This is a genomic window from Pontibacter sp. 13R65 (assembly GCF_047525655.1).
Lineage (GTDB): Bacteria > Bacteroidota > Bacteroidia > Cytophagales > Hymenobacteraceae > Pontibacter.
This window is the reverse complement of record NZ_JBLIQL010000032.1, coordinates 1-40,814: the sequence shown is the minus strand read 5'-3', so window position 1 is coordinate 40,814 and position 40,814 is coordinate 1. Positions and strand designations below refer to the sequence as shown.

The window sequence follows — 40,814 nt, the reverse complement described above, 5'->3', positions numbered from 1 at the left end:
GGACCCGATCGTCTCGATCGACATCGTGGGCAACACCCACTCCTGCATCTTCGACTCAGCCATGACCTCTGTGAACGGCACCCTGGTGAAGGTGGTGGGCTGGTACGACAACGAGGCCGGCTACTCCCAGAGAGCCGCCGACCTGATCGTACGCATCGGTTAAGCAGCAAAGATTCTCACTCATAAAGCAAAAGCTCACCGTAAGGTGGGCTTTTGCTTTTTAAAGTGGTGCCGCCTGTTTTTTCTCCGTATAGAGAAAATGTAGTAAAGGTCACCCTCCGGATTGAGATTTGTCATTGAGGAGGAAGCGCTGACCAATTACTTTTGCATTAGTAACTGAAACACTCAAAAAATAGAACCATGAAAAAAATTCTAGCCCCCACAGATTTTTCAGAGCAGGCAAAAAATGCTTTTGAGGTAGCCATTTCCATTGCACAAAAGACAGGAGCCACCATTAAATTACTACACGTGCTGGAGCTGCCGTACAGCACCTCATCGTTTAGTGCAACAGGCGATACCATGAACACTCGAACGGACATGGACTATGTGTTTACGCTGAAACTGCTAGAGAGAACCAAAGCGCAAATGCGTGCCTTTATGCAGCCTGCTCTAGATAGGGGGGTAGAGGTAGCAGAAGAAGTGGACACAGCTAATGTAATTAACAAAATAAAGCGCACCATTTCAGAAGAAAATATTGATTTGGTGGTGATGGGTTCTAAAGGAGCTAGCGGTATGAATGAGTTTCTGGTAGGCTCCAATACCGAAAAGGTGGTGCGTATTTCACCTTGCCCGGTGCTGACCGTGAAGCGCCCCCATGCCACCTTCGAGGTGCGGGACCTGGTGTTGGCTTCTGATTTTAAGAAAGACCTACATGATTCATTCTCTAAATTCAAATTTTTTCAGGAGCTCTTTGGCGCTAAACTACACTTGGTTTACATCAATACTCCCGGCAATTATGAGTCGAATGAAAATCTGAAGACGCAAATGCAGGCAGTGGCTAACCGCTACGGACTGCAGAATTATACGATGAGCATTTTTAGTGACTCTAACGAAGAAGACGGTATTTTGCGCTTCGCCAACGAAATAAAAGCCGATATGATTATGATGGCAACGCACGGAAGAACAGGTTTTGCACACCTGCTGCGCGGAAGTATTGCCGAAGACCTGATTAACCATGCCGAACTTCCGGTGCTGACATTTCATTTGGACTAAACAATTTGATAGACCAGTACTATATTAAAACGGGCTTCAACTAGGTATACCTTAAGGAACCTTATAGCTGGACTTTTAATTAGATGGCATAACAGAACGGCCCGTCCTGAGTTAAACAGGACGGGCCGTTTTGTTATGCCACAGAAAGGCTTAATTTTGTGCCGAATCCTAACAAAAAAGGCTTTGCCGTTTACAACGGATACTAAAAAAATTAAAGTTTGCTTTAGGAGCACCGGTGCTCTCGAAGTAAACATTTTAACTAAACACTCCAGTATGGCCCAGACACTGCCGCATATCAGGTTCATCGTTAATCCTAAATCGGGACCTCGAAGCAACGAGAATGTTGTGAACCGGATAGAAGAATACCTGGACCACCAAAAGTATTCGCATGATGTTGTTTTTACAGAGTATGCGGGGCATGCGCCGGATCTTGCCAGGCAGGCTGCTGAAGAGGGCTGTGCCATAGTAGTAGCCGTTGGCGGCGATGGCACTATGAATGAGGTAGCAAGAGGTTTGCTTTACACAAATACTGCCCTGGCGCTGCTTCCAAAAGGCTCTGGCAATGGGCTAGCCCGGCACCTGCTCATTCCAATGGGGCTAAAAGGTGCACTTAAAGTTATTAACGAAGGACATATAACCCGCATCGACAGCGGTAGCATTAACGGACATCCTTTTTTCACGGCCGGGGGTATTGGTTTCGATGCTTATATCAGTTCTGTATTTGCAGGGAATAAAAAACGAGGCCTCAAAACCTACGTGGAACTCGTACTAAAAGAAGTGCTGCATTACAACCATCTGCCAGTGAGCATCAGCATTAACGGAAAAACCATCGATACCGATTGCTACGTGTTAGCAATCGCAAATGCGGCGCAGTATGGCAACAATGCTTACATTGCGCCTTTTGCCGACATAAAAGACGGCTTATTTGACATATGCCTGGTAAGAAAGTTAGATGTAATAAAGGCGCTGAACCTGAGTTACAGCATGCTTACCAAGCAAAAGGCAAGTGCGGATACGGCAGAGTACTTTACAACTGATCAGATGGAGGTACAAACAGCGCACAAAATCATGTACCACGCAGATGGAGAGTATCTGGGAGAGGCTTCTGCCTTTAGCGTAAAAATGTTGCCACAATCGTTAAACGTTGTAACGCCACTTTAAAAATGAGCGATAAAAACAAAAAAGGAAGACAGGGGGTAGTTTACTCCACTAATTCGGATTTTAATTACGAGTATGAACCGGGGCAGGAAACCGAAACATTGCCTCCGCAACAACAGAACCTGAAAGTACAACTCGATAAAAAGGCAAGAGCCGGTAAGCAAGTTACGCTTGTGTCTGGATTTGTAGGCAAAGACAATGACCTGAAAGAGCTTGGCAAACTGCTGAAAAACAAATGTGGTGTGGGCGGTAGTGCTAAAGACGGTGAAATACTGATTCAGGGTGATTTCCGTGATAAAGTGCTGCAGGTGCTGGTGGCAGCTGGATACAAAGCGAAAAAGGCCGGAGGATGAACCGTCTGATACACAGCAAATAAAAGGTTCTATAGTTTTTTAAGGAGCCGGGCAGGACCCTCCACAATATAAAAGCTTGGCGATTTACTTACGAACAGCTTTCCGGCCATAGCTGCCGCCTTGGGTGGGGTAGGCTTATATACCTCCATCTTAGATTTCTGAGCTTGTGGCACTTTTTCAAAGCCAATAGCCGACAATCGCTGCTGTAGTTCCGCATATGATATTTTGGTCGTAGCCAGTAATAGCCTTGTTCTTCGGTACCAGCTAAGCATTAGCAGAGAAAAAAGCAGACCAAATATAGCCGCATTTAGCATGATCTCTTTTACCACCGTTGCAGCTTCCGTTTCAAAACGGTTTGTAACGCCATACCATAGCCCTGTTAACAGGCAGTAGGCACTGAAAAAGTAGAGGTTCAGCTTTACAAATCGTAGAAGAGTATAATGCTTCATATCGGTGGGGCGTATGCTGTGGCTACTCTTCCGCCAGGGCAGCCTGTATTTTCAGCAGGTCTTCCGGGGTGTCTATTCCAAAGGTTTCTAGGGTGGTAAGGGCCGTCATAATTCGAAAACCGTGCTCCAGCCAGCGCAACTGCTCCAACGACTCCGCCAGCTCCAGGGAAGAAGGAGGTAACTGAGTTATTTGCTCTAATATGTCGGTGCGGTAGCCATAAATGCCGATGTGCTTGTAATACACATGATGCTCGTGCCAGCTCTCGATGGCTACATTGCGGCAATAAGGTATAGGTTGCCTGCTGAAGTAAAGGGCCTCTTTGGCCAGGTTCACCACCACTTTTGGGGAGTTAACATTAAAAAGTTCCTCATGGCTCTTCACCTCTTTTACCAGTGTGGCAAGTTGGGTAGAGGGATTCCTGAAGCAAGCTGCCACCAGGTCAATTTGTTCGGGTTTAATAAAGGGCTCGTCTCCCTGAATGTTTATAACGTAGCTGAAGGGGGTTTCCTGCAACTGGTAAGCCTCGAAACAACGGTCGGTGCCGCTTTGGTGGTTTGAACTCGTCATTACAGCATTTCCGCCAAAAGCCATTACATGCTCCAGAATCCGCTCATCGTCGGTGGCAACCAGCACTTTTGTAAGGCTCGATTTGCTCGCTTGCTCATAAACCCGCTGAATCATGCTTTTACCTTTGATGTCAGTCAGTGGTTTGCCAGGGAAGCGGGTGGAGGCATAGCGTGCCGGTATAATGCCAAGTATATCCATAGTTTTTGCTCTCGTTCCAGGACCGGATGCGTTACCGTCCGGTGTAAAAATACAGAAGCAGGGGGAGTATTTCAGCAGTTCAGGAGATTTTTTGAAAAGAAACTGCCGACCAGTGCCAGCCAATATTCCCAATTCCCAGTTGCTTTACCGTTGAGTATGAGCACAATCAGTTCCTGCTCTAGTAAGATCAAATCGCTTCCAATTCGGCGTATAACAGAGGGCACCGCACCAAACCTGGCCAAAGTCCGCTAATTCTTCTAATGAAATTACCCTTCCTGAAGATAATATCCCTTTTTACCCATAGGGCATGCCCCTCAATTATCACCATTTCTTCAGATTCTTCGGTAAAAGGATGTTAACCTCAAGCTGAAATACCCAAAATTAGCTCTGGAAGGGTTATTTCATTAGGAGAATTTGAATTGGCTCGGACTCAGAAAGAGATGATAAATTTTTTTAATATTTGATGAGTGAATAATCCAAGTTGTTATTTATTTTTCTATTTTTACGGCATATAATGCAATACCTGCTAATCCTATACCTTTTTTATATCTCAATTATTATCATCCTTCTCATAAGATGAAGAAAACTTTACTTACTACTATTCTGGGTATTTTTTCAGTCGCCTTTTGCTTTGCCCAAGACGTTATTACCACCAGAACAGGCGAGGACATTCAGGCAAAAATTTTTGAAGTCAGCCAATTAGAGGTTAAATACAAACGATTTGACAACCAAACCGGGCCAACTTTTATACTTCCAAAATCGGAGATACTGCTGGTGCTCTACGAAAATGGCACGAGCGATATGTTTAACAGCGAACCGGTGAAAGAGTATGTAATGGCAAGTAACTCTGGCGTAGACAATTATACAAAAGGTCGCTCAGATGCTTTAATTTACTACGATGGATACAAGCCTGCTGCAACAGGTACTTTGGTGGCTGGTTTAATTTCACCTCTGATAGGACTTATTCCGGCTATTGCCTGCTCCTCTACCACACCTCAGGCCGTAAACCTTTATTCGCCGGATGCAGGTTTGATGCAGGATCCGAATTATTACAAAGGGTTTACCCAGCAAGCCAAAAAAACAAAGCAGGGCAAGGTCTGGAAAAACTGGGGAATTGCCTTTGGTGTAAACTTAGTGGCTGTACTGCTATTATCTTCTGGCAGCTAATTTAGAGACTTGCCCATCCCTGATGTTAAGGCACAAGCGAAAGGCCTCAGCTGAGGTAAGTAGTAATGCTACTTCAGCTGAAGCCTTTCGTTTGTGCCAAAGCTGTCGTAGCTCGAAACAATAACTTTTTCGCCTGGTTGTAAGCCCTCCAGTACCTCATAGTATTGCGGATTCTGGCGTCCGAGCCTGACTGGTCGCTTCTGCGCAAAGGAGCCAGTCTTATCCAATACAAAAACGTAGTTGCCCCCTGTGCTCTGGTAAAAGCTGCCGCGTGGGATTAGGATGGCTTTGTTGCCTTCATTCAGCGTCAGCTTTAGTTGCAGGCTCTGTCCTCTGCGTATGCCTCTGGGACTGCTGTCTACAAACTCCATGTCCACTTTAAAAGTACCGTTTTGTACCTCCGGAAACACCTTTATTACCTCCACCTCGTGCTGTTGCCCATTTAAGGTAAAGTTTCCGGTAAGGCCAGGATATACCTTCGAAATATAATGTTCGTCTATAGAGGCGCGTATTTTGTAACCGCTTAAGTCGTCTATCTGGCCAATGTTTTCTCCTGCTGCTTTCGACTCTCCTACCTGCGCCTTCAGGGTGGAGAGCTGCCCTGATATCGGAGCCGTTACATACAAGCTGTTGAGGGTGTGGCGTGCCATGTTTATGTTGGCCTGCATTCTTCTTATAGATTCATCGAGTTGGCGCAGGCGCTCCTGCAGCAGGCGGGCATCCTGGTTAATGGCGGGTTCGACCAGCTGCTTGCGCTTGTTCAGGTAATTAAATTGATCCTGGGACGCTTCGAATTCTTCCTGCGGAATTGCCTTTTCAGTTATCAGGAGTTGATTGCGCTTGTACGTGCGGCTGGCCGTCTGCAAATTGTATTCAATTTCTGCGAGCGCATTCAGCTGCCGTATCTGGTCCTGCTTCATGCTAATTTCGAAGTTCTGCCGCTCATTCATTAAGTCGTAGAGCTGCGTTTCGCGGGTCATAAAGTCAATCTGCAGGGTCGTGTTCGAGAACTTTAGTAAGGTGTCGCCTTTTTGTACCATGCGCCCATCGTCGGAGTAGATCCTTTCTACCCGACCACCTTCCATAATGTCGAGGTAAAAGGTTTTAAGAGGATCAACGGAACCATCTACAGCAATAAACTCCTGAAAATCACCCTCCTGCACCTGGCCAATGGTAAGGCGGTCGCGGTTTATGTTTAAGCTGGAAACACTCTTGGTCAGTAGCAGGTTGTAGAACCCAAAAAAGAGTATAGCTACAACGGCAGTCGCAAGGGCCAATTTTTTAGGCGTGTATCGTTTTCGTTCAATTACTTGGTCCATGGCAGGCGCTGATATAACAGATGCTGTTAAACAGTTGCCAAGAAATATGCCATGGATGGTATGTTGTTCTTATACAGTGGATTAGTGATGGTTTTGCGGCGGCGCTGCCGGATGACTGTCCGTTTTTGTACAGTAGGGTGTCTGCAGGCGTACACCAGGCCGCTCTCGGTTGCCTTTACCTACTGCTTCTTGCTGATGGCGATTACCCGGATTCCGTCCATAGCTCTACTTTGAGGAGAAAGACCACAAGGCCTGTCTATTTGCTGCTCCAGTCGCTCAAACTTCACAGTAACCTGCATCGGCTCTTCCGATTTAAAGGCATCGCCAATGGCATCTTCGTTTTCAGGTTTGTACTTTGTATCGTTTATGACCAGGTGAAACCCGCAGCCATCCACCATGTACTCACCTGACCAGTAAAGGGTAGCATCGGCTTCTTCGGCTAAGGCATTAGCGCTGTCGTTGCAGGAGACGAACAGAAAGGCCATGGGCAGTAAAAGGATAAAATACCTCCGGAAGGCTGTTTTCATTAGAATAATTAGGTTTGAGTGGCTGAGTATTTCGGTTATTGGAAGTTAAAAAGGGAAGTACAATAGTTTTATGAGGGAAAATTTAAATGGATGTCAAAATGGCAATGTTTATTGACATCTAATTTGTTTCACTTTCTGTATTTTTATTTCCGAATATTATTCCTCGCTGCCATCCTGAAAGTAACTTATAGGCAAAAGACCGTAGCAATGGCTGCTTTGGGACTAAGTTCGCATAGTTTCTCTAAGAAGTGACAGGTGCGTGAGGCTGTTTCATAGCTGAAGTTCTTGTTCTTTTTGTCTTGATACAAAAAGAACCAAAAAGATCAAGACGATTTTGAACTCGCTGAACGCTCAAACAAAAAATCGTCAGATCGTGCACCTTGCAAGGGTAGTCGCTCTGTAGCATTTGCTGTGTAGCAATTGTAGGTAGTCTGCTCTGTAGCACCATTATTTGATAACTCCTTTTTATTAAATAGGTTAAATGATTTTCATTTGATGCAAGAGCTATAGCACTAACAAAACTGGACACGCCCATTTAGCCGTACTGCTGTGGGGCTATTACTCCAACCACAAAAACCCTTTCATAACTCAAAAATTAAGTAACCGATTTAATTTCCATGCGCTTTACACGTAGCGAAAAGGTGCTCTGGTCTATTACCTGTATGGTTTCTCCTTTTTCAATGTAGCCGTCCAGCGCCTGCGCGTCATACAGCACATCCTCTATCAGCACTCTTCCGGAAGGCACCATGCGGGTATGAGCGATGCCGGTTTTACCTATCAAATGGTCGGTGTTGCTGGCAGAACGGTAACCTTCTTTGCTCTCGAAGGTGTTTTTTAGTACCAGCCGCTGCATCGCTTTGCTGCTCACTACGTGGTTCCAGGTTAGAGCAATGAGCACAACGGCACCCACCATACCAATAACCACGGCAATCATGCTTTTCATTAGATCATCAGAGGCTACAAACGTGAAGTCGAAGTTCTGATTGTTGACCATTACCAGCACCAGCGACAGAAAAACCAGCACAATGCCACTGATACCGGTTATGCCGAAACCCGGAACCACGAATATTTCCAGGGCAATGAGCACCAGACCCAGTATGAAAAGCAGTATTTCCCAGTTTTCGGCCAGGCCGTTCAGGTAGTAAGGCGTGAGGTATAAAAAGCCCGCCACCAGTGCCGCCAGCAACGGAAATCCAATGCCAGGCGTCTGTAATTCAAAATAAAGGCCACCTAATATTATGAGCAGCAAAATACCGCTCAGAAACGGGTTCAGGAAAAAGGATACAATTTTATCTGTGGTGCTTAACTCAAATTCTATTATTTCGGCATCTTCCAGGCGGAGCAGCTTGAGTACTTCTGGTATAGTAGCTGCCTTTCCTTCGCAGAAGCCCAGTTTTATGGCCTCCGTGGTGGTGAGGCTAAGCACCTGACCGGCTGATAACGTGCTGTCTACACTGGCTTCTACCATGGCCTCAGCTAAGTGTGGGTCGCGGCCGTTTGATTCGGCGGTGGAACGCATAATAGACCGCATATAAGACTGGTACTTGCCCGGAGCAGCCTGCCCATCGGCACCCACCACGGTAGCGGCACCAATATTGCCTCCGGGAGCCATGTATATGCTGTCGCAGGCCAATGAAATAAGGGCACCGGCAGAGGCTGCATTCGAGTTTATGAACACATAAATCGGTTTAGGGTACTCCATCAGGCGTTTTCTTATTTCATCGGCATCGTTGAGGGCACCGCCAAAGGTATCTAGTTCCAGCAGGATATGGTCCGCCTCCTGGCGGGTAGCCTCTTCCAGTGCCAGTTTGCTGTAGCGGTTGGTGCGCGGATCTATCTCCGTTTCAATTTTCATGACAAACACTTTTGGCTTCTGGCCCTGTGCAAAAGCAGCCGAAGCGTGCAGCACGAAACATAACAGCATATAGAAGAAGAGCTGCGCATGCCGTTGCTTTGCTATAGATTTCATAACTTGGGATCTGTTTAAAAGAAAGCAATAAGTTAGCAAAAAATAAGTTAGCATATCATCTCCCTTAGATTTAAATATGACTTTGGAGCCGCTATCTGGCGCATGAAGCTGGATACCGTTACTCAACAGCTGGCCCTGGAAATCAGGGACGGCGACCTGCTGCTGGCATCTTTTTTCGTGCTCAGCTGCGAAAACCTGGAACTGCAGGAACTCCGGTTGCCACAGGCAAACGCCTGGTGGCAAGGCCTGGAAGATGCGCATGCCGGGTTGGTGTTGCTGCACGGTTATGGCGACCGTAAACTGGGGCAGCACAAAGGTATTACTGCCCTGGCTGCCAACGGACAGGTACAGTGGCAAAAGCCGGATCTTGCTTTTTACGGAATAGGCGAGCAGGGCATTTTTGCGCACGAAGTGGCCAAACCAGGTACTGATTTCAGGTTGCTGCAACTGCCCGCAGGAGAGGAGGCGCACCCACAGGTGGCCCAAGCTAAAGCCGCAAGCGAGGTAGCGGCATTTAACCTGACCCGTTTTAAAGATTGCCTTTACCCGGTGTTGTACCTGGAGGGCGAGGCTTACTTTGAACAAGTGGCGGCGTTTTTGTCAGATGCCGCTGCCGTACATCCTGTTAAAGCCATTGAGTATGCTGAAACAGAGTTAAATATCTTCCTGAGCTTTTACCAGTCAACTCAAACAGCGGCATTAGATAATTTTCTATTTATTTTTGACTTAGAAGGTAATTTAACTCACTCAGAATGCCTTGCTACCGAATTAACTGGAATTGGTTCAGATACTTTTTTTATCTTTAGGGGCGATTTATATTTTATACAGCAAAAGGAAATTCTGCAGATTTTCAGCCTGCACCGTTAGTTTATTTTAAAGCCATGATCCGAGTATTATTTGCTGCCCTTTTAGCAGCGCCTTTCCTTTCATTTTCATCCGCAGCACTGGGTACCGACGCTGTGCGCGACTCTGTGGGGGTGGAGTATAAAAACGGAAAGTTATTTGTGCAGCATAAGGTAGAGCCGAAAGAAACCCTCTATGCCTTATCCAGAAAATACAGTGTATCGGTTGCTCAGATTGTAGAAGCAAACCCATCTGTAGAAAGCACGATCAAAATCGGACAGATTGTGCTTATTCCCCGCAACAGAAGCGGCGCAGCAACTGCGGCCGCAGCCCCGGTTAAGACGGCAACACCAGCCGCCACTACGCCTGCTGCCGCTAAGACACCTGCTGCTTCGGCCAGTAACCGTACCTTTGTTGTGACTGAGCGCGGCGATAAAGTGCATGTGGTAGAACCTGGCCAGACCATGTATTCCATCTCGCGCATGCACAATGTACGAGTGGAAGACATAAAAGCCTGGAACGGGCTTTCTGGCAACCAGGTAAACATCGGCTCTAAACTAATAGTAGGCAAAAATGTAGCGGCTACTTCCTCAAAACCGCAATATGTGCCGGAGTCAGACGATGTTATGACCAAAGACAACCCTGCTACAGAGCAGGTTATAGCCTCTACTGTTCCTGCTGAGACATACGGCACGCCGGCTGCCACTGCCACACCCGAGTCTACTACTGCAGCCGAAACAACCACCGCACGCAACGATGCAGAGGAGAATATGGCAGGCGTAAAGAAAGTGCTTGAAACGGGCATGGCTGAAATGATAGATCCGAAAGCCGACACAAACAAGTACCTGGCGCTGCACAAGTCGGCTCCTGTGGGTACCATTATGCAGGTTAAAAACGCTATGAACGATCAGGTGGTGTATGTGCGCGTGATCGGTAAATTACCTGATACCGGTTCCAACGACAAAGTGATTGTTAAGCTTTCGAAAAAGGCTTATCAGAAACTTGGAGCCGTAGATCAGAGGTTCCGTGTGGAGCTCTCTTATGTGCCATAGCAGGGTAGGGCGATGAGTAGCACCTCGCAAGCCTTGGTACTTTCAAAGCAAAATAGCCTCCGGAAGAGCTAATTCATTAGAAGAATTTGCCAGACAACAAGATTTATAGAGCCTGAGCTATGGTAGTTCAGGCTTTTTGCTTACACCAGTAAATGGCTTATAACTGAGAATCAAACCTCCATAATAGCCACCGCCTATAACATGAAATCAGAGTACCACCGCATAAAAGCACTGCTGGACGACCGGGCTCAAAAATATAACCAGCCTGCCTTTATACCCCATGACCCTATTTCTATTCCGCACCGCTTCAGCAAAAAGCAGGATATCGAAATAAGTGGTTTTTTTGCTTCTATTATGGCTTGGGGACAGCGCAAAACCATCATCAACAATTGCCTGAAGCTGATGGACCTGATGGACAACGCGCCACACGACTTTATACTGCATCACCAGGAGCAGGACCTGCCACGATTTCTGGGCTTTAAGCACCGTACCTTTAACGATACAGACCTGCTGTACCTGCTCTTCTTTTTCCAGCAGTATTACCGGCAGCACCACAGCCTCGAAACCGCTTTTACCGGACCGCAGAACGAATTGCAGACTCAGAAGCAGCGCCTGGAGCATTTTCATAACACCGTGTTCAGCCTGGAAGAGGCGCCGCATCGCACCCGCAAGCATATTTCTACACCAGCCCGAAAATCTGCCTGTAAGCGACTGAATATGTACCTGCGCTGGATGGTGCGCCAGGATGAGGCCGGAGTAGACTTTGGCATCTGGCGCAATTTGCCTATGTCCGATTTAGTGTGCCCCTGCGATGTGCACGTAGAGCGGGTAGCCCGCCGCCTAGGCCTGATTACACGCCGCCAAATGGACTGGGAAACAGCCGAAGAGTTGACCGCCCACCTACGCGCGTTCGATCCAAACGACCCGGTGCGCTACGATTATGCTTTATTTGGGCTGGGAGTAGAGGAGAAGTTTTAGGAGAAATTTTTGAGAAGGGAGCTAGTGCTGCGCCAAATTAGAAATTAAAATTCTTTTGGCGCGAGCGTCCTCGCTCGTGTCTACCATTGGCCGCTAATGATTACTTAAAGAGCAAATCCATATTCTAAAGAATCAATTGGAGGAGCACTAACTTAGAAGCGATAATCAACGGACTAATCAAAAGATAAACAGCTGTGTAAAAGCAGAAGTAAAAAAACCAGCCATTCTTTAATGGCTTCGACTGTTCTGAGTTGTATCTAATCTGGTTTACTCCACCTGAAGTGCATGCTTTCGAAGGAGACCAGCAAGTCCGTGCTGCGAAAACTTTGCTCTTTTAATTGTATTTAGCTCCGGATCAATGTCGTAGTTGTAGGCGCTACGAAAATCTGCTTCTTTGAGCTGCGATTGGTTAAAGATGGCTCCTTCCAGATCTGTTTCGTCGAATTCTGCTTTCTCTAAATTGGCCTGGCTAAACACCACCTCTTTAAGAGAGCATTTACGGAAACTGGTTTTCGGCATTTTTTTACGCATAAAAGAGGCATAATCCAAAATACAGTTTTCAAAACCAACAGTAAAGAGTACATCTTCGCAGTCGCTGAAGTTTACACCCGTCAGCTTACATTCCTTAAAAACAACATTGCCGAGAGTAGACCGGTAAAGCTTCATCATAGCAAGGTTGCAGCCAATAAAGGTGCAGTCGGTAAAACGGCAGCCGGCAAACTTGCTGTCAAAAAAATCACATACTTTAAACGTGCAGTTTTCAAAGTCCCTGTCCCAGACCTCCTGCCCCGAATAGCTGATTTTCTCAAATGTTTTGTTCTGGTGAAAGGCGGCTTTCATACTTACTGCGTAACTTAAATTGTAAAAAGTAATAGGAGGAGCTCTGATGTTAGGTGAGCAGGAAAAGCCCTATTGCGGCTTATCCTGCTGCCAAGCGAACTTATACTGCAATTTTGATTACCACTTTGCGGTGCGGCGTAGGGCTGCCCAGTGGCGCGTGCACATCTTCCGGAAAGAAAATGGTGTAAAAGCCAGCCGGCACATCTACCCAGGAGTTCGGCTTATCAGGGAAAAATGCCACATCCCGCTCTGCTGTATAAGGTTCAGATGGAGCAGCACACAGGCTCAGGTCCTGCCAGCCCATTCGGTCTACGCCGCTTACGATGTACTGTATATCAATGTACTTTTTATGCGCCTCCATCCGCGTCTGGTCCTGCGGCACGCCTGTTCCCTCCGAAACAATTGCAAAAAGTTCATCGCCTTGCAACGTGTGCTTACCGGTGTTAATGGTTTCCATGTCGAAGGACTGAAGGAAATTAAAAGCTTTTTCGAACAGGGGGTGCAGGCCATAGTAGCGCGTTGCGTTCTGAAGTTTATCTACGATCATAATCTTATAGTAGGGATTTTATGTTTAATGTTGATTTTGCATGTGCCAGCTCTAAGCAGCTTTTAAAGTTTATTTGGTCATCTACTGCATCAGTATCTGTTCATTTAACGGCAAGCCAGGAACCTAAAGTAATCAATTAAATTCTGCTAATGAAAAAGGCCTTCCAGAGCAAAAAAAGTCTTTCAGCACGCTAGGGTAATATGTTGTGTTTTTAACTGTCTGATAATCAGGTTGTAAGATTTGTCCTGCCCGCCTGCTCTTGGTGGACTTACAGAAATTGTTTTAAAGTCCATAATATGAAATTAGGTCTAAAACAGCCAGCAATTAACTTTAGATGCTGAAAGTGTAATGGTAACGAACGAAACAGATATCCAAAATTGTTATGAAAAAGGCTAATTTTGCCACAAATTAAAAGATAACCTTGATCTATCCAGATAACTTTGAAATAAAAATCGGTTTTACGCAGGTGCGCGACATGCTTTCAGAGCTTTGCCTGAGTCCGTTGGGGCGCCATTTTGTAAACCGCATGCAGTTCCTGACCCGGCACGACCTGGTGCAGAAACTGTTGCTACAAACTGACGAATTTAAACAATTGCTGGAGTCGGATGCTGAAATTCCGCTGCAGCACTATTACGATGTAACCGCTTACCTCGATAGAGCTTCATTGGAAGGCTCTTACCTTGATGTGTCAGCTTTTTTCGAGATAAAGATGTCGCTTAGAACCATCCGTGGTTCCCTTACCTTTATTTCGGGCACGGAAGAAGGGAATTTTGAGGCCTTGAAAGCCTTGGGTGCCAACGTGGCGGTAGAACGATCCTTAATAGCTGCTTTAGACAAAGTAGTAGACGATGCAGGGGCTGTGCGAGACGATGCCACACCTGAACTACAGCGGCTCAAGCGGGAGCTTATTTACCAGCAGGGTATTCTGCGGAAGCAGATACAGTCTATTATCAAACATGCCAAAAGCCAGGGCTGGACTCCAGGCGATGCAGAGCCAACCATTAGAGGTGGCCGCCTTGTAATACCCGTTATGGCCGAACACAAGCGCCGGCTGAAGGGGCTGATCCACGATGAGTCAAATACTGGACAAACTNCTCCAGGCGATGCAGAGCCAACCATTAGAGGTGGCCGCCTTGTAATACCCGTTATGGCCGAACACAAGCGCCGGCTGAAGGGGCTGATCCACGATGAGTCAAATACTGGACAAACTGTGTTTATTGAGCCAGAATCTATTTTCGAACTCAATAACGACATCAAGGATTTAGAGAACGCTTATAACCGCGAGCTGATCCGGATTCTAATTGGCCTTACCAACACCTTGCGCGGCCACGTGCCGGAGTTGCGAAAGGCTTACCAGTACCTGGGCCTGCTGGACTTTATCAGGGCGAAAGCTGCTTTTGCCCGGCGGGTAGAAGGTTCGTTGCCAACACTGGTAAAATATCCGCACATTAGCTGGAAAGAAGCATTCCACCCCTTGCTGTACCTGTCGCATAAGCAACTGGGGCGGCCAACTGTACCCATGACCCTGCAGCTGAACCGCGACCAGCGCATTTTGCTTATATCAGGGCCTAATGCCGGTGGTAAGTCTGTTAGTTTAAAAACAGTAGGCCTGATGCAGTACATGCTGCAGTGTGGCATGCTGATCTCTGCTGCCGATGGTTCTGAAGCAGGTATTTTCCAGGATATCTTCATCGATATTGGTGATGAGCAGTCGATCGAAAATGACTTGAGTACCTATAGCTCCCACCTCACCAACATGAAAAAGTTTGTGACCGTTGCCGACAAAAACAGCCTTGTGCTGATTGATGAGTTCGGTACCGGTACCGAACCTGTGCTGGGTGGCGCTATTGCCGAAGCCGTACTCCAAAACCTGAACGACAGCAAAGTGTTTGGCGTAATCACCACGCACTATACGAACCTGAAGAACTTTGCGGAGCGTACGCCCGGCATCGTGAATGGCGCCATGCGCTACGACCATAAGAACCTGCAACCACTCTACCAACTGGAGATTGGAAAGCCTGGTTCTTCGTTTGCCATCGAAATAGCGCGCAAAATCGGCCTCCCGAAGCACATCGTGGACAAAGCCAGCAGCCTGGTCGGGAAAGATAAAATCCGCTACGACCGCCTGCTGGAGGAGTTAGAGAGCGAGAAGATGGAGCTGGAAAATAAGCTCCGCGAAGTGGCGACACAGGAGCGGAAGCTAAAATCCTCGGTTAAGGATTATACCGATCTTAAAAACTTCCTTGATGAGAGCAAGCAGGACATTATGCGAGAGGCCAAAGGCAAAGCTAAACTCTTGCTGAAGGATGCGAACCAGAAAATTGAGGCTACTATTCAGCAAATTAAACAAAGCCAGGCTGAGAAAGAACAAACCAAGCTGGCGCGCCAGGAGCTTGAGACTTTCGCCACTGAAGTGCGGAAGGAGGAGCCACGACCAGCTTACAAGCGCGTAGCAGCCGGTGCCCTGAAAGAAGGCGACAACGTAGCTTTGATCGGGCAAGACTCAATTGGGCAGATTGTAGGCATCAAAGGTAAAACCGCCGAAGTTATGTTTGGCGGCATGAAAACCATTGTGAAAGTAGACAATCTGGAAAGGGTAGAGGGGCAGGTGGCCACTAAGAAAAAAGCCAAAGCAGAAGCTGGCGGAGGTTTTGCCCGTGGCATGAACATAACGCAGCGCATGGCCGACTTCACCTCCATCCTCGACATTAGAGGCGAATATGCCGAAGATGCTCTTACCAAAGTCATGAACTTTACAGACGAAGCTATCATGCTTGGCATGCCCGAAATCAAGATCATCCACGGCCGTGGCAACGGCATTCTACGACAGATCGTGCGCGATTATCTGTACTCGGTGCGGGAGGTGGCCAGCCTTAGCTCAGAAGCTGAAGAACGCGGCGGCGACGGTGCAACCCTGGCAGTGTTGAAGTAAGGCAAATCAATTTGTAAATTATGAAAAAGGCTCCTTTAAGGAGCCTTTTTAGTTTTAATAATGTTCTTATTCCTTTGCTTGTGTCAGTGTGCACAATATTCTTCTATTGTTGCGAAGCATCTGGCAAATTTAGTTATAACCTACGCAGGTACATGCCCTCGATAGGTGGAATAATTGATAACTATTTAAACAAGCTCAACCAGGCCTTACCATCACGGGCACTTACAAGGTCTACAGAAAATTCATTGGTTCTGATTATGTAATATCCTTGGTTGTCGGTCCATTGCTGCAAAGTAGCCGTTACAGCAGCCTGGTGAGCCTCAGGAATAGTGCCTAGAGTACCAAGTAAGGTGAACACGATGCGGCCATCTGCTGTAAAAGAGGGAGTAGCCGCTATGCCGTATGGCAATTCAAGACTAGGGCCGGTAGGATCTAAAAAGAGAAAACCCATTAAATCATAGTTTCTATTGTTGTACACATCATAGTTCGCCCAAAAACTCAGCTGGTAAAAGTTTGAGAGTGCGCGCAGGTTATGTGCATCTTCCACCCCATTTATCGTAAAGCCTCCTGCTGCTACCCAATATTCTGTGGGGTCATTATGGAAATTACGGGCAGCCTGGATGTCCACTTTAATAGGGCGGCCTGCTTCCTGAATAGTTGCCGCCTGGCCACCTACACTTAAAGTGAAGGAGTTGCTTGTACCGTTATACTGAATGGCATCAAGAGAGGTGATGCTAACGCCTGCCGCAGCAAATGGATCCTGCAATAAAATTCCTCCATTTGAGAAAATAAAACTGGTTGTGAAGGTTTTGGCTACATCGCCTTCGGAGTATGTAAAAGTTATGGTTCGGTAGGTTAAGTCTACGTTAATGTCGAAGGCGGAGGAGCCAATGGTGAGCCGTTTAAAGTAAGAAGTGAACCTGCTCATGTTTGCCAGGGACTGGGCTGTGGCTGTGGCATTAGCGATATAGCTTTCTGCTTCTGCCTGAGTGGCTCTGGTTAATACCAGCTTACTGCCCTTGGTATTACCGACTAAGGTAATAACATCGGGGGTAACTTCTGTAAACGAGAATTCGAAGTCGGAGAATCTTCCTTGTCCTCTAACGCCGCCACTAATCCTTTCGTCAGGGTCGGCTAAAATGTGCAGATGCGAATAAGTATCGAACAGGAGGGAAGGACGCTGCATCACCTTCAGTCGGTAAGTGCTTTCCATGGCGGAGGCCGTGGCCGGACTTATATCGCTCGACATTGTTACCCGGTCGTCTTCGGTAAATCTAAAGAGAAAGTTATAACCTCCTCCACCTGCCGGGTATAAAGTAGCCTTCCAGCCAAAAGGAGCAGCCGTGAGCTGTGTTTTATACTCACTTAATGTTTTATTCAGGCGCTCTTCCGGCCGTTCTCCCGGTGCAGGTTCATTGTCTTTTTCGCAGGCCGTTAGGGAGGTAACCACCAGCAGACAAATAAAAAGTATTTTTCTCATCAGTATAGTCGAGGTCTAGAGTGTGGCAATGGCCGTTTGGGTTCTGGCTTGCAAGCTGTAGAAATCAATGTTCCAAGCATCTTTAAAATATTGCACAACAATCTGCTCTTTCTGTCTGAACAGCGGGCGCACTTCGGCCGGGGCATTGTTCACTACAGCCTCAAATCCTTCTTTACCTTCTACCAGCATAAAGGCAATCATTTCCACAAAATCATCGTCGGGGATGTTGCGGGCATATTGGGTAATAAAACCTCTGGATCTGGCATCAGCAAGAGAGTAGTCGTTCCAGCTGGCTGTGTAGGAGGGAGTAATAGATTTATAAGTTTCAGGGTACATTATGGTTTGGTGCAAGATATGGCCAAACTCATGGTGAATGGTATTTAATATTTCCCTTACTTCTCCTTTTTCAGTTTTAGCAAATCTGTTTATCACAAAGAGGGTGATGGTACGGCCACCTTCTGCCGTGCCGAGCACAATGGTTCCGTTTTCGTTATAAGAGGGGCTGCCTACCAGCACAAATTGCTTCGGCGATAATCGTTTGATAAACGTTGGTCCTGCCTCTGCTTCGTACGGAGTAATCCAAGTGTGTTTAATGGTTTCCATTACAGGAATAACCTTGTTCTCCTGCACAGGAGATAGTACCCGGTCGAGTGCTACTTCGTAGCGATCGAAGCGGTATTTCACCTCAATGTTATAGGGCTTCACATAGTTCTCCAGGAGCCAGGTATCTACAGCGCTGGAGGCTAACTTGTCCGGCGTAAAGTTAATATTAGCTATTTCTACGTCCTCTTCTTTGGAGCAGGAAACTGCCAAAGATGTAGTCAGTAGCAACAAGAGGAGCTTATTTAGGTTCTTCTTCATGTTAAAATCTTGATTTCTTAACGGGGGTTACGCTCTATGCCTGCTAGCGTGGCTTCCTGTGGTATTTGCAATACCCGCCTTGGGTCGTTAGGAGGAAGGGTGTAGGTCTGACCATCTACGGTAGGGTGTACTACTGTAATGCCGTGCCTTAGTATGTCGAACCAGCGCATGCCCTCTTGAATAAACTCGGCAGCCTTAAAATCCAGCAGGGTCAGCAGCAGCCCCTGCTTCTGATCTGAGGTGCCATAAAAGCTTCTTAGCTTCTCGTTGGTAATAGCATGCGTGGTGGCGTTGTAATTTGCAATACGGTTGCGTGCATACATGTTCAGGTCGGACCGGGCCTGATCTAGCTGGTTTAGCTCCAGCGCAGCCTCCGCCCGGTTAAACAATACTTCTTCTGTTGTAAAAAGTGGGAAGATAGTATAGGCCGTTCCTATTTCGGCGTTAGGATCTGTCCGCACAAAATGCTCCCGAAACTTAAGTATAAGCGAGTGACTGGAGCCTTGCGAGTACAAGGGCTGCACCCAGCGGGCACCGGTTACGTTGCTGCTCCGGAAGAAGTAGTTTACAATGGGGGCAGCAAAACCATAGCGGTAAGTGGCATTAAACCGTGCCCACAGCGAAGGTGCCTCCACCAGCAACAGGTTAGCATTTTGGCTGGCCTGCGTGTAAAGCGCCAGGCCTTCGTTGGCAGTTTGGACGCTATAGACGCTAACCCAGGGCCTGAGGTTCGGTTCTAAGTTGCCTCCGGCAAAAACCTGATTGGCATGGTCCAGTACTTTCTGGTATTCCCTTTTAAAGAGATAAAACCGAGTTGCAAAAGCATGAGCAGCGGCCGTGTTGAAATGATATTTTGAAACCCGGTAGGCATTGTTGTTGAGCAGCGGAAGCCCTGTAGTAAGATCTGACTCTATTTGTTGATACACGCTCGCTACCGTTCCGCGGTTGTATTGTGCCAGTACCACCTTTTCAGGGGCTGTTACATAGGGTACACCTGCATCTGTGGCAGCCGTGGCCGGGTTGTAGACTTTAGCGTAGAGTGTTACCAGCATAAAGTGGGCATACGCTCTGGCAACCAGTGCTTCCCCTCGCTGGGCAGTGTAATCTTCCGGGTTAGAAGCGTTGTCTATGGCTTCGAGGGCGTGGTTAGCAGCGGCAATGGCTGCATAACAGGCATTCCAGTAAAAATCAGGAGAACCCTGCGCCTTGTTCTGCACATCCTGAAAAAAGTAAGGGTTCCGGTTGCGTTCATCTATAGTAGCACCGGAAACAGGTCCTTTGTCGAGGGCAAGGTCCGACATCGCTTCTGTAAAAGTGGCATAATCGGCTTGTGGGTAAGCAGTGGCCAGTAACTCGCTCACCTTTACAACTGAGTTGAGTTGGGTGCGCTGGTCCACTGCCTGCTCCAGGTAGTCTTTGCATCCAGCCACAGCGACCACAGTGGTTAAAAGCGTATAAAAAAGGATTCTCTTCATGACAAGGAAATAAATTAGAAGCCGGCTTTTAAGGATAAGGTAAACTGACGCGGAATCGGCATGGCTACTCCGCCTGAGTTAAAGAACTCCGGGTCCTGGCCGTTCAATCGCTTGTCGGCGTACACCAGCCAGAGGTTATTAGTGACCAGACTCAGCGACATATTGCTCATGCCTAGCGCGCCACTGTATTTAGTTGGCAGGTTGAAACCCAGGGAGAGTTGCTTTAGCCGCACAAAATCGCCGTTAACCACCCTGGCAGAGGAGTAGTTGTAGTTGTTGTAAGGGTAGCCGTTAATTAATAGTGCCTGTTCGTAACGGTCCAGAATAGAGGGAACATCAGTTGTGGCTTCATCACCAGACATAACCCACCTGTTCAGGAAGGAGTTCGGCATGGCATCCAGGTCGGTATAGTTCGATTTAAATACCGGGTTTAATCTTATTTTATTTCCGCCGCTGTAGGTGAAGAGAACAGATAAGGTAAAGTTTTTGTAATTCAGGGAGTTAAACCAACCTCCTGTATAGATCGGATCTACGGGGCCTTCGTATTTCAGGTATTGTATCTGATCGCTCTGAAGATAGACATTGGTGCTTGTCTCGCCATTTTCATTTCTGAAAAAGGGGGTGCCATTTTCCGGGTCCAGTCCCTGATACCGTATCGAAAACAGGCCACGGTAGGGGTAACCTTCGCGTGGGCCACCTTCCGGGATTACCAACGACCAGATGTCGGGGTTGCTTTTCAGGTTAGTAATTTTACCCTGGTTAAAGCCTAAGGTAAACTGGGTACGCAGCTTCAGGTTCTGGTTATCGATAATGCCTCCACCCAGCGTAACATCCAAACCATACGAACGCATATCGGCGTAGTTGGCCACTTTGAACTCTTCACCACCAATGCCAGAGGTACGAATGCTGCCGATCAAGTCGAAGCCATTTCGCAGGTAACCATCAACTGTAAGTTGTATACGTTCGTTAAAAAGCCCAACATCTAAGCCAACGTTGGTTTCATATTGCTTTTCCCAGGTCAGCTCTGAGTTCTCCAGGTTTTGAATAAAGATCATAGACTCTACCTCGGTCAGGTAAGGCCTGCGGGTACTGCCGCTTTGCAGTACCAGGCTGGAGTTGGTGGCATTGCCCATACTGGCGGTAAGGCCGTAGGTGGCGCGTAAGGTCATTCTATTCACCATTTCCAGGCGTTCCATAAATGGCTCAGTATCGATGTTCCAGGAGCCACTCACGTTCCAGGTAGGCAACCAGCGGGCAGTACGCGACTCGCCCAGCAGGTTAGAGCCGTCGTAACGTACGGTGGCGTTAAGGTTGTATTTTTGGTTGTAGGAGTAGGCGGCGTTAGCCATGTAAGCCAGAAAGCGGTCGTAGCGGTAACTCATGTTATAGTAGTTAAAGTTGCCTTCCACGCCTTGTTTAATGGCATTGGGATCTATAAAAGGAACTCCCCCTTTATCGTATTGGTAGCCATAGCCGGTAAATCCTTTGTTTTGCCGGTCGGCATAGCGCAGCTCCTGCGACGCAAAAAGGCGTACTATGTGTACTTCGTTAAAGGTGTTATCCCAATCGAGTGTGTTGCGCAGGTAATAGCTCGACAGGTTGTCGTCGTTGGCAATGTAGAGGCCGCCGTAGGGTAGCACCGATACAGGCTGTGCCTCCGGATTGTCGGGGTTGCGGTACAGGAACTTGTTACGGTCTTGAATAATGGCATCTACACCACCACCGTATATAGTGCCTGCCCGGTAGGCCTGCGACATGTTGGCTTCTTCCCGAACCTTGTGCTCCCGGTTTGTTTTAGCATATCGTACAGCCCCTGAGAAGTTATAGGTAAAGTTCGGCAGTATTTTGTAGGTAACATCGCCCTGCAGTTTCAGGTCCAGCACCGAAATATCCAGGGAGTTGTTCTCCAGTTCGTTTACTATGTTAAAGGGAGAGTAGTTTCTTCTGAAATATTCCAGATTGCCGTTTTCGTCGTAAGCAGTTAGGGTGCGGCTGGTGTTGATCACGTAATTAAACGGGTTGATGTCAAAGTCGCGGTTGTACTCGCCTGTAACCGGGTTACTGATACGCGAAACGGTGCCTGGCGCCTGCTGGTCCCTCACAGAACCTTGTGAAATAAGGCCAATAGACAGTTTATCGGATACATTAAAATTTGCCCTGGCATTTCCGGTAAAGCGCTTCACCTTGTCAGCAATTGTCCAGCCATCATCCTGGAGGTAGCTGGTTGAGAAGTAAAGTTGCGACTTCTCGGTTCCTGACGAGATGCTAAGCGAGTGTTCCTGCATAAAGGAGTTCTTAAACAGCACATCGAACCAATTTGTATTGGCCGCGGCATATCGCTTTAAAAACTCGCCCCGAGCCTCAGGAGTGTTCATCAGCCCGTAAGAATCAGTTGCAGGATCGTAGGAACCTGAAATAAGGTCAGCCCTTTTAGTAAACACCCCACCGTTTGCATTACGGGACACATTTCCATAGTTAAGCCAGCCTTTCTGGTACATCTCCAGGTACAGCGCCATTTGGTCGGCTGAGTTCATGATGTCGAAGTTGCTGTAGCTGGGCTTGAGGTAGGTGGAGTAGTTGCCGGTATACGAAACCACGGGCTTCCCGATTTTTCCGCGTTTGGTCGTAATTACTACCACACCGTTCATGGCGCGGGCTCCGTACAGAGCCGTGGCAGAAGCATCTTTCAAAATCTGAAAACTCTCTATATCGTCTGGGTTCAGACCAGCCACTGAAGAACCAATAAGGGTAGTGGGGTCGCCGGTGGAGAGCTGCTCATTCGACACGTTTACCACATCTTCCAGAATAATACCATCTACCACCCACAGCGGTTTATTGTCGCCGGTAATGGAGGTGGCACCTCGCACTCTTATTTTGGGTGCTGCGCCAAAAGTACCCGACACGTTTTGTACCGACACACCGGCCACACGCCCTTCCAGCATGCGGCTTACATCGGTTATACCTTCGCGTTTGGCATCTTCGCCTTTCAGGAGCGCGGCCGATCCGGTAAACATTTTGCGGTCTATGGTCTGGTAGCCAGTTACCACTACCTCCTGCAGCACGTTGGTGTTTTCTTCCAAGGTTAGGTTTACGGTCGATTGGCCTGCCACAGGAACTTCTACCGTTTTGTAGCCGATCAGGGTAAACACCAGCACAGCGTTGTTGTCTTTCACCCGGAGCTGGTAATTCCCGTCCAGGTCGGTTCCGGTTCCATTAGAGGTGCCTTTTTCCATCACCACTACCCCCATCATTGGCTCAGCGGATCCTCCTTTGGCACCAGGTATTCTTACAGTGCCTCTTACCACTATACCGTCTTGTTGTGCGAGCAGGGTAGCGGCATGTGCCGCGCCAACAGGTGCCAGGTTGGTTAGCGGAAGCAGGGGCAGAAGGAGGAAAAAATAATGAGGTACTCTCATTTTGTAAAAATCTAATGTCATAAAATTCGGCTCGAAACAGAGGTGAGATTTGGAAGAATTTTTAGTCAATCAATTCCTGTACTTCAAAATAAAAGTTAATGGTGCTTGCTTTTCGTTGTTGATGAAAAGCAGGGTAACGGCTTGTTATAAGTTACTAAATATAAGCTTATTTAGCAATTCCGCCAACAGCTGTTCTTCATTTTTAGAGCAGTAATGGCAAATTATTCTGTTGTTGAAGCGGGTATAGAAGATATCTGGTTGATTATACTAATTATCAGCAGATTAGTTCTGGTAAGGAGCCGTCATTTTAATTAAAGAATAGGACCTGTTTCCTACTACAGGCAGTGTTAATTCTCCTGATCTGCATCGAAAGCTAAAATGGCGAACCGTATTGTATACAGTTCGCCATTTTTTGGTGTAATTACTCTGGTCCTTTAATAAGGATTTACCTCTTCAGTTTGATAACGTCTTTCTCTGAAAGGTTAAAATATTTCATCACTGCTTCGTAGTTATTGAAATCTACAGTAGCCTGTCTACCGCCCTCAAATTCACCCGGTATGACTACTGCTCTGAACCACATTTTGGTTATGTTTTCTGGTTCAATATTGGCTAGATGTTCTTCTGAGGCTTCTAAAATGAGGAACAGAACTTCTGGAGAGAAGGCATAATTAAAAACTAAGGGGCCATCTTCTAGGAACATTGTTTGAGGTAAGGGGCTCCAGAGCGGTATAGTACCATTGTCCAAGGAATAGGTTGGCATATAAACGAAAACCATATCAGATTCAGAAAGATTTAGATCTTCTAAAGTAAAGGCTGGCCTAAATTGATTTTCTTCATTAAAAGTGGCTTCTAGTTCAATAACTGTGGCCGTAGTACCCGTTCCGGTACCCGTACCTGGAGGGCCAGCTGGGCCCTGTGGTCCTGGAGCGCCTGCCGGACCTGCTGGTCCTTGTGGTCCTGGAGCGCCTTCCGGACCTTCTGGTCCTTCGCATGCTTGGCCAAATGCAAGGCCTATGAACATAATAAAGTAAATCAGTTTTTTCATAATATCAGAAAATTGTGAGTTGTAAATAAAATGTATAGCTACTGAAAGTAAGCCTTTTTGATGAATATTAATATTATTTGGGAAGTAATATTTTTCTGGAAAAACCTTGACAGGATATGATGGAATTGGAAACAACTACTACTGGCAAACGGCTGTTTAGGGCTTTCCGAAGCCTATATCCAATTCTGTTTAAACTGCCTCCTGAGGGTTATTTTTATTGGAATAATTTAGCTGATAGCTGTCGAAAGCTACTTGCCGGACAGGTACAACTATAATGCATTTATTTCTACTCTTGCATTAACCAAAAGTCTTATAACCTAAGTCCTGTCTCTTGAAAAAAGCCTCTGGAAGGCGAATTTCATTAGAAAAATTTAACGGCATCAGGCAATAAGCCAGCAGCTATTGTTTGTAAGGAGATTACCAGGAGCAGGAGAAATTACTACTGGGCAATAAAATGAACTTCTAAAGGCGTTGGCCCCAAAACTGGCACCTGCGCAGTGGTAGTCAAGACTAGGTTGCTGGAGGTTAGGGTTTTAATTTCTACTTGTTCTGGCAGTCCAAAAGAGGCTAACAGGTCAAAGTGTATGAATTTGTCTTGGTTGCGGAGTTCCCAAGTGCCGGAGAGGGGTATTGTTTGTCCGTTATCGCTGTAGGTGGCTGTGTAGGTGTTGTTTTCGTTAAAAACCAAAACCATAGTTTTGATATCTGGAATTTGGCTAGCCAGTATAGGGTGGGTGGAGGCATCCATGCCCATCGCCATTACTTTATCGCCTCGCCAGTTGTGTGCTACTAATTTCTCTTTTGTTGAGGGTTCTGGAGTTTCATCGTCTTTTTTACAGCCGGTAAAAAGCGAAAATACCATGAGCAGGGCAAACAGAGGGAGAAGTTGTGAGGTTTTCATCTTGTAAGGTTTAGAGATGATTTGCTATACTATTATTTTCAGAATAAGTTTACCCTGCTGCCGTTGAACCTGCTGTAGTTGGTTAGCGCTATAAAATATTTACCTCCGGGTGCAGTTCAATGCCAAACCGGGCCTTTACAGACTGGATGATCTCATGGGCAAGTGCCTGAATTTCGCCTCCATTCGCGCCACCGTAGTTTACCAGCACCAGTGCCTGGCTTTTGTGCACGCCGTAGTTCTCTATCACTTTTCCTTTCCAGCCACACTGCTCAATAAGCCAACCGGCCGGGACTTTTACGGTAAGGTCTGAAACAGGGTAGGCTGGAATAGAAGGGTATGTTTGTTTAAGCTGCTCGAACTGGAGCAACGGTATTTCCGGGTTCTTGAAAAAACTGCCTGCGTTGCCAATTTCTTTAGGGTCTGGCAGCTTGCTCTGGCGTATAGCGCACACAGCCACGCTCACATCCTGAATGGTGGGTGCGGCTACTTTCATTTCCTGCAGCACGTCTTTTATAGCACCATAAGAAGTGTTGAGGGTATGGTGCTTTTGCAGCCGCATGGTAACGGAGGTTACCACAAACTTTCCTTTTGCCTCGTTTTTGAAAACACTGTCACGGTAGCCAAAGCGGCAGGCTTCGAGGTCGAATATGTAAGGCTCGCCTGTTTCTAACTCCACTGCCTCCAGCTCATGGAACACATCTTTCAGCTCCACGCCATAAGCTCCGATGTTCTGAAGAGGGGCAGCACCAACAGTACCCGGAATGAGAGAGAGGTTCTCTAAGCCTCCTAACTCCTGTTTCAAAGCAAAGAGAACTACATCGTGCCAGGCTTCGCCGGCACCGGCTTTAAGAAAGGCCGTCTCTTCGTCTTCGTCTACAATCTCCAGGCCTTTAATCTGGTTGTAAAGAACAACGCCATCAAAATCCTTGGTAAATAAAATGTTGCTTCCGCCGCCTAAAATAAGCTTTTCCAACCCGGCAAGTTCAGGGCTTTGCAGCACCTCCTGTAGCTCGGCCTCCGTTTCGAAACGGGCAAAGTATTTGGCTTTGGCGTCTATTCCGAAGGTATTATATGGCTTCAGAGAAAAATCAGACTGGATGTTCATAGATAAATGTTTACTGCAAAGATATAAGTTTGGAGAAACGATAAGCGGTTTTCCTGTAATTAGCGGCCTTCTGTTTACATGCTCCTGCTGTGTTGCCTGTTGCAGGCTTATTGGCAGAAAGGTAGTAGCAGGTGTTGAAAATTAGATAGATATAGGGTATCTGACATTTACTAGTTAACGCCTGCACCCTAAGTTTATTTGCCACCAAGTTAAATATACGAAAAACAGCATATAAAAGTCGACCCCGGGCAGAGACTGCCGGGGTTTTTCACTCTTAGTTTCGTTTTTAGAATCAAAGCCTTTCCTTCTTGGCCTAAAGTGAGGAGGTGCTCGAGTATACCTATTAGGCGTCAGGAAGTTAGTGTGTGCAGCTTCTAGTAAAATGCGACCTTTCTCAGGAGTGGCTACAGGTTAAACCCTTAGCACGGTAGAGCCTAAACCAGCTATGGAAGGCCATTTTCATTACCAGAATTTAAACCTGATGTCAAAAGCCGATCACTTCACTGGCTAAATTGTTTCAGTATTTTTTGGAATGCAGATACTGCTTAGGCATCAGCCAACCTTTTTTCATTCATACTCTTCGCTCACTGGCGCTCAGATTCTGCTAATGAAAATGGCCTTCCGTAGGCAGTTTGGCCAAATAGGGAACTAGGCAAATGGCAGATTCTTAAACTTTATGCCAGTGTAGCGGCTTTCTGTGTGATCAGGTATTGGCATGAGTTACAGCAGCATTGACAATGGCATAGGATGTTCAGCCTGTGCACAGCGCTGTGTGTGAAAATTAGCAACAGGAGCAAAATTAGAAATGCCTGACTGGGTTTTCTGTAGAGAAAAAGGAGTGGGGGACCTTATACCACAACAAAGACTTAGAAGTGAAAGTAAAAAAGTGCAGTTTTGTACTGCATAACACAGATACTATGGCAAAACCTAACCCTAACGGAAACTTTAATATAATCGCCACCACTCTTACTGGCCTGGAAGAGGTGCTGGCAGCTGAACTGGCCGAACTTGATATGGAATTTATCAAGGTCGGAAACCGGGCTGTAACTTGTTCCGGAAACCTGCGCCAACTGTACGAGGCCAACATGTGGTGTCGCACTGCTATCCGCATCCTCAAGCCAATCCGCAACTTTAAGGCCCGCGATGAGAAGGATCTGTATCAGCAGGTTTCTAAAATTAACTGGAGCGAGTATTTAAGGCTGGAGCAGACTTTTGCCATAGATGCTGTAGTTAGCCATTCTACCTTCGAGCACTCGCTGTTTGTGGCGCAACTAACTAAAGATGCCATCGTGGATCAGTTCCGGAAAGCTACCGGCGAGCGGCCGTCAGTAGACCGCATTCGTCCGGATATTCGCATAAACCTGCACATGCACGAGAACATGGTCACCATCTCCCTTGACTCTTCGGGCGACTCGTTGCACCGCCGCGGCTACCGCGAGCAAACAAACGTGGCACCGCTAAACGAGGTGCTGGCTGCCGGCATTATCGGCTTATCTGGTTGGGACAAAAGATCGGCCCTGGTAGACCCAATGTGCGGCTCAGGCACCTTGTTGATAGAAGCAGCCATGATGGCACAGAACCTGGCACCGGGCCTCTTCCGCCGCGACCCCTTCGCTTTTGAGAACTGGTCCGACTACAACGAAGACCTCTTTAAGATGGTATGGAAAACGGCCGAAGCTAAAGAACGGCAGGAACCGCAAGCCACCATTATAGGCTATGACATAGACAGCGACTATGTGCAGGCTGCCCGCGTAAACATAGCAAACGCCGGATTAGAAAAAGTCATCAAAGTAGAAGAGGCTGATTTCTTTCAGACCAAAGCTCCGTCAGAACAGGGTGTGCTGGTGGCAAATCCGCCTTACAATGAGCGAATTGTGTCTGATGACATCAATCAACTGTACAAGCAGATTGGAGACACTCTAAAGAATAACTACCAGGGATTTGATGCCTTTATTTTGACAGGTAATCTGGAAGCCGCCAAGCACATTGGCTTACGCACCACCCGCCGCACCCCCTTGTATAATGGCGCCATAGAATGCCGCCTGCTTAAGTACGAGCTGTATAGGGGCAGCAGAAGAGGGGGAGCAGAAGAAACAGAGAATATAAAGCCTTAAACACGGAACAGGCGTAAATCCTGCGGTGACATTAGCCGGGTTTACGCCTGTTGTAAACAAAACCGAAGTGAGACTTAAGCAGGTAGCTCTTTTATAATGCGGCAAGGGTTACCAGCTGCAAATACATTGCTGGGAATACTCTTAGTAACCACACTTCCTGCTCCTATAGTAGTGTTGTCGCCAATGGTAACACCGGGGCAAACTACCACGTTGCCACCTAACCAAACATTGTTGCCAATAGTGATAGGCGAGGCCAGCTCAGGCCCTTTGATGCGCTCCGAAGCAATTACAGGATGGTAGGCTGTATAAATCGCCACATTGGGTCCCATCATCACATTATCGCCTATAGTTACGGCTGCACAGTCCAGAATAACGCAGTTAAAGTTCATGTACAGGTTTTCGCCTGCATAGATGTGGTTGCCGTAGTCGCAGTAAAACGGAGCCTGAATCTCTATTTTTTCTCCAAACGAGCCAAGGAGCTGCCGCAGCAGTGCGTCTTTGGCTGGTACATCATCGAACGGTATTTGGTTGTACTGCTTCAGCAGCTCCCGGGTATGCCGACGCATTTCGTATAGTTGTGGATCGTTACCAATGTACAGCTCGCCGTCCAGCATTTTTTGAAGTTCTGATTTCATAGTATAGTTGCTTAAACTGCAAGTAAGGGAAATCCTTCAGCATTTACCTATAGCCTAGCGGTTGAGGCGTTAAAAAAAATCCTGCTACTACACGAACCGTGTTATCCTCTTTTCTTATCTTTTCCGAGCGTTATTTTATAATCATCGGCATTTCCTGAAACGTTCAGGTTCAGAAACCGCACACGCTTGTCTTCGTTTCGATATACAATTTCGTCGACCTGGTCCGGGTCTACTTCTTCTTTGCTTTTACCGCCAAACAAGGTTTTAAACCCAACCTGAGTCACCAGCCCCAGAGGCACCCTTATGAAATAATCCATGTTCAGGTCGAGCGACTGCTTGCCAGACATTTCGATAAAGCCTAATGAGGAGTTTATTTGCATGCTGGGGATGTCTAATACCCCTTTTTTTAGAGAAAAGGTGTTTTGCAGCGTGTCGAAGCGAACCAGGTTCAGGTTCTTGTCTTTAAAGTAGTCGGAGAGGGCCAGCATGGGGCTAAAGTTCACCAAGCTGCCTTCTTGTACGGTAACAGCCAAGGTAGCCTCAGTCTCTGCCAAAATGGGTGTGAGGTCGGGGTGCATTCTTACCGTGCTACTGATGGTGCCGCTGAGCTTACCATGCAGGTTTTCGTTCACCATGTAATCCTGCCCGAAATTATCGAACTTCAGCATGAGCTTGTCCAGATCAAGGTTATGGGCAGCGATGGTGCTTTTAAAATAGATTTTGGCAGGATTGGAGCCATTAAAATAGCCGCTCATGCCTGCTTTGCCACCGGCTGCTCCTAGTTGTAGCGTATCTACATACAGGTAGTGGTTCTCCTGCAGGCGCATGTTTGCTCGAAGATTCTGTAAAAAAATATGGTGGTAGTTCACTTTTCTCAGCTGCGCCTGAACGCGCATGTCGGTAAAGGGTACCTCAAAAATATTGAAGGCTTCGGCATGTGCTGCTTCCTGCTGTTTTTGCCCCGGCGACTGTGGCTGAGTATTGTAATTCATGAGCTCGTCCAGGTCGAGGTACCTGGAGTAAATGGCCAGCTGGTTATGGCGTTTCCGGAGGATAGGATCGAGCCCGGTGTAGTAGGTGAGGTTTACCTTAAAGTCGCTTTTTCCTACCCGACCGCTCAGGTTTTCTACCTGTAACCGCTCGTCTTCGTAATGCACCCGACCTGCAACCTTTTCGAGCTTGAGCGGATGAATTTTTAACTTTCCTTCCAATTTATCTACCTGCAGGTCTGCCGACTTAAACACGCTGTCGTAGTGCAGATCCAAGCGGCCGTGCAGCTTCAGCTCCTTTATTTCTTCGTGGCGGTAATCTTCGGGCAGGTAGTTGTTGCCTTTGTAGCTCAGCAGGTCCTGCATCTTCAGGTTTTTGGAGCTAAAGTCAAACTCAAACCGGGTGTCACCTGTTTTTACCTCCTGAAACCACTTGGGGTAGTTGTTAAGCAGGCCACTAAAATGAAAATCGGAGGCATCTATCTGGCCACTGAAATCTTTTAACTGCAAGGCTTTGTCTGTAATGATGACGTCGGCATGGAAGTCGTGGAAGGAGTGGGGGTAGTGCTTCAGTTTGGCAAAAAAATCGTCTATGAAAAATTCTCCCCTTGGCAGGTACTCATAGTTTAGCAGGTTTTCAGTAGAAGTTACAAAGGCCAGCTTAATGGCGAAATCTGTTATTTCTTCGTCTGTTATAGCTACGAGCTTAGTGTCGTGCTGCAAGAGTTGAGGAATATTGATTTTGCCGGACCGGGCCTGCAGGTTGAATGTAATGGGCTTAGTCTGCTGATGGAAAATTGCAGGCAGGTCGTTTAGCTTCCCATTCAAGGCAAAGTCGGAGCCGGCAATTTTAAAGCGCAGAAAGTCCAGGTTTACGGCCCCTTGCTGCATGGTGGCGTGTGCGTTCATGGCGGTAATGGGGTGGGGGTAACCCGGCACCTGAAAGCTCAGGTTCTTTACCGTCAGCTCACTTTCGATTCCTTCTTTCAGTTTGGAGAGGCTTTCGTTTGGCTTATCGATGTGGATGAGTTCATCAAAATTCATGTCGAGCAGCACCTGGCCTTTTAGCTTCTGCAACCCTTCCACACCCAGGAATGCGCCTAAAAATTCCAGGTCAAGATCAGCGTTAAGATTAACGGCAATCTGCGGATCTGCGAAATTCTGGATGAACAGTCTACCTGTAAAAACACCTTCGTCCGGCTTGGCATACATTTTCTCGAGGCGTAGCTCAGAGGTTTCGAGGCTGCGGCCCTGGCCGTTGGTGTAGGTGCCCACAATTTGCATGTCGTCGACTTTCTTGTTCACCGCCTTGTTTAGGAAATAGGCGTTTTCGCAGCCAAAGTCTACGGCAATGGCTGGCGTATGCCCATTAGACGCTTTGCCCTCTACCTTCCCTCTAAAGTAAATATTGCCCTGGTTCTCGTAGCGTCTTAGCTCGGTAGCCAAGTCATTAGGTGCAAAGGCTATAAAAGTGTTAAAATCAGGTTTTTCTGCTGTAAAGTCGAGGCTTAGGTTTAAGTCATCGTCGAAGTCTACCGTGCCTTTCAGCCCAAAAAGCGACTCTTCCAGACTGAGCTGACTAGGTGAAATCAACAGCTTCTGTTCCAGCTTATCGTAGTCCAGCGTCAGGTCCAGAGCCATGTGCTTGTTGTTAAAAAAGGTATGTTCCCCGTTTTTGTCGATATCCAGGATGAACGCCGACTCCACATCAGTAAATAGATGATCCGCCCCTTTTCTGATGGAAGCCTTCAGGTGCTGGAGGTGCCCATAAATGACCTTGTTCGCCGCTTCGTCGGCATAAGACAGTTCAAAATCCTGTAGCACGAGCTCTTTCAGATCGAAATAAAAGTCTTCTGAACTGGTCGTGTCTGTGCTTTGCTCTGTCAGGCCTTTTGCCAGCAGCAGGTTAATGTCGCCATTGGCATGCTTTACCACGTCCAGGTGGCCTCCTTTTATTTTCAGCCGTTTTACGTGGTACTTGCCGTTCAGGAGGTCGAGCAGGTCGAAGCCGGCATAGAGGTCTTCTATTTCGTAAAGAGGTTTGTTGCTGGCCGACTTGGTGCCGTAAAAGGCAACCTGGTGCAGATCGATAGACACGTAGGGGAAATTCTCAAAGAGCGAGACGAAGCTGTCTTTTACCACCAGCTCTCCATCAAAGTTCTCGTTAATGGAGGCAATGACTTTCTGCGTAATTTGCTTTTGGTTTCTATACACCACCATGCTAGCAGTAACAAGCAGGACAACAGGCAGTAATAAGATGAGAGTTAAAGTAATAATTATTTTGTTTCTCATAACGAGGGATGGGTAACAGGAGGCATTCTTGAAAAAGAGTTGCTTTATAGAGAACAGTTGTCGAACAAATTTCTTGCCTTAAAGGTCTACTTTTTTAACTCAATATCGGATTTTTCTTGAATATGGAGAGGTTAACTTTTGCTGTTGGTGCTGCAGAACCCTGGCTCTGAGCTGCTACAGCCTGCAAAGCTGGCAGCAAAACCAAGGAGAGAATGTGCCGTCTGATTATTTAAAACAACAAAAAATAAAATACCAGCCGCTGAGGTAAAGCCTTAGGCAGCCAACTGATAATGGTGCCAAAATTATTCAGATGAAATTCTCCTTCCAGAGCCCTTTAGATAAAAATAAGCCAAGGGTTTCTTGTGCAGCATAGTAGGCTTAAAGCGAATTTAAGCTTAAGCCAATAGCTTTTTCTTGTGCTTTCTGGCAAAGAAGAGGTGCACCAGCAAAGCCAGCGATGAGAACACAATTCCCACCAGCACCACACCGTTCCATTGCCACAACTGCCAGGCCTGGCTGGCAAGCAGGGTTCCGGTGGCGCCTCCAGTGAAGTAGGTAACCATGTACACGGTATTGAGGCGGTTGCGTGCGGCCGGGTTAAGGGAAAAAACCAAAGTCTGGTTGGCGATATGGGTAGCCTGCAGCCCCAGGTCCAGCAGTATTACGCCTACTACAAGGCCCACCAGGCTGTGGCTAAATGTGCCGAATAAGACATAGGATATGATAATCATTAGGGTGGTGGCGGTAATGATGTGCCGGGTATTCACCTTGTCAGCCAGCCTGCCCATAACCGAAGCCATGATGGCACCGCCGGCACCTACCAGGCCAAAAGCTCCAGCCATTGCGCTTCCTCCATTAAACGGCGGCTCTTCCAGCAGAAACACCAGGGTGGTCCAGAAGCCGCCAAAGCAGGCAAAGGTTAAGGCTCCCCTTGCTGCGGCTAACCGTAGTACTGGTTCCTCCTTCACCAGCGACACCAGGGAGGTCATCAGGCTTTTGTAGCTGCCTTTGTACTCGGGGTGTACTTCCGGGAGCAGAAAGTAAAGCGCAACGCCCAGCACTACCATCAGACCGGCTGCAATCAGAAACATAGCCCGCCAACCCAGGTGGGCACCTACAAAACCACTTACCGTACGCGACAGGAGCACGCCTATAAGCAAACCACTCATAACAGTGCCTATGACCTTGCCTCGGTTTTCTGGGAGCGCCAGTTGGGCCGCCATAGGTATAAACAACTGCGGCACCACCGAGGTAGCGCCAATCAGCAAACTGGCCAGCATCAGGGTGTAAATATTATTGGCAAAAGCCGCCAGCAGCAGTGACAGGATAACGAGTATTAATTCTGTGATAATCAGTCGTTTCCTGCGAAACATGTCACCTAAAGGTATAATCAGTAACAAACCTATAGCATAGCCTACCTGCGTGAGCATAGAGATTATGCCTGCCTTGGACTCCGGCACCTGAAATGTTCTGGCGATATCGCCAAGCAGTGGCTGGTTGTAGTAATTATTTGCCACCACAAGCCCGGAGGAGATCGTCATCAGCCAAAGCGTTAGGGTGGTGAGGTTAGGGAGGCTGGAGGTAGGAGTAGAGGTGTTGCGCATTCGTCTGTGTGGAGTTAGATAAATGATGTGGCAACAAAGGTACGGAAGAGAAGAAGGAATAGCTGGCTCTTTTCCGTGAAATCCCTCCTGCCTTTGCAAATTTAATCTTTGTTAAAAGAGACGACACACATGGCTCCTGAAAAGTCCCAGGTAACATGCTACAGGGCGGAACGATTATAGGAAGGGGTAAAAATGAATTTTTTCTTATATTCGTTGTAGAGCGTATGGAAGTAAGGCAACTCATTACGGTACGGTGGCGGCAGCTGAGCAGAAGCCTGGAAGGGCTCTCCGTGTTCCATTGGCTTCTCTTTGTTGTGATTTCTTTTGGGCTACTTGCGGCCTTGCTGCAGGTGCTGATGAATAAAACAGGGGCGGCTATAGTAGCCGCTGTGTTTTCAGGCCTTATCCTGTCGCTCCACCTAAGCCGCAGCGACAGACAATTTATTCTGTTATTTGCAGAGAAGCCATTCCAGCTGTATTTCACAGAATACTTCATTGTTTCGCTGCCCTTGCTGGCGCTTTACCTGCTTGCTCCGTCGTGGTACCTGGCGCTGGTGGTGCCGGTGGCACTGGCTCTGGTCGCGCTGCTGCCATACACTTACAAACCCAAACTTTTTCAACTTAACTTCAGCAGGTTTTTGCCTGCGCATAATTTTGAGTGGCTGGCTGGTTTTAGAAAATATGGCCTGTATATCCTGCTCCTGTACCTGGTGGCACTGCTGCTGGTTCCTGTTAAGGTGCTCTCTTTGCTTCTGCTGTGGCTCATTACAACAGCAATTATGGCTTTTTACCAGGAGTGCGAGCCGTTGCAGTTGTTGCGGCTGTCAGAGCAGGAGGGGGCTTCCTTTATCAAGGGTAAACTTTGGAGCCACTTAAAGCTTTACTTGCTGCTATGTCTGCCATTGGTGCTGGTTTACAGCTTTTTTCATGTAGATCATTGGTTTGTGCCGTTTGTGTTTTTAGTGCTTTCGGGTATAAACCTGTGTTTCTTTATCTTGTCGAAGTATGCCTTCTATAGACCAGGTAAGCAGCTCCCGGGAAATAGCGTACTGGGTAGTGTGGCTATGCTTAGCAGCCTCCTGCCATTTCTGATTCTTTTGCCGCTGGTGCTGAACATCAGGTTTTATACCAAAGCGGTCGCCAACTTAAACTACTATTTGTATGATGGAGATTAACAACCTGCATGTAAGTTATGAGGGACAAGCGGTACTGCAGAACTGCCAGCTGCAGCTGTTTCCTGGGCGGGTACATGGCTTAGTCGGCCTGAACGGTGCCGGCAAAACCACCCTACTCAACGCACTGGTCGGCATTGTAAAACCGCAGCAGGGCGAAGTTCTATACAGGGGAGCAAAGCTGCAACACCGGCAGGTTGGGTACCTGGAGTCCAGCAACTACTTCTATGCTAACATCACTGGCATGGAGTACCTGCGCCTGTTCCCGGCCCGACAGGCTGACTTCGACTTGGATACCTGGCAGCAGCTCATGCACCTGCCCCTGCACCAGCTCATCGAGACGTACTCCACCGGTATGAGAAAGAAGCTGGCCCTGCTGGCTGTTCTCAAACTCGACCGGGACATTGTTATTTTAGATGAGCCTTTCAACGGCCTCGATCTGGAGGCTAGCCAGCTCCTGAAAAGCATTGTAGGGAAGCTGGGGGAGCGGCAAAAAACCGTAATCATAACATCTCACATCTTCGAAAGCCTGACCAGCATCTGTGACTTTATTCACTACCTGGACCAGGGCCGCATTGCTGAATCCCTGGGTCAAACTGAATTCCAGAACTTTGAGAATAGGCTCTTTTCTCTTATCAAGAAACGGCACGAGGAGCTGATGCTGAAAGTATTGTAAAGCTTGTGCCGGTATAGGTACTTTGTACCCTAAGATAGAACAGGTTGCTAAAGCCTCCGGAAGGGCATTTTGATTAGAAGAATTGGGTGCTAGGTGTTGTTCCTGAAATACCCTATTATAATAAGATTCTAAGCACCTGTTCTGATGCATGAGGCAAAAGATTATCCAACAGCCGCACTACCTTTAAACAGCAAAGGCAGCCCTTTTCTAGGGCTGCCTTTGCTGTTGTATCATCATAATGATTATAATCTTCTGATTTCAGCGCCAAGTGCATTTAACCGGCCATCAATGTTCTGGTAGCCACGGTCAATTTGTTCTACATTGTCTATCACGCTGTGGCCTTCTGCTGAGAGGGCAGCTATGAGTAAAGCCACGCCTGCTCTTATATCTGGAGAAGACATTCTGATACCCTTTAGTGGCACCTGCTTGTTCTGCCCAATAATAGTGGCGCGGTGTGGGTCACACAAAATGATTTGGGCACCCATTTCTATCAGCTTGTCCACGAAAAAGAGGCGGCTTTCAAACATTTTCTGGTGAATAAGGGCTGTTCCTTTAGCCTGTGTGGCTACCACCAGCGCGATGCTGAGCAGGTCAGGTGTAAAACCCGGCCAAGTATGGTCTGATACGTTCAGGATGCTGCCATCTATGTATGTGTCGATCTCGTAATGGTCCTGCGCGGGAATATAAATATCGTCGCCACGATATTCCATCTGAATGCCAAGTCGGCGGAAGGTATCGGGGATCAGCCCCAGCTCCGGGATCTGGCAATCTTTAATGGTGATTTCAGAACCAGTCATGCCAGCCATGCCAATAAAGGAGCCGATCTCGATCATGTCGGGTAGTAGCCGGTGCTCGGTTCCTCCCAGCTTTTCTACACCCTCAATAACGAGCAGGTTAGATCCTACGCCGCTAATTTTGGCGCCCATACGGTTAAGCATGCGGCAAAGCTGCTGCAGGTAAGGTTCGCAGGCCGCATTGTAAATGGTGGTGGTACCTTCTGCCAGGGCAGCTGCCATTACAATGTTGGCTGTTCCGGTTACAGAAGCTTCATCTAGGAGCATGTACACACCCTTTAGCCCATTGGTTTCTATATGGAAAAAGCTGTCGTGGGTGTCGTAGGTAAAGGTGGCGCCCAGTTTTTCAAGCCCTATAAAGTGCGTGTCCATACGGCGGCGGCCAATCTTGTCGCCTCCTGGCTTTGGCAGTTTGCATTGGCCAAAGCGCGCCAGCATCGGACCCAGGATCATAACAGAACCTCTAATGGCACGGCCTAACTTCACGAATGACTCTGTTTCCAGATATTCAAGGTTAATATCATCTGCCTGAAAGGTGTAGGTGTCGGGAGCCGAACGGTCCACTTTTACGCCCAGGTTTTGGAGCAATTCTATTAATTTGTTTACATCTACAATATCGGGAAGATTAGAGATGGTTACGGGTTCCGGGGTTAATAGTACGGCACACAGAATTTGAAGTGCTTCGTTTTTAGCACCTTGCGGAAATATGTCTCCTTTAAGCTGTTTACCGCCTATTACTTCAAATGAAGCCATTCAGTTTATTTGTTTCTGGTGTTAGAGGTTGTTCGGGTGTTTTTTCGGTTGCGGTTAGCATCGTTCCGGTCTCCACGGTCGTTGCGGTTCTGCTGCTGCGGCCGGTTATTGGTATTATCCTGACCGGACGGCTTACTTGTGCTTTCGAACAGGTTGTTGCTTTCGATGTAAGCCAGATCCATGTCCAGCTTGCCCTTAGACATTTGCCGAATATCGTTCAGAATGATGTCATCGGTAATGCTTTCTTTGTTATAAGAACGGTAAAGCGTTTTCATGAGCTTCCCTAAAGAAATAATGGCAGCATCGCGCTCAGCAGGATCTTCCAGTTCTGTAGCTCGTTCGATCAGCAATTCTACGTTGTTACCATAGTGCTTGTAACGTGGCGAGTTGAGCGGGTACTGCATCGGCTGCGGCTTGTCGTTCAGGTACTCCATGGCACTGAGCGGATAAGGAGCATCAACCTCCAGCTTTGAGCCGGACATAACGTACAAGTGGTTCCATAGCTTTTGCTGGGCATCCTGAATATCGCGGAGTTGCGGGTTGAGCTTCGCCATCAGGTTAATAAGTAACTGCGACAGGCGGGTACGTTCGGTTCTGTCTTCTATGCTCAGGATGTGGTTTACGAGGTCCTGCACATTGCGGCCATATTCCCGTAAGAGTAAATCCTGTTTAAATGTAGTACTAGCTTCCATTATTTTTTAAAATTCAAAATTAGAAATTAAAATTAGAAAATCGGGAGAATTAGAATTTAGAAATATGGTTTGGTGCCGTATGATTTTAAGTAGTACGGATTCTGAAGTGGAAGTTATGTATGTTCCTGCCAGACAGCAGACTTAAAATCCAGCTCCACCTGTTCAATTTCTAATTTTTAATTCATAATTTCTAATTTGATCAGGAATGTATGCGCAGCTTTGCAAAGCTTAGCAAGAGTGTTTTTTCGCCTACCTCATCAAAGTGGATGATGGCTTTGGTGCTGTTGCCCTGGGTATCCATTTTGGTAACAGTGCCAAAACCGAATTTAGGGTGCTCTACCTTCATGCCGGCTGCCAGGTTGGCGGTATCGCTTGGGGCAAAATCGGCGGGTGCCTGGTAGTTGCTGGCTACCTGTTTGCGAGGTGCCGGTGCTACTAAATTGCTGGCGCTTGCTTTGCGTTGCAGCACTTTTTCGAACATGCTGTTACCTTGCGTTTCTCCGTATTTAAAGTTCAGGAAGCGGCTGTCGATTTCATCTACAAACCGGCTTTTTTCGCAGGCCCGCAGGTTGCCCCACTGGTAGCGGCTGGTGGCATAAGTGAGGTAGAGTTTTTTCTCGGCGCGGGTGATGGCTACGTAAAACAGCCGGCGTTCCTCTTCCAGGTCTGCGCGGGAGTTCAGCATCATCTGGCTCGGGAAAAGGTTTTCTTCCATGCCTACAATAAACACGTTCTTGAACTCCAGGCCTTTGGCAGAGTGTATGGTCATCAGGGTTACGAACTCCCCATCATCATCGGCCTTGGTGTCGGCATCGGTAATAAGAGCAATGTCTTGCAGGAACGCCGACAACGATTTGTCGTCTTTCTCCGGGTCGTCTACATACTCTTTGATACCGTTTAACAGCTCCTGTATGTTTTCGTATCGGGCCAGGCCTTCTACAGTTTTATCAGCATATAAATCATCTACAATGCCGGAATGCTTCGCCACATGTTTGGCAACTTCGTAAGCATCGCTGTTCTCGGCAATGCGGGCAAAGTCGCGTATCATAATGGAGAAGTTCTCGATGGCGGTGCCTACCCGGTTACCCAGGAAACTGCCGGCATTCTGCACCACTTCCCAAACGGTGTGGTTGGTATCGTTAGCGGTAACAAAAATTTTCTGCTCCGTGGTCTCGCCAATGCCGCGTTTAGGGTAGTTGATTACCCGGCGCAGCGCCTGCTCATCGTTCGGGTTCACCGTCAGGCGCAGGTAGGCAATGAGGTCTTTTATTTCTTTGCGCTGGTAGAAGGAGAGGCCACCGATAATTTTGTACTTGATGTTCATGCGGCGCAGCGCCTCCTCCATTGCCCTCGACTGTGCGTTGGTGCGGTACAGAATGGCAAAGTCATCGTAGGAGAAGTGGTTGTTCATCTTCTCCTCAAAAATGGTGGTAGCCACTAATTTGCCTTCTTCGTTGTCGGAGTTGGCTTTTATAACCTCGATAAGCGGGCCTTCCTCGTTATCTGTAAAAACATCTTTGCGCAGCTGGGCCTGGTTATTTTTGATAACGGAGTTGGCAGCATGCACAATGTTTTTGGTAGAGCGGTAGTTTTGCTCCAGCTTAAACACCTGCAGCTCCGGGTAGTCGCGCTCAAAGTTGAGGATATTCTGAATGTCGGCTCCCCGGAAGGCGTAAATACTCTGCGCATCATCGCCTACCACCACAATATTTCGGTTTTGAGCAGCCAGCTTCCGCGTGATCAGGTACTGCGAGTAGTTCGTGTCCTGGTACTCGTCCACCATTACATACTTGAAAATGTTCTGGTACTTATTCAGCGCATCAGGATGGTCTTTGAAGAGCACGTTCGTGTTAAAGAGTAAATCGTCGAAATCCATGGCGCCCGCAGCAAAGCAACGCTTCTGGTACATTTCATAGATCTTCCCGATTTTAGGGCGCATGGCTGCCTCATCGTCTGCCTGAATGGTAGGGTCGTTGAGGTACTGGCGCACCGATATCAGCTTGTTTTTGGCAGATGAGATACGGCCCAGCACCACGTTTGCCTTGTAGAGCTTATCGTCGAGGTTCATCTCTTTTACGATGTTGCGGATCAACGTCTTGCTATCGTCGGTATCGTAAATGGTAAAGCTCTTGGGATAGCCGATTTTGTCGGCCTCTGCCCGCAGAATACGCGAGAAAACGGAGTGGAACGTGCCCATCCAGATGTTCTTCGCCTCGTTGCCAATTACTTTCTCAATCCGGTGCCGCATTTCTTTGGCAGCTTTGTTCGTAAAAGTAAGGGCCAGTATGTTAAACGGATCCACGTTCTGACTAATCAGGTGGGCGATCCGGTAAGTAAGTACTCTTGTTTTGCCTGAGCCTGCTCCGGCTATAATCATGGCAGGTCCTTCTGTATGAAGCACTGCCGCCCGTTGCGACTCGTTTAATAAACTTATATAATCCATTTCTTCTCTTCCGCGTGCGTCTTAAAAATCAACGCAATTTACGAATACTAATCCACATTCAGAATGCCCACACCAGAATTAGAAACAAGCCCTGCGACTTTCCCTGATTATTCTAATGAAAATGCCCATTTATTAAAGTGTATTCTGATTAATTGTTATTGATTTTCCTAAAGGAGGTTCGCAGGTTGTGTAAACCACAAGCGACCATCATAATTCTGTCACGGGCATTCTGTACGCGTAGCCTTATTTTCTCTT

At 47.4% G+C, this 40,814-nt stretch carries 31 protein-coding genes and 1 pseudogene; 12 read left to right on the top strand and 20 right to left on the bottom strand.

The features are described 5' to 3' along the window. From ACMA1I_RS21875 to ACMA1I_RS21860, 4 genes and pseudogenes are all read left to right on the top strand, one after another. Positions 1-163: pseudogene (locus tag ACMA1I_RS21875) on the top strand (type I glyceraldehyde-3-phosphate dehydrogenase); the annotation flags it as partial. A 197-nt stretch (positions 164-360) separates the two neighbouring features. Continuing rightward, positions 361-1,212 carry a universal stress protein gene (locus ACMA1I_RS21870; protein ID WP_337070621.1) on the top strand — a complete coding sequence of 284 codons (852 nt, stop codon included), beginning with the start codon at positions 361-363 and terminating at the stop codon, positions 1,210-1,212. A 273-nt stretch (positions 1,213-1,485) separates the two neighbouring features. Further along, entirely contained in the window at positions 1,486-2,373 is an 888-nt protein-coding gene (locus ACMA1I_RS21865; RefSeq protein WP_337070620.1) for a diacylglycerol kinase family protein, read from the top strand. Positions 2,374-2,375: 2 nt separating this feature from the next. Further along, on the top strand, positions 2,376-2,723 hold the full coding sequence (locus ACMA1I_RS21860) for a translation initiation factor (RefSeq protein ID WP_337070619.1): 348 nt from the start codon (positions 2,376-2,378) through the stop codon (positions 2,721-2,723). 29 nt (positions 2,724-2,752) lie between these two features. Here the strand turns inward: ACMA1I_RS21860 and ACMA1I_RS21855 are convergent, their stop codons facing one another. Beyond that, positions 2,753-3,172 (bottom strand): hypothetical protein, encoded by a 420-nt coding sequence (locus ACMA1I_RS21855; protein ID WP_337070618.1) that lies wholly within the window; start codon positions 3,170-3,172, stop codon positions 2,753-2,755. A gap of 22 nt (positions 3,173-3,194) precedes the next feature. Beyond that, positions 3,195-3,938, bottom strand: coding sequence for a 3-deoxy-manno-octulosonate cytidylyltransferase (gene kdsB / locus ACMA1I_RS21850; protein ID WP_337070617.1), 744 nt, complete (start codon positions 3,936-3,938; stop codon positions 3,195-3,197). 576 nt (positions 3,939-4,514) lie between these two features. Between kdsB and ACMA1I_RS21845 the strand changes: the two genes are divergently transcribed. Next, positions 4,515-5,105 (top strand): hypothetical protein, encoded by a 591-nt coding sequence (locus tag ACMA1I_RS21845; RefSeq protein WP_337070616.1) that lies wholly within the window; start codon positions 4,515-4,517, stop codon positions 5,103-5,105. Between the two features lie 68 nt (positions 5,106-5,173). On the opposite strand, the gene ACMA1I_RS21840 is transcribed toward ACMA1I_RS21845, so the two are convergent. The 3 genes from ACMA1I_RS21840 to ACMA1I_RS21830 form a co-directional block, all read right to left on the bottom strand. Further along, complete coding sequence (locus ACMA1I_RS21840; protein ID WP_337070615.1) at positions 5,174-6,424, bottom strand: efflux RND transporter periplasmic adaptor subunit; 1,251 nt, start codon at positions 6,422-6,424, stop codon at positions 5,174-5,176. Positions 6,425-6,603: 179 nt separating this feature from the next. Continuing rightward, positions 6,604-6,951, bottom strand: coding sequence for a hypothetical protein (locus ACMA1I_RS21835; RefSeq protein WP_337070614.1), 348 nt, complete (start codon positions 6,949-6,951; stop codon positions 6,604-6,606). Positions 6,952-7,546: 595 nt separating this feature from the next. Next, the gene (locus ACMA1I_RS21830) at positions 7,547-8,920 is read right to left on the bottom strand and encodes an NfeD family protein (protein ID WP_337070613.1); all 1,374 of its coding nucleotides are present in this window, start codon (positions 8,918-8,920) and stop codon (positions 7,547-7,549) included. Positions 8,921-9,022: 102 nt separating this feature from the next. Here ACMA1I_RS21830 and ACMA1I_RS21825 point away from each other — a divergent pair, with 102 nt between their 5' ends. The 3 genes from ACMA1I_RS21825 (at position 9,023) to ACMA1I_RS21815 (ending at position 11,793) form a co-directional block, all read left to right on the top strand. Further along, positions 9,023-9,787: a DUF4905 domain-containing protein gene (locus tag ACMA1I_RS21825; RefSeq protein WP_337070612.1), complete on the top strand. Its 765-nt coding sequence runs from the start codon at positions 9,023-9,025 to the stop codon at positions 9,785-9,787. A 14-nt stretch (positions 9,788-9,801) separates the two neighbouring features. Beyond that, positions 9,802-10,815, top strand: a complete 1,014-nt coding sequence (locus ACMA1I_RS21820; RefSeq protein ID WP_337070611.1) for a DPBB and LysM peptidoglycan-binding domain-containing protein — start codon at positions 9,802-9,804, stop codon at positions 10,813-10,815. A 201-nt stretch (positions 10,816-11,016) separates the two neighbouring features. Further along, on the top strand, positions 11,017-11,793 hold the full coding sequence (locus tag ACMA1I_RS21815; protein ID WP_337070610.1) for a TIGR02757 family protein: 777 nt from the start codon (positions 11,017-11,019) through the stop codon (positions 11,791-11,793). Between the two features lie 267 nt (positions 11,794-12,060). Here the strand turns inward: ACMA1I_RS21815 and ACMA1I_RS21810 are convergent, their stop codons facing one another. Then, the gene (locus ACMA1I_RS21810; protein WP_337070609.1) at positions 12,061-12,633 is read right to left on the bottom strand and encodes a pentapeptide repeat-containing protein; all 573 of its coding nucleotides are present in this window, start codon (positions 12,631-12,633) and stop codon (positions 12,061-12,063) included. Positions 12,634-12,733: 100 nt separating this feature from the next. After that, positions 12,734-13,180 (bottom strand): YhcH/YjgK/YiaL family protein, encoded by a 447-nt coding sequence (locus ACMA1I_RS21805; protein ID WP_337070608.1) that lies wholly within the window; start codon positions 13,178-13,180, stop codon positions 12,734-12,736. Between the two features lie 421 nt (positions 13,181-13,601). Here ACMA1I_RS21805 and ACMA1I_RS21800 point away from each other — a divergent pair, with 421 nt between their 5' ends. Then, positions 13,602-16,112, top strand: a complete 2,511-nt coding sequence (locus ACMA1I_RS21800; protein ID WP_414703965.1) for an endonuclease MutS2 — start codon at positions 13,602-13,604, stop codon at positions 16,110-16,112. Between the two features lie 181 nt (positions 16,113-16,293). Here ACMA1I_RS21800 and ACMA1I_RS21795 read toward each other — a convergent pair whose 3' ends face one another. From ACMA1I_RS21795 to murB, 7 genes are all read right to left on the bottom strand, one after another. Then, positions 16,294-17,592 (bottom strand): DUF4302 domain-containing protein, encoded by a 1,299-nt coding sequence (locus ACMA1I_RS21795; RefSeq protein ID WP_337070606.1) that lies wholly within the window; start codon positions 17,590-17,592, stop codon positions 16,294-16,296. Between the two features lie 15 nt (positions 17,593-17,607). Then, entirely contained in the window at positions 17,608-18,453 is an 846-nt protein-coding gene (locus ACMA1I_RS21790; RefSeq protein ID WP_337070605.1) for a putative zinc-binding metallopeptidase, read from the bottom strand. 17 nt (positions 18,454-18,470) lie between these two features. Further along, entirely contained in the window at positions 18,471-19,928 is a 1,458-nt protein-coding gene (locus ACMA1I_RS21785) for a RagB/SusD family nutrient uptake outer membrane protein (RefSeq protein WP_337070604.1), read from the bottom strand. Between the two features lie 14 nt (positions 19,929-19,942). Beyond that, a complete protein-coding gene (locus ACMA1I_RS21780) occupies positions 19,943-23,344 on the bottom strand; it encodes a SusC/RagA family TonB-linked outer membrane protein (RefSeq protein WP_337070603.1) in 3,402 nt (1,133 codons plus the stop codon). 445 nt (positions 23,345-23,789) lie between these two features. Next, a complete protein-coding gene (locus tag ACMA1I_RS21775; protein WP_337070602.1) occupies positions 23,790-24,524 on the bottom strand; it encodes a hypothetical protein in 735 nt (244 codons plus the stop codon). Positions 24,525-24,828: 304 nt separating this feature from the next. Then, complete coding sequence (locus ACMA1I_RS21770) at positions 24,829-25,290, bottom strand: lipocalin family protein (RefSeq protein ID WP_337070601.1); 462 nt, start codon at positions 25,288-25,290, stop codon at positions 24,829-24,831. Positions 25,291-25,378: 88 nt separating this feature from the next. Continuing rightward, complete coding sequence (murB, locus tag ACMA1I_RS21765) at positions 25,379-26,395, bottom strand: UDP-N-acetylmuramate dehydrogenase (RefSeq protein WP_337070600.1); 1,017 nt, start codon at positions 26,393-26,395, stop codon at positions 25,379-25,381. Between the two features lie 917 nt (positions 26,396-27,312). On the opposite strand from murB, the gene ACMA1I_RS21760 reads away from it, so the two are divergent. After that, entirely contained in the window at positions 27,313-28,509 is a 1,197-nt protein-coding gene (locus ACMA1I_RS21760) for a THUMP domain-containing class I SAM-dependent RNA methyltransferase (RefSeq protein WP_337070599.1), read from the top strand. A 74-nt stretch (positions 28,510-28,583) separates the two neighbouring features. Here ACMA1I_RS21760 and ACMA1I_RS21755 read toward each other — a convergent pair whose 3' ends face one another. The 3 genes from ACMA1I_RS21755 to ACMA1I_RS21745 form a co-directional block, all read right to left on the bottom strand. After that, positions 28,584-29,144: a sugar O-acetyltransferase gene (locus ACMA1I_RS21755; protein ID WP_337070598.1), complete on the bottom strand. Its 561-nt coding sequence runs from the start codon at positions 29,142-29,144 to the stop codon at positions 28,584-28,586. A gap of 101 nt (positions 29,145-29,245) precedes the next feature. Next, the gene (locus ACMA1I_RS21750) at positions 29,246-32,425 is read right to left on the bottom strand and encodes an AsmA-like C-terminal region-containing protein (protein ID WP_337070597.1); all 3,180 of its coding nucleotides are present in this window, start codon (positions 32,423-32,425) and stop codon (positions 29,246-29,248) included. A gap of 395 nt (positions 32,426-32,820) precedes the next feature. Then, the gene (locus tag ACMA1I_RS21745) at positions 32,821-34,029 is read right to left on the bottom strand and encodes an MFS transporter (protein WP_337070596.1); all 1,209 of its coding nucleotides are present in this window, start codon (positions 34,027-34,029) and stop codon (positions 32,821-32,823) included. Between the two features lie 224 nt (positions 34,030-34,253). Between ACMA1I_RS21745 and ACMA1I_RS21740 the strand changes: the two genes are divergently transcribed. Both ACMA1I_RS21740 and ACMA1I_RS21735 read left to right on the top strand, forming a co-directional pair. Then, complete coding sequence (locus ACMA1I_RS21740) at positions 34,254-35,204, top strand: hypothetical protein (RefSeq protein ID WP_337070595.1); 951 nt, start codon at positions 34,254-34,256, stop codon at positions 35,202-35,204. Then, the gene (locus ACMA1I_RS21735) at positions 35,191-35,877 is read left to right on the top strand and encodes an ATP-binding cassette domain-containing protein (protein WP_337070594.1); all 687 of its coding nucleotides are present in this window, start codon (positions 35,191-35,193) and stop codon (positions 35,875-35,877) included. Before ACMA1I_RS21740 ends, ACMA1I_RS21735 begins: the two co-directional genes overlap by 14 nt. 242 nt (positions 35,878-36,119) lie before the next feature. Here the strand turns inward: ACMA1I_RS21735 and murA are convergent, their stop codons facing one another. The 3 genes from murA to ACMA1I_RS21720 form a co-directional block, all read right to left on the bottom strand. Further along, on the bottom strand, positions 36,120-37,424 hold the full coding sequence (gene murA, locus ACMA1I_RS21730; protein ID WP_337070593.1) for a UDP-N-acetylglucosamine 1-carboxyvinyltransferase: 1,305 nt from the start codon (positions 37,422-37,424) through the stop codon (positions 36,120-36,122). Positions 37,425-37,429: 5 nt separating this feature from the next. Continuing rightward, positions 37,430-38,116, bottom strand: a complete 687-nt coding sequence (locus tag ACMA1I_RS21725) for a DUF4290 domain-containing protein (protein WP_337070592.1) — start codon at positions 38,114-38,116, stop codon at positions 37,430-37,432. A 199-nt stretch (positions 38,117-38,315) separates the two neighbouring features. Continuing rightward, a complete protein-coding gene (locus ACMA1I_RS21720; RefSeq protein ID WP_337070591.1) occupies positions 38,316-40,559 on the bottom strand; it encodes an ATP-dependent helicase in 2,244 nt (747 codons plus the stop codon). Positions 40,560-40,814 lie beyond the last annotated feature (255 nt).

What these genes read in the sequence shown, in the direction of transcription:
- ACMA1I_RS21865 (WP_337070620.1), top strand. Translation starts at nt 1,486, where the DNA reads ATGGCCCAGACACTGCCGCATATCAGGTTCATCGTTAATCCTAAATCG.
- murA (WP_337070593.1), bottom strand. Translation starts at nt 37,424, where the DNA reads ATGGCTTCATTTGAAGTAATAGGCGGTAAACAGCTTAAAGGAGACATA.
- ACMA1I_RS21795 (WP_337070606.1), bottom strand. Translation starts at nt 17,592, where the DNA reads ATGAGAAAAATACTTTTTATTTGTCTGCTGGTGGTTACCTCCCTAACG.
- ACMA1I_RS21790 (WP_337070605.1), bottom strand. Translation starts at nt 18,453, where the DNA reads ATGAAGAAGAACCTAAATAAGCTCCTCTTGTTGCTACTGACTACATCT.
- ACMA1I_RS21745 (WP_337070596.1), bottom strand. Translation starts at nt 34,029, where the DNA reads ATGCGCAACACCTCTACTCCTACCTCCAGCCTCCCTAACCTCACCACC.
- ACMA1I_RS21785 (WP_337070604.1), bottom strand. Translation starts at nt 19,928, where the DNA reads ATGAAGAGAATCCTTTTTTATACGCTTTTAACCACTGTGGTCGCTGTG.
- kdsB (WP_337070617.1), bottom strand. Translation starts at nt 3,938, where the DNA reads ATGGATATACTTGGCATTATACCGGCACGCTATGCCTCCACCCGCTTC.
- murB (WP_337070600.1), bottom strand. Translation starts at nt 26,395, where the DNA reads ATGAACATCCAGTCTGATTTTTCTCTGAAGCCATATAATACCTTCGGA.
- ACMA1I_RS21760 (WP_337070599.1), top strand. Translation starts at nt 27,313, where the DNA reads ATGGCAAAACCTAACCCTAACGGAAACTTTAATATAATCGCCACCACT.
- ACMA1I_RS21735 (WP_337070594.1), top strand. Translation starts at nt 35,191, where the DNA reads ATGATGGAGATTAACAACCTGCATGTAAGTTATGAGGGACAAGCGGTA.
- ACMA1I_RS21720 (WP_337070591.1), bottom strand. Translation starts at nt 40,559, where the DNA reads ATGGATTATATAAGTTTATTAAACGAGTCGCAACGGGCGGCAGTGCTT.
- ACMA1I_RS21740 (WP_337070595.1), top strand. Translation starts at nt 34,254, where the DNA reads ATGGAAGTAAGGCAACTCATTACGGTACGGTGGCGGCAGCTGAGCAGA.
- ACMA1I_RS21755 (WP_337070598.1), bottom strand. Translation starts at nt 29,144, where the DNA reads ATGAAATCAGAACTTCAAAAAATGCTGGACGGCGAGCTGTACATTGGT.
- ACMA1I_RS21780 (WP_337070603.1), bottom strand. Translation starts at nt 23,344, where the DNA reads ATGAGAGTACCTCATTATTTTTTCCTCCTTCTGCCCCTGCTTCCGCTA.
- ACMA1I_RS21840 (WP_337070615.1), bottom strand. Translation starts at nt 6,424, where the DNA reads ATGGACCAAGTAATTGAACGAAAACGATACACGCCTAAAAAATTGGCC.
- ACMA1I_RS21810 (WP_337070609.1), bottom strand. Translation starts at nt 12,633, where the DNA reads ATGAAAGCCGCCTTTCACCAGAACAAAACATTTGAGAAAATCAGCTAT.
- ACMA1I_RS21830 (WP_337070613.1), bottom strand. Translation starts at nt 8,920, where the DNA reads ATGAAATCTATAGCAAAGCAACGGCATGCGCAGCTCTTCTTCTATATG.
- ACMA1I_RS21805 (WP_337070608.1), bottom strand. Translation starts at nt 13,180, where the DNA reads ATGATCGTAGATAAACTTCAGAACGCAACGCGCTACTATGGCCTGCAC.
- ACMA1I_RS21825 (WP_337070612.1), top strand. Translation starts at nt 9,023, where the DNA reads ATGAAGCTGGATACCGTTACTCAACAGCTGGCCCTGGAAATCAGGGAC.
- ACMA1I_RS21845 (WP_337070616.1), top strand. Translation starts at nt 4,515, where the DNA reads ATGAAGAAAACTTTACTTACTACTATTCTGGGTATTTTTTCAGTCGCC.
- ACMA1I_RS21860 (WP_337070619.1), top strand. Translation starts at nt 2,376, where the DNA reads ATGAGCGATAAAAACAAAAAAGGAAGACAGGGGGTAGTTTACTCCACT.
- ACMA1I_RS21835 (WP_337070614.1), bottom strand. Translation starts at nt 6,951, where the DNA reads ATGAAAACAGCCTTCCGGAGGTATTTTATCCTTTTACTGCCCATGGCC.
- ACMA1I_RS21815 (WP_337070610.1), top strand. Translation starts at nt 11,017, where the DNA reads ATGAAATCAGAGTACCACCGCATAAAAGCACTGCTGGACGACCGGGCT.
- ACMA1I_RS21750 (WP_337070597.1), bottom strand. Translation starts at nt 32,425, where the DNA reads ATGAGAAACAAAATAATTATTACTTTAACTCTCATCTTATTACTGCCT.
- ACMA1I_RS21820 (WP_337070611.1), top strand. Translation starts at nt 9,802, where the DNA reads ATGATCCGAGTATTATTTGCTGCCCTTTTAGCAGCGCCTTTCCTTTCA.
- ACMA1I_RS21870 (WP_337070621.1), top strand. Translation starts at nt 361, where the DNA reads ATGAAAAAAATTCTAGCCCCCACAGATTTTTCAGAGCAGGCAAAAAAT.
- ACMA1I_RS21725 (WP_337070592.1), bottom strand. Translation starts at nt 38,116, where the DNA reads ATGGAAGCTAGTACTACATTTAAACAGGATTTACTCTTACGGGAATAT.
- ACMA1I_RS21770 (WP_337070601.1), bottom strand. Translation starts at nt 25,290, where the DNA reads ATGAAAACCTCACAACTTCTCCCTCTGTTTGCCCTGCTCATGGTATTT.
- ACMA1I_RS21855 (WP_337070618.1), bottom strand. Translation starts at nt 3,172, where the DNA reads ATGAAGCATTATACTCTTCTACGATTTGTAAAGCTGAACCTCTACTTT.